At 71.2% G+C, this 57024-nt stretch carries 51 protein-coding genes and 1 tRNA gene (2 of these 52 cut by a window edge); 33 read left to right on the plus strand and 19 right to left on the minus strand.

The features are described from left to right. The 8 genes from ASD11_RS16050 to ASD11_RS16085 all read left to right on the plus strand — a co-directional run. On the plus strand, positions 1-281 hold the end of the coding sequence (locus ASD11_RS16050) for an acetyl-CoA C-acetyltransferase (RefSeq protein WP_056289887.1). 931 nt of this gene lie to the left of the window's left edge; 281 of the gene's 1212 nt are visible here — the last part of the coding sequence; the start codon falls outside the window, past its left edge; it ends in the stop codon at positions 279-281. Between the two features lie 35 nt (positions 282-316). After that, entirely contained in the window at positions 317-2503 is a 2187-nt protein-coding gene (locus tag ASD11_RS16055; protein WP_056289889.1) for a 3-hydroxyacyl-CoA dehydrogenase NAD-binding domain-containing protein, read from the plus strand. A 175-nt stretch (positions 2504-2678) separates the two neighbouring features. Then, positions 2679-3674: an ABC transporter substrate-binding protein gene (locus tag ASD11_RS16060; protein WP_056289892.1), complete on the plus strand. Its 996-nt coding sequence runs from the start codon at positions 2679-2681 to the stop codon at positions 3672-3674. Between the two features lie 7 nt (positions 3675-3681). Beyond that, a complete protein-coding gene (locus ASD11_RS16065) occupies positions 3682-4740 on the plus strand; it encodes a FecCD family ABC transporter permease (RefSeq protein WP_056289895.1) in 1059 nt (352 codons plus the stop codon). 10 nt (positions 4741-4750) lie between these two features. After that, a complete protein-coding gene (locus tag ASD11_RS16070; RefSeq protein WP_056289898.1) occupies positions 4751-5824 on the plus strand; it encodes a FecCD family ABC transporter permease in 1074 nt (357 codons plus the stop codon). Continuing rightward, complete coding sequence (locus tag ASD11_RS16075; RefSeq protein WP_056289902.1) at positions 5821-6630, plus strand: ABC transporter ATP-binding protein; 810 nt, start codon at positions 5821-5823, stop codon at positions 6628-6630. Before ASD11_RS16070 ends, ASD11_RS16075 begins: the two co-directional genes overlap by 4 nt. A gap of 170 nt (positions 6631-6800) precedes the next feature. Continuing rightward, positions 6801-7496, plus strand: coding sequence for a class I SAM-dependent methyltransferase (locus tag ASD11_RS16080; RefSeq protein ID WP_056289905.1), 696 nt, complete (start codon positions 6801-6803; stop codon positions 7494-7496). Positions 7497-7522: 26 nt separating this feature from the next. Then, positions 7523-8404 (plus strand): aldose 1-epimerase family protein, encoded by an 882-nt coding sequence (locus tag ASD11_RS16085; protein ID WP_162246508.1) that lies wholly within the window; start codon positions 7523-7525, stop codon positions 8402-8404. A gap of 5 nt (positions 8405-8409) precedes the next feature. On the opposite strand, the gene ASD11_RS16090 is transcribed toward ASD11_RS16085, so the two are convergent. Next, positions 8410-9900 carry an SDR family oxidoreductase gene (locus tag ASD11_RS16090; protein ID WP_056289911.1) on the minus strand — a complete coding sequence of 497 codons (1491 nt, stop codon included), beginning with the start codon at positions 9898-9900 and terminating at the stop codon, positions 8410-8412. A 76-nt stretch (positions 9901-9976) separates the two neighbouring features. Continuing rightward, positions 9977-10309 (minus strand): hypothetical protein, encoded by a 333-nt coding sequence (locus ASD11_RS16095; protein ID WP_156464847.1) that lies wholly within the window; start codon positions 10307-10309, stop codon positions 9977-9979. Between the two features lie 151 nt (positions 10310-10460). Between ASD11_RS16095 and ASD11_RS16100 the strand changes: the two genes are divergently transcribed. Continuing rightward, positions 10461-10874 (plus strand): OsmC family protein, encoded by a 414-nt coding sequence (locus ASD11_RS16100; protein WP_056289916.1) that lies wholly within the window; start codon positions 10461-10463, stop codon positions 10872-10874. 9 nt (positions 10875-10883) lie between these two features. On the opposite strand, the gene ASD11_RS16105 is transcribed toward ASD11_RS16100, so the two are convergent. Continuing rightward, on the minus strand, positions 10884-11738 hold the full coding sequence (locus ASD11_RS16105; RefSeq protein WP_056289919.1) for an SDR family oxidoreductase: 855 nt from the start codon (positions 11736-11738) through the stop codon (positions 10884-10886). A 76-nt stretch (positions 11739-11814) separates the two neighbouring features. Here ASD11_RS16105 and ASD11_RS16110 point away from each other — a divergent pair, with 76 nt between their 5' ends. Together ASD11_RS16110 and ASD11_RS16115 are read left to right on the plus strand one after the other, a co-directional pair. Next, positions 11815-12696: an alpha/beta fold hydrolase gene (locus ASD11_RS16110; protein ID WP_056289922.1), complete on the plus strand. Its 882-nt coding sequence runs from the start codon at positions 11815-11817 to the stop codon at positions 12694-12696. Further along, the gene (locus tag ASD11_RS16115; RefSeq protein ID WP_200940195.1) at positions 12693-13352 is read left to right on the plus strand and encodes a nitroreductase; all 660 of its coding nucleotides are present in this window, start codon (positions 12693-12695) and stop codon (positions 13350-13352) included. Before ASD11_RS16110 ends, ASD11_RS16115 begins: the two co-directional genes overlap by 4 nt. A 1-nt stretch (position 13353) precedes the next feature. On the opposite strand, the gene ASD11_RS16120 is transcribed toward ASD11_RS16115, so the two are convergent. After that, positions 13354-14793 (minus strand): hypothetical protein, encoded by a 1440-nt coding sequence (locus ASD11_RS16120; RefSeq protein WP_056289926.1) that lies wholly within the window; start codon positions 14791-14793, stop codon positions 13354-13356. 239 nt (positions 14794-15032) lie between these two features. Between ASD11_RS16120 and ASD11_RS16125 the strand changes: the two genes are divergently transcribed. From ASD11_RS16125 to ASD11_RS16135, 3 genes are read left to right on the plus strand one after another with little or no spacing between them, the layout of a single operon-like run. Beyond that, positions 15033-15668, plus strand: a complete 636-nt coding sequence (locus ASD11_RS16125) for a histidine phosphatase family protein (protein WP_056289929.1) — start codon at positions 15033-15035, stop codon at positions 15666-15668. 57 nt (positions 15669-15725) lie between these two features. After that, positions 15726-16535 (plus strand): SDR family NAD(P)-dependent oxidoreductase, encoded by an 810-nt coding sequence (locus tag ASD11_RS16130; protein ID WP_056289930.1) that lies wholly within the window; start codon positions 15726-15728, stop codon positions 16533-16535. A gap of 2 nt (positions 16536-16537) precedes the next feature. After that, positions 16538-17296 carry an SDR family oxidoreductase gene (locus ASD11_RS16135; protein ID WP_056289933.1) on the plus strand — a complete coding sequence of 253 codons (759 nt, stop codon included), beginning with the start codon at positions 16538-16540 and terminating at the stop codon, positions 17294-17296. On the opposite strand, the gene ASD11_RS16140 is transcribed toward ASD11_RS16135, so the two are convergent. The 3 genes from ASD11_RS16140 to ASD11_RS16150 all read right to left on the minus strand — a co-directional run bounded on the left by ASD11_RS16140 (position 17293) and on the right by ASD11_RS16150 (position 20075). Then, complete coding sequence (locus ASD11_RS16140) at positions 17293-17562, minus strand: hypothetical protein (RefSeq protein ID WP_156464848.1); 270 nt, start codon at positions 17560-17562, stop codon at positions 17293-17295. The genes ASD11_RS16135 and ASD11_RS16140 overlap by 4 nt on opposite strands. A 96-nt stretch (positions 17563-17658) precedes the next feature. Then, positions 17659-18789: a homoserine O-acetyltransferase MetX gene (metX, locus tag ASD11_RS16145; protein WP_056289937.1), complete on the minus strand. Its 1131-nt coding sequence runs from the start codon at positions 18787-18789 to the stop codon at positions 17659-17661. Further along, a complete protein-coding gene (locus tag ASD11_RS16150) occupies positions 18786-20075 on the minus strand; it encodes a bifunctional o-acetylhomoserine/o-acetylserine sulfhydrylase (RefSeq protein WP_056289940.1) in 1290 nt (429 codons plus the stop codon). The genes metX and ASD11_RS16150 overlap by 4 nt, the downstream gene beginning before the upstream one ends. 173 nt (positions 20076-20248) lie before the next feature. Here ASD11_RS16150 and ASD11_RS16155 point away from each other — a divergent pair, with 173 nt between their 5' ends. The 4 genes from ASD11_RS16155 to ASD11_RS16170 all read left to right on the plus strand — a co-directional run bounded on the left by ASD11_RS16155 (position 20249) and on the right by ASD11_RS16170 (position 22673). Then, positions 20249-21034 carry a carbon-nitrogen hydrolase family protein gene (locus ASD11_RS16155; protein WP_056290477.1) on the plus strand — a complete coding sequence of 262 codons (786 nt, stop codon included), beginning with the start codon at positions 20249-20251 and terminating at the stop codon, positions 21032-21034. Beyond that, positions 21034-22083, plus strand: a complete 1050-nt coding sequence (locus tag ASD11_RS16160; protein WP_056289943.1) for a hypothetical protein — start codon at positions 21034-21036, stop codon at positions 22081-22083. The genes ASD11_RS16155 and ASD11_RS16160 overlap by 1 nt, the downstream gene beginning before the upstream one ends. An 82-nt stretch (positions 22084-22165) precedes the next feature. Further along, positions 22166-22254: transfer RNA gene (locus tag ASD11_RS16165), tRNA-Ser, on the plus strand. Positions 22255-22256: 2 nt separating this feature from the next. Beyond that, the gene (locus ASD11_RS16170) at positions 22257-22673 is read left to right on the plus strand and encodes a hypothetical protein (protein WP_056289946.1); all 417 of its coding nucleotides are present in this window, start codon (positions 22257-22259) and stop codon (positions 22671-22673) included. Between the two features lie 21 nt (positions 22674-22694). Here the strand turns inward: ASD11_RS16170 and ASD11_RS16175 are convergent, their stop codons facing one another. Then, positions 22695-24308, minus strand: a complete 1614-nt coding sequence (locus tag ASD11_RS16175) for a phosphatase PAP2 family protein (protein ID WP_056289950.1) — start codon at positions 24306-24308, stop codon at positions 22695-22697. Positions 24309-24434: 126 nt separating this feature from the next. Here ASD11_RS16175 and serS point away from each other — a divergent pair, with 126 nt between their 5' ends. Together serS and ASD11_RS16185 are read left to right on the plus strand one after the other, a co-directional pair. Beyond that, the gene (gene serS, locus ASD11_RS16180) at positions 24435-25718 is read left to right on the plus strand and encodes a serine--tRNA ligase (protein ID WP_056289953.1); all 1284 of its coding nucleotides are present in this window, start codon (positions 24435-24437) and stop codon (positions 25716-25718) included. Then, positions 25715-26512, plus strand: a complete 798-nt coding sequence (locus ASD11_RS16185) for an HAD family hydrolase (RefSeq protein WP_056289955.1) — start codon at positions 25715-25717, stop codon at positions 26510-26512. The genes serS and ASD11_RS16185 overlap by 4 nt, the downstream gene beginning before the upstream one ends. A gap of 103 nt (positions 26513-26615) precedes the next feature. Here the strand turns inward: ASD11_RS16185 and ASD11_RS16190 are convergent, their stop codons facing one another. From ASD11_RS16190 to ASD11_RS16210, 5 genes are read right to left on the minus strand one after another with little or no spacing between them, the layout of a single operon-like run. Continuing rightward, the gene (locus ASD11_RS16190; protein ID WP_156464849.1) at positions 26616-27122 is read right to left on the minus strand and encodes a WhiB family transcriptional regulator; all 507 of its coding nucleotides are present in this window, start codon (positions 27120-27122) and stop codon (positions 26616-26618) included. 32 nt (positions 27123-27154) lie between these two features. Next, positions 27155-27676 (minus strand): bacterial proteasome activator family protein, encoded by a 522-nt coding sequence (locus ASD11_RS16195; RefSeq protein WP_082554510.1) that lies wholly within the window; start codon positions 27674-27676, stop codon positions 27155-27157. 36 nt (positions 27677-27712) lie between these two features. Next, the gene (locus tag ASD11_RS16200) at positions 27713-28687 is read right to left on the minus strand and encodes an NAD(P)H-quinone oxidoreductase (RefSeq protein WP_056289961.1); all 975 of its coding nucleotides are present in this window, start codon (positions 28685-28687) and stop codon (positions 27713-27715) included. 53 nt (positions 28688-28740) lie between these two features. Then, complete coding sequence (locus ASD11_RS16205; RefSeq protein ID WP_056289964.1) at positions 28741-30060, minus strand: ATP-dependent 6-phosphofructokinase; 1320 nt, start codon at positions 30058-30060, stop codon at positions 28741-28743. A gap of 26 nt (positions 30061-30086) precedes the next feature. Next, the gene (locus tag ASD11_RS16210) at positions 30087-31562 is read right to left on the minus strand and encodes a flavin-containing monooxygenase (RefSeq protein ID WP_056289967.1); all 1476 of its coding nucleotides are present in this window, start codon (positions 31560-31562) and stop codon (positions 30087-30089) included. A gap of 118 nt (positions 31563-31680) precedes the next feature. Here ASD11_RS16210 and ASD11_RS16215 point away from each other — a divergent pair, with 118 nt between their 5' ends. Then, positions 31681-32346 (plus strand): SIMPL domain-containing protein, encoded by a 666-nt coding sequence (locus tag ASD11_RS16215; RefSeq protein WP_056289969.1) that lies wholly within the window; start codon positions 31681-31683, stop codon positions 32344-32346. Positions 32347-32414: 68 nt separating this feature from the next. Further along, positions 32415-33635, plus strand: coding sequence for an alpha/beta hydrolase (locus ASD11_RS16220; protein ID WP_056289973.1), 1221 nt, complete (start codon positions 32415-32417; stop codon positions 33633-33635). A 24-nt stretch (positions 33636-33659) separates the two neighbouring features. Here ASD11_RS16220 and ASD11_RS16225 read toward each other — a convergent pair whose 3' ends face one another. Then, positions 33660-35159: a DUF3352 domain-containing protein gene (locus ASD11_RS16225; protein WP_056289977.1), complete on the minus strand. Its 1500-nt coding sequence runs from the start codon at positions 35157-35159 to the stop codon at positions 33660-33662. A 125-nt stretch (positions 35160-35284) separates the two neighbouring features. Between ASD11_RS16225 and ASD11_RS16230 the strand changes: the two genes are divergently transcribed. The 8 genes from ASD11_RS16230 (at position 35285) to ASD11_RS16265 (ending at position 45527) form a co-directional block, all read left to right on the plus strand. Continuing rightward, positions 35285-35890, plus strand: coding sequence for a TetR/AcrR family transcriptional regulator (locus ASD11_RS16230; RefSeq protein WP_235503381.1), 606 nt, complete (start codon positions 35285-35287; stop codon positions 35888-35890). Then, the gene (locus tag ASD11_RS16235) at positions 35891-36709 is read left to right on the plus strand and encodes a TIGR03084 family metal-binding protein (protein ID WP_056289979.1); all 819 of its coding nucleotides are present in this window, start codon (positions 35891-35893) and stop codon (positions 36707-36709) included. It begins immediately after the preceding gene. Between the two features lie 149 nt (positions 36710-36858). Continuing rightward, complete coding sequence (locus ASD11_RS16240; RefSeq protein ID WP_235503382.1) at positions 36859-38586, plus strand: acyclic terpene utilization AtuA family protein; 1728 nt, start codon at positions 36859-36861, stop codon at positions 38584-38586. Positions 38587-38662: 76 nt separating this feature from the next. Further along, positions 38663-39817, plus strand: coding sequence for an acyl-CoA dehydrogenase family protein (locus ASD11_RS16245; protein ID WP_056289984.1), 1155 nt, complete (start codon positions 38663-38665; stop codon positions 39815-39817). A 9-nt stretch (positions 39818-39826) separates the two neighbouring features. Continuing rightward, positions 39827-41416, plus strand: a complete 1590-nt coding sequence (locus ASD11_RS16250) for an acyl-CoA carboxylase subunit beta (protein WP_442854200.1) — start codon at positions 39827-39829, stop codon at positions 41414-41416. Between the two features lie 115 nt (positions 41417-41531). After that, the gene (locus ASD11_RS16255; protein WP_056289986.1) at positions 41532-43466 is read left to right on the plus strand and encodes an acetyl/propionyl/methylcrotonyl-CoA carboxylase subunit alpha; all 1935 of its coding nucleotides are present in this window, start codon (positions 41532-41534) and stop codon (positions 43464-43466) included. Beyond that, positions 43463-44629, plus strand: coding sequence for an acyl-CoA dehydrogenase family protein (locus tag ASD11_RS16260; protein ID WP_056289988.1), 1167 nt, complete (start codon positions 43463-43465; stop codon positions 44627-44629). The genes ASD11_RS16255 and ASD11_RS16260 overlap by 4 nt, the downstream gene beginning before the upstream one ends. Positions 44630-44774: 145 nt before the next feature. Beyond that, positions 44775-45527, plus strand: a complete 753-nt coding sequence (locus ASD11_RS16265) for an enoyl-CoA hydratase-related protein (protein ID WP_056289990.1) — start codon at positions 44775-44777, stop codon at positions 45525-45527. 52 nt (positions 45528-45579) lie between these two features. Here ASD11_RS16265 and ASD11_RS18860 read toward each other — a convergent pair whose 3' ends face one another. Beyond that, entirely contained in the window at positions 45580-46902 is a 1323-nt protein-coding gene (locus ASD11_RS18860; protein ID WP_156464852.1) for a hypothetical protein, read from the minus strand. Between the two features lie 293 nt (positions 46903-47195). Here ASD11_RS18860 and ASD11_RS16275 point away from each other — a divergent pair, with 293 nt between their 5' ends. Continuing rightward, positions 47196-49307: a HelD family protein gene (locus tag ASD11_RS16275; RefSeq protein WP_056289995.1), complete on the plus strand. Its 2112-nt coding sequence runs from the start codon at positions 47196-47198 to the stop codon at positions 49305-49307. Beyond that, on the plus strand, positions 49286-50854 hold the full coding sequence (locus tag ASD11_RS16280) for a metallophosphoesterase family protein (RefSeq protein WP_056289998.1): 1569 nt from the start codon (positions 49286-49288) through the stop codon (positions 50852-50854). Before ASD11_RS16275 ends, ASD11_RS16280 begins: the two co-directional genes overlap by 22 nt. Positions 50855-50873: 19 nt before the next feature. Here the strand turns inward: ASD11_RS16280 and ASD11_RS16285 are convergent, their stop codons facing one another. Further along, positions 50874-52079, minus strand: a complete 1206-nt coding sequence (locus ASD11_RS16285; protein ID WP_056289999.1) for an ArgE/DapE family deacylase — start codon at positions 52077-52079, stop codon at positions 50874-50876. A 251-nt stretch (positions 52080-52330) separates the two neighbouring features. Here ASD11_RS16285 and ASD11_RS16290 point away from each other — a divergent pair, with 251 nt between their 5' ends. Continuing rightward, the gene (locus tag ASD11_RS16290) at positions 52331-54229 is read left to right on the plus strand and encodes an anthranilate synthase family protein (RefSeq protein ID WP_056290002.1); all 1899 of its coding nucleotides are present in this window, start codon (positions 52331-52333) and stop codon (positions 54227-54229) included. Between the two features lies 1 nt (position 54230). On the opposite strand, the gene ASD11_RS16295 is transcribed toward ASD11_RS16290, so the two are convergent. From ASD11_RS16295 to ASD11_RS16305, 3 genes are all read right to left on the minus strand, one after another. Further along, positions 54231-54431: a DUF2945 domain-containing protein gene (locus ASD11_RS16295; protein WP_056290005.1), complete on the minus strand. Its 201-nt coding sequence runs from the start codon at positions 54429-54431 to the stop codon at positions 54231-54233. After that, the gene (locus ASD11_RS16300; protein WP_056290006.1) at positions 54428-55348 is read right to left on the minus strand and encodes a DMT family transporter; all 921 of its coding nucleotides are present in this window, start codon (positions 55346-55348) and stop codon (positions 54428-54430) included. The genes ASD11_RS16295 and ASD11_RS16300 overlap by 4 nt, the downstream gene beginning before the upstream one ends. Before the next feature lie 153 nt (positions 55349-55501). Further along, a protein-coding gene (locus ASD11_RS16305; RefSeq protein ID WP_082554515.1) for a S1C family serine protease crosses the window boundary here: on the minus strand, positions 55502-57024 show its 3' portion. It continues 70 nt past the right edge of the window; only the last 1523 of its 1593 coding nucleotides appear in the window; its start codon lies beyond the right edge, outside the window — the gene reads right to left on this strand; its stop codon occupies positions 55502-55504.

The raw sequence follows: 57024 nt of genomic DNA on the forward strand, positions 1-57024 counted from the left end.
CCAAGGCCGGCCTGCAGCCCGACGACATCGACCTCATCGAGATCAACGAGGCCTTCGCGGCCGTCGCCATGAAGCTCATGCGCGACCTCGACGACTACCCGCACGAGCAGACCAACGTCAACGGCGGCGCCATCGCCATGGGTCACCCCCTCGGCGCCACCGGCGGCATGATCCTCGGCACGCTGGTCGACGAGCTCGAGCGTCGCGAGAAGCGTTACGGCCTGGCCACGCTCTGCATCGGCGGCGGCATGGGCATCGCCACCATCGTCGAGCGCATCTGACATCCCCCGAACTGATTTCCAGGAGAGACACACGTATGACTGAAGCAGTGCGCTACGAGGTCGAGGGCGGCATCGTCAACCTCGTCATCGACGACCCCAGCCAGAACGCCAACACCATGAACGCGGCCTACGCCGAGTCCATGGAGAAGGCCGTCGACCGGCTCCGCGACGAGATCGCAGCCGACGCCGACTCCATCAAGGGCGTCATCATCAGCTCGGGCAAGAAGACCTTCTTCGCCGGTGGTGACCTGAAGCTCATGACCCAGGCCGGACCGGACGACGCGCAGCGTCTGTTCGACGAGGTCGAGGGCATCAAGGCCACGCTCCGCAAGCTGGAGACGTCGGGCAAGCCCGTCGTCGCGGCCATCAACGGCGCTGCGCTCGGCGGCGGCCTCGAGATCGCGCTCGCGGCGCACCACCGCATCGCGGCCGACGTCCGCCTCGAGCTGGGCCTCCCCGAGGTCAGCCTCGGCCTGCTCCCGGGTGGCGGTGGCGTCACGCGCACCGTCCGCATGTTCGGCATCCAGGACGCGCTCATGAACGTGCTGCTCCAGGGCCCCCGCATGCAGCCCGCCAAGGCCAAGTCGCTCGGTCTCATCGACGAGATCGTCCCCGCCGACGAGCTGCTGTCGGCGGCCAAGGCGTGGATCGAGTCCGTGCAGGGCGACGAGGACGCGGCCACGCAGCCGTGGGACCGCAAGGGCTACCGCATGCCCGGCGGCACGCCGTCCAACCCCAAGCTCGCCGCCTCGCTGCCCGCCTTCCCGGCCGCTCTGCGCAAGCAGACCAAGGGAGCGCCCTACAAGGCGCCGCGCAACATCCTCTCGGCCGCGGTCGAGGGTGCGCAGGTCGACTTCGACACCGCGAGCCGCATCGAGTCGCGCTACCTCGTCGAGCTCATCGTCGGTCAGCAGTTCAAGAACATGACGCAGGCCTTCTTCTTCGACCTGGGCGCCATCAACGCGGGCAAGTCCCGTCCCGACGGCATCGAGCCCACCAAGGCCGAGAAGATCGCCGTCATCGGCGCCGGCATGATGGGCGCGGGCATCGCCTACGTCTCGGCCAAGGCCGGCTTCCAGGTCGTGCTCAAGGACGTCGAGCTCGCCGCCGCCGAGAAGGGCAAGGCGTACAGCCAGAACATCGTCGACAAGGCGGTGGGCCGCGGTCGCCTCACGCAGGAGAAGGCCGACGAGCTGCTGGCACGCATCACCCCCACGGCCGACTACGCCGACCTCGAGGGTGCTGACTTCGTCATCGAGGCCGTCTTCGAGTCGGTCAAGCTCAAGCACGAGGTCTTCGGCGAGCTGCAGAAGGTCGTCAAGCCCGACGCCCTGCTCGGCTCCAACACCTCCACGCTCCCCATCACGATCCTCGCCGAGGGCGTGGAGCGTCCCGACGACTTCATCGGCATCCACTTCTTCTCGCCCGTCGACAAGATGCCGCTGGTGGAGATCATCGCCGGTGAGAAGACGTCGGACGAGGCCATCGCGCGCGTCATCGACTACACGAAGGCCATCAAGAAGACGCCCATCGTCGTCGGCGACAGCCGTGGCTTCTTCACGAGCCGCGTCATCGGCACGTTCGTCAACGAGGGCATCGCGATGCTCGCCGAGGGCGTCTCGCCGGTCAGCATCGAGCGGGCCACCACGCAGGCGGGCTTCCCGGCCCCCGTGCTCCAGCTGAGCGACGAGCTCAACCTCGAGCTCATGGTCAAGATCCGCAACGAGTCCAAGGCTGCGGTCGAGGAGGCCGGCGGCGTGTGGCCCGAGAACGCGGCCGAGAAGATCATCGACACGATGATCGAGATCGGTCGCCCGAGCCGCCTCAAGGGCGCGGGCTTCTACGAGTACGTCGACGGCAAGCGCACGGGACTGTGGAGCGGCCTCGCCGAGCAGTTCCCCGTGGCCGCCGAGCAGCCCGACTTCGAGGACCTCAAGGAGCGTCTGACGTTCATCATGAGCCTCGAGACGATCAAGTGCCTCGACGAGGGCGTCCTGCGCACCGTCCCGGACGCCAACATCGGCTCGATCTTCGGCATCGGCTTCCCGGCCCTGCAGGGTGGCGCCATCCAGTACGTCAACGGATACGAGGCGGCCGACGGCCGCATCGGCATCCAGGCGTTCACGGAGCGTGCCCAGGAGCTGGCCAAGAAGTACGGCGAGCGGTTCGAGCCCCCGGCTCTCCTGCTCGAGAAGAGCGCGAAGAACGAGACCTTCGTCTGAGCCGCTCCTGAGCCGGTCTCACCCGGTTCGTGACAGAGCCGCCCGATCCCACGCAGGGATCGGGCGGCTCTGTCACATCTGGAGCCGGTCACGCGCGAGACCGACCTCACTGACGAGGGCAGGCAAACCTCAGTTAGGCTGACCTTTGTTCCGCCCCCACTCTCGAAGGACCGTCATGACGGCTCGCCGCCTCCTGCCCCTCGTCGCCGGCCTCGTGGCCGCCCTCACGCTCACCGCGTGCGGCTCCGACGACACCTCGTCCGCCTCCGGCGACGACGCCTGGTCGTACACGTCGGCCAACGGCGACACGATCACGCTCGACCACAAGCCGAAGCGCATCATCGCCAGCGCGGCCGAGGCCGCCGGCCTGATGGCCTTCGGCATCAAGCCGGTCGGCATCTACTACGCGCAGGGCGAGGACTGGGAGCCCGGCCTCCAGGGCAAGGACCTCTCGGGCATCAAGGTCATCGGCAAGGAGTGGGGCAAGATCGACGCCGAGGCCGCCGCCGCGCTGAAGCCCGACCTCATCGTGGCCGACTGGTGGCCCGCGCAGAAGGAGTACCAGGGCTTCGAGGAGGGCGCCGACGCCGCCTCCATGAAGGTCCGCAAGCTCGCACCGGTCATCGGGGCCAACCAGCAGGGCTCGCTGCTCGAGGTCGTCGAGTGGTACGAGGGCTTCGCCCAGAGCATGGACGTCGACACCGAGTCCACGAAGTACGCGAGCGACAAGAAGGCCTTCGACCAGGCCAAGGCCGATTTCCGGGCCGCGGTGAAGGCTCGCCCCGACGTCTCCGCCCTCGCGGTCTCCCCGGCCGACGACCTCCTCTACGTGGCCGTGCCCAAGTACTCGACCTCGCTCACCGACTTCAAGGCCTGGGGCCTGGACGTCGTGGTCCCCGACTCGCCCAAGGCCGACTTCCCCTACTGGGAGTACCTGAGCTGGGAGAAGGCCGACAAGTACCAGGCCGACCTGCTGATGCTCGACGACCGGGGCTACGAGAACACCATCAAGACGGGCGAGCGTCAGCCCACGTGGGACAAGATCAAGGCCGCCAAGGCTCGTGAGTACACGCCGTGGCCCGGGTACTGGATCCACACGTACGCCGACTACACCGAGCAGCTCACGACGCTGACCGCCGCCGTCGAGAAGGCCGACGCGAACCTCGCGTGAGGACCGCATGACCACCACGACCCGTCCCCCGACCCCGTCACCCGCGCCCGCGCGGGCCGGGGCGGTGGCCGACGTCGCGCGCATCACGGGCCTCGTCGTGCTGACCGGCGTGCTGGTCGTGGTGGCCTTCGCGAGCATCACCCTCGGGACGCGCGGTGTGGGCGTGTCCACGATCATCCGCTCGTTCACCGACTACGACCCCGACTCCACGGCCCAGACGGTCATCCGCGAGCTGCGGGTCCCGCGCACCATCATCGGGATCCTCGCCGGGATGGCGCTGGGCCTCGGCGGAGCCCTCCTGCAGGGCGTCACCCGGAACCCGCTCGCCGACCCGTCGATCATGGGCACCACCAACGGTGCCTCGGCCGCCATCGTCGTCACGATCATGGTGTTCGGGGCCCAGTCGCTGCACACCTACGTGTGGTTCGGCTTCCTCGGGGCCGCGGCCGCCACCTTCCTCGTCTACGCCGTGGCGTCCTTCGGTCGGGAGGGCGCCACGCCGGTCAAGCTGGCCCTGGCCGGTGCTGCGGTGTCGGCGGGGCTCTACTCCCTCATCACCGGCATCGTCATGACCAACCTCGACGCCCTCAACGAGATGCGGGTCTGGCAGGTGGGGTCGCTCGCGAGCCGGGGCTGGCCGATCCTGCACCAGGTCTGGCCGTTCTTCGTCGTGGGGATCCTGGCCGCGCTCGTGACCGCGCGCTGGCTCAACGGTCTCGCGCTGGGCGACGACATCGCCACGGCGCTCGGCCAGCGGGTGGCCCGCACCCGCGGGCTCGTCTTCGTGATCGTGACCGTGCTGGCCGGCTCGGCCGTCGCGGCGTGCGGGCCCATCGTGTTCGTGGGACTCGTGGTGCCCCACCTGGCGCGTGCCATCTGCGGCCCCGACTACCGCTGGACGTTGCCGTACACGCTCCTGCTCAGCCCCATCCTCCTGCTCGCCGCCGACATCGTCGGACGGCTCGTCATGCGCCCGGGTGAGCTCCAGGTCGGCGTCGTCCTCGGCGTGATCGGCGCCCCCGCCTTCATCCTCCTCGTCCGTCGCCGGAACCTGGCCGAGCTGTGAGGACGACGTCATGACCGATCTCCTCGACCGTCCCGCCGACCAGCCGGCGGCCCCCGAGCCCACCGTCCGGGTGCGGCGCGGACGTCGTTTCCGCCAGGCACGGGTCGTCGTGGTGACGACGATCCTCGGCGCCGTCGCGTTCGCGCTCTTCGTGGCCACCATGATGATCGGCAGCTTCCCGGTCTCGGCCTGGGAGGTCATCGCCTCCACCTTCCGCCTGCAGGACGATCCCTCGATCGACTTCATCGTCCGCGACCTCCGCCTGCCCACGGCTGTCACGGCGCTCGCCGTCGGTCTCGCGCTGGGCATGTCGGGCCTGATCTTCCAGAAGCTGCTGGGCAACCCCCTCGCCTCGCCCGACTTCGTGGGCATCTCCTCGGGCGCCAGCATGTTCGCGGCGGTGGCCATCATCACCTTCCACGCGAGCGGCCTGGTGGTCTCGGGCGTCGCGCTGCTCGGGGCGGTCCTGTCGGCCGGCGCCATCTACCTGTTCGCGTGGCGCGACGGCGTCACGGGCTACCGCTTCGTGCTGATCGGCATCGGCGTGAGCGAGTTCTTCGTGGCCATCACGGGCTACGTGATCGCCCGCGCCCAGGTGAGCGACGCACGCGCCGCGATGTCCTGGCTCGTCGGCTCGGTGGGTCAGGCCGGGGCGACCGAGCTGCGGATCCTGCTCGTCTCCCTTGCCGTGCTGCTGCCGTTGTCGCTGCTGATGGGTCGTCAGCTCGGCGTCATCGAGCTGGGCGACGACGCCGCCCAGGGCCTCGGTCTGCGCGTGCAGGCGGCCCGCCTCGGGCTCCTCACGGTGTCGGTCCTGCTCGTGGCGCTGGCCACCGCAGCGGCCGGTCCGGTCGCCTTCGTCGCGCTCATCGCCGGTCCCATCGCCGTCCGGCTCCTCCGCGGCCAAGGCTCGGGGCTGCTCGCGGCCGCCTTCGTGGGCGCGATCATCGTGCTCCTCGCCGACCTCGTCGCGGCGCACGCCCTGCCGGCGGCCCTGCCCACGGGCGTGGTCACCGGCGGCATCGGCGCGCCCTACCTCATCTGGCTCCTCGCCACCGTCAACCGGGAAGGACGCGGCGGATGACCTCTCACGACCTGCGGGCCGAAGACCTCACCCTCGGGTACGCCGACGTCGACATCGTGTCCCACCTCGACGTCCAGGTGCCCGACGGCAGGATCACCGTCATCGTCGGTGCCAACGCGTGCGGCAAGTCCACGCTGCTGCGTGGGCTCGCGCGGCTGCTCAAGCCCCGTTCGGGTGCCGTGCTGCTCGATGGCAAGGCCGTCCAGGACCTGCGCAGCGTCGACGTGGCCAAGGTCGTCGGCCTCCTGCCGCAGACCCCGGTGGCTCCCGACGGGATCACGGTCGCCGACCTCGTCGGACGTGGCCGTTATCCGCACCAGGGTTTCTTCCGCCGCTGGAGCCCCGAGGACGACGCTGCGGTCGAGGCCGCGATGGAGGCCACGGGGACGGCCGACCTGGCCGAGCGTCCCATCTCGGCCCTCTCGGGCGGCCAGCGCCAGCGCGTCTGGGTGGCCATGGCGCTCGCGCAGGACACCGACCTCGTGCTGCTCGACGAGCCCACGACCTACCTCGACATCACGCACCAGGTGGAGCTGCTCGACCTGCTCACCGACCTCAACCGTGCGCACGGCAAGACGATCGTCATCGTGCTCCACGACCTCAACCTCGCGTGCCGCTACGCCGACCACCTCATCGCCATGAAGTCGGGCGCGATCGTCCGCGAGGGCGCGCCGCAGGACATCATCGACGCCGACCTCGTGTCCGACGTCTTCGGGCTCTCGTCCGACATCGTCCCCGACCCCGTGAGCGGCACTCCGATGGTCGTCCCCCGCGGCCGCCACCACGTCGCCACCCCCGCCCTCTGACCCCCGGTCGGTTTACCACGGGGGGTTGGTAGACCGACCCATACCTCCGGAAGCTTCCGTAGGGATGGGTCAGGTTGCCGAGGGGAGGACGGTTTGCATAGTTACCGTGGTAAACCGTCGGTCGGGCGGGGGCCACGCGGTGTTCATCTCACGTCCCTAGCGTCGGGAGCATGAGTGAGTCCCTCGGCCTGCGGGCGCGACGACGTCTGGCGCGGGCCATCTACACACCGCCCCCGCCGCCCGCCCCTCCGCGCGACCCCGAGCTCGTGGCGCTCGACCGGCTCGAGCGGGAGTGGAAGGGCGGCCCCGTCCGCGACGAGCGCATCAACGAGCACCTCTCGCTCATGCTCGACAAGGCCGGCGTCACCGGCGGCCAGGTGCTCGAGATCGGCGGCCGCGGCTACCCCCGCGGCCAGGTCTTCGGCGACGCCTTCACGTACCGCAACCTCGACCTCGTCGACACCGGCGAGGGCACCATCGTCGGCGACATCACCGGCTGCCCCGAGATCGCCGACGAGACCTTCGACGTCGTCCTCAGCGTCGACGTCTTCGAGCACATCGACCGACCCTGGCTGGCCGGCGAGGAGATGGTGCGCATCCTGAAGCCGGGCGGGCTGGTCTACACCTCGACGCTCTTCAGCTGGCGCTACCACCCGTGCCCCATCGACTTCTGGCGCTACACCCCCGAGGCCCTGGCCTTCCTGATGACCGGCACGGACACGATCGACCAGGGCTTCGACCTCACCGAGCGTCGCCGCGACGTCCGCAAGAAGGCGGCCGAGGACCCCATGCGCATCGACGAGCTCGGTGGCTGGCGCGAGAACGTCCGGGTCTTCCACGCCGGCGTGAAGCCGGACCGCCCGTGACGTTCGGCCTGCCTACCATGGTGGGCATGGCTGACGAAGTTGTCCTGCGCGACGGAACCATCCGCCTCGCCGTGTCGTCCCACGGTGCCGAGCCCCAGTCGTTGCGGGCTCCCGACGGGACGGAGCTGCTCTGGGGCGGCGGAGCCCCGTGGAAGCGGCACGCCCCGGTCCTCTTCCCCATCATCTGCCGGGTGCCCGAGGACAGCGTGGTGGTGGCGGGCGACCGCTACCCGATGCCGCAGCACGGGCTGGCGCGCGACCACGACTTCCAGGTCATCGAGGTGGGCGGCGACCGCGCCACGTACGTCCTGCGCACGGACAGCACGACCCTCGACCACTACCCGTACGACTTCACCCTGGCGGTCGCCTACACCGTGGCCGACGGCACCGTGACCATCACGTACGACGTGGAGAACAACGGCCCCTCCGAGATGCCCTACTCGCTCGGCTGGCACCCGGCCTTCCGCTGGCCGCTCGGCGAGGAGGGTGAGCACGTCATCACCTTCGACGAGCGGGAGCCGGCACCGTTCCGCCGCGTCGCCGACAACCTCCTCGCACCGCAGGAGCACGAGAGCGTCGTGATCGACCGCAGGCTCGTCGTGCGCCGGGAGCTCTTCGACGACGGCGCCGTGATCATGACCGATGTGAGGAGCAGGGGCCTGGAGTACCGGAGCCCCGACGGTCACGGGCTGCGGATGGAGTGGGAGGGCTTCGGCGGGATCACGGTGTGGACCACCGGCCCGGACAAGCCGGGCGACCTCCTCTGCATCGAGCCCTGGGCGGGCTCGCCCGCTCCAGCCGACTTCAGCGGCGAGCTCGTCGATCACCCCGGCACCGCGGTGCTGGCTCCGGGGGCGCGCGCACGGCACGTCGTGCGGGTCACGCCCTTCCGCGTCGAGACCGACTGACCGGCTCAGCCGGTGGATCGGCCGGAGGACTCCTCGAGGGCCAGCTGCTCGGCCGCCTTGGCGATGTTGCGCTGCATGCCGCCGAAGATGATGCCGTGGAACGGCAGGATGCCCCACCAGTAGAGCTGCCCGAAGAGACCGTGCGGGTGGAACAGCGCCCGGTGGTGGAACGTCGTGCTTCCGCCGTCGTCGGAGCCCACCTCCAGCTCGAGCCAGGCCAGCCCAGGGACCCGCATCTCCGCGCGGAGCCGGAGGAACGTCTTGTCGTCGGTGGCCTCGACGCGCCAGAAGTCGAGGGCGTCGCCCACCACGAGGTCCTTGGCGTTGCGCCGACCACGGCGCAGGCCGGGCCCACCGACGAACCGGTCCATCCAGCCGCGCACGGCCCAGGCGAGGGGCCAGGAGTACCAGCCGTTGTCGCCGCCGATGCCCTCGATGACGCTCCACAGCTGGGAGGGGGAGGCCTCGACCTCCCGCGTCCGCTCGTCCTTGTAGAGCGATCCGCCGGCCCAGTCGGGATCGGAGGGGAGCGGCTCCGAGGGAGCGCCCGCGTACGACGCCGACGACCAGCTCGTGGGGACGTCGAGGTCCTGGATCTTGGTCAGGGCCAGCCCGACGGCCTTGTCGTAGCCCGTGAGGCCGCCCTCCGGGTCGGGCACGTACTGCTGGATGTCGTGCTCCGACGCCACCACGGTGTTGCGCAGCGACTCCACGAGGGGGCGGGCGAGCGACGCCGGGACGGGGGTGATGACGCCCACCCAGTGGCTCGAGAGCGTGGGCGACAGCACCGGGACCTTGAGGATCCGGCGCCGGGGCAGACCGGCCACGGCGGCGTAGCGCTGCATCATGTCGAGGTAGGTCAGGACGTCGGGTCCGCCGACGTCGAACCGTCGGCTCACGTCGGACGGCATCTCCGCCGAGCCCACGAGGTAGTGCAGGACGTCACGGACGGCGATGGGCTGGATGCGGGTGGTCACCCAGCGCGGCACGACCATGACGGGCAGGCGCTCCGTGAGGTAGCGCAGCATCTCGAAGGAGGCCGAGCCCGAGCCGATGACGACGCCGGCCTGGAGGACCGCGGTGGGGACGCCGGAGTCGAGCAGGATCTGTCCCACCTGCTCGCGGGACCGCAGGTGCTCCGAGAGCTCCTCGCCCTGCGGCACCATGCCGCTGAGGTAGACGATGCGCTGCACGCCGGCGTCGTGGGCGGCGTCGGCGAAGCCCTGCGCCATGTCGCGCTCGGTCTTCTCGAAGTCGTCGCCGGTGCCGATGGAGTGCAGCAGGTAGTAGAGGACGTCGACGTCCTCGAGCGCGGCCCGCACGGCGTCTGCGTCCGTCGCGTCGCCGACGCTCACCTCGACGTCGTCGGACCACGCGTGCGCGCGGGTCTTGGCCTCGTCGCGGACCAGCACGCGGACGGTGTGGCCGGACTCGAGAAGACGGGGGACCAGGCGCCCACCGATGTATCCGGTGGCGCCGGTGACGAGAGAACGCATGGACCCAGTCTGGTGTGCGTGGGCCGACCCGCCACTCGGCCGGGCCGAGGCGCTTCAGCGAGGGGCGGTCGGACGGTCAGCCGGCGTGGGCGCGACGGATGCTCAGGCCCACGTCGCGGTAGGCGAAACGGTGGTGGAAGTGCAGCGGCGCGGGGGGTGTGCCGGTGGGGGAGACGAGGCCGGGGTCGGCCGTCTCCTCGTCGCAGTGGCGCGACCAGCAGTCGTTCCGCACCACGAGCCGGTCGAGGACGATCGAGGCCAGGTAGTTGCCGTCGAGGTCGACGACCTCCGTGTCGCCCCACGGGCACCAGCCGATGCAGTGCCCGTCCAGGTCGAAGACGTGCGCGTCGTCCCAGCTGCGACGGAAAGCGATGGCATGCCCCGCCATGTCATACAGATAAGTGCTCATCCCGAGTTCCTTCTTCCTGATTCGACGGTACGCCGAGTTCTGTCGGGGTTCAGGTCGAAATCGCCGGTCCGGGCAGAAATGACTCGATGGGACTAGTCCGCGACCGGGTGCGGGTGGTCACCCTGGGCGACGGACGGGCACGATGGGTGTCATGACGGACGACACGCGACGCTCGGTGGCCCTCGACCGGATCGAGCGGGCGCGCTACCGCGTCACGAACGCTCGGGGCGGCTCCATCACGATCGGGGAGGGCGACGACGCCGACTTCACGCCGGTCGAGCTGCTTCTCGCCGCCATCGCCGGCTGCACGGCGATCGACGTCGACTACCTCACGACGAAGCGGTCGGAGCCGGTGCGGTTCGCGGTGGAGGCACTGGGCGAGAAGCTGCCGGAGCACGTCATGAGCGACCTGCGGGTGCTGCTCGACGTGGAGTTCCCCGACGACGAGGCCGGTCGGGCCGCGCAGGCGCGCGTGCCCGGTGCCGTGGCCACCTCGCACGACCGGCTCTGCACCGTCAGCCGGACCGTCGAGCACGGCGTCCCGGTCCGGTCCGAGGCGGTCTGACCCGTCAGGCTAGAGGCGCAGCGAGGGGTCGTGGGGGCCCTTGGGGTCCACCCAGAAGTCGAGCGCAAGCCCTTCCTCGGTCCCCCCGTTGAGGTAGACCGAGAAGTCCGTGACCCCGGCCGCCTCGAGCACGTCGTCGTCGATGAGGAACTGGCCGGTCTGCTCGCTCGGCGGCCGGACGAGGATCTCGTAGGCGGCGTCGGCCATGATCTGCGGCGTGCGTGAGTGTGCCTCCAGCCCGGCGCCCACGACGTTGCGCACGGCGGCCGTGTCGATGGCCGTGCGCGGCCAGAGGGAGTTGGCGGCGATGCCGTCGGCCCGCAGCTCCTCCGACAGTCCGAGGGTCACGAGGCTCATGGCGTACTTGGCCATGGCGTAGGCCGTGAAGGTCCCGAACCAGCGTGGATCGGTGCTGATGGGCGGCGACAGGGTGAGGACGTGGCCGTGGTCGGACTGCTTGAGCCACGGAAGCGACAGCTTGGAGAGCAGGAACGAGCCGCGCGCGTTGATGTCGAGCATGAGGTCGTACTTCTTCATGGAGATGTCGGCCGTGCTCGAGAGGTCGATCGCGCTGGCGTTGTTGACGACGATGTCGATGCCGCCGAACTTCTCGGCCGTCCGGGCCACGGCGTCCTCCACGAACGCGTCGTCGCGGACGTCGCCCACGAGCGGGAGCGCCTGGCCGCCGGCGTCGATCACGGCCTGCGCCGCCGTGTAGATGGTGCCCGGGAGCACGGGGTGCGGCTCGGCCGTCTTGGCCAGGAGCGCCACGTTGGCCCCGTCGCGGGCCGCTCGGACGGCGATGGCCTCGCCGATCCCCCGGCTGCCGCCGGACATGATGATGGTCTTGCCGGCGAGCGACATGGAATCTCCTGAGGACGCGAGTGGGGCTGGGGCCGATGTTGCCCGCCTCACCACTTACCGTCAATACTGACCGTAAATGTCCGAGCCCGTCGATCCCCCTGCATCCGTTCCGGCCTGGTTCGCCGACGCCCTCGCCCAGGAGCCGGAGCACCACGCCCTCGAGGTCGACCGGGTCCGCGTGGCCTACCGCGCCTGGGGCCGGGCGGGCCTGCCCGTCGTGGTGCTCGTGCACGGTGGCGCGGCGCACGCGGGCTGGTGGGACCACGTGGCGCCGTTCCTGACGACCGGGCACCGCGTCGTCGCGATCGACCTGTCCGGGCACGGCGACAGCGGCCATCGGCCCCGCTACGACTTCGTCACCTGGGCGGCCGAGGTGATGGCGGTCGCGGCCGCCGAGGGATCCACCCGCCCGGCCGTCCTGGGTCACAGCATGGGCGGCTTCGTGACCCTCACCGCGGCCATCGACCCGAGGTACGAGCTGCTGGGAGCCGTGGCCATCGACTCGCCCGTGCGCCGGATGTCGTCCGAGGCGAGGGCGTGGCTCGACAAGAACCCGACCCTCCCGCCGCACAAGGTCCACCCCACCCGCGAGGCCGTCGAGGCCCGGTTCAAGACGCTCCCGTCCGACGACGCCACGCTCGACTACGTCCGGGCCCACATCGCCACCGGGTCGGTGAAGGAGGTGGAGGGCGGCTGGACCTGGAAGTTCGACCCGCGCATTTTCTTCAGCGCGCGCATGGAGCCCGAGGCGCTCGTGGCCGCCCCGGGTCCCATCGCCCTGGTCCGCGGGGAGCGCGGCATGGCCACGGCCGACATCACCGAGTCCGTCGCGACGATGCTCGGCGGCGACGTCCCCGTCACGCTCGTCCCGGACTCGGGGCACCACATCATGCTCGACCAGCCGCTGGCGCTCATCGCGGTGCTGCAGGCCTACCTCGGAGAATGGAGTCGCCCATGACCGACCTCGACGTGCTCGAGACCTTGCTGGAGGAGCGGTGGAGCTGCCGCGGCTTCACGGACGAGCCGGTGGACCGGCCCACGATCGACCGGCTGCTGACGATCGCCGGCCGGACGCCCTCGTGGTGCAACACCCAGCCGTGGAACGTGGTCGTGACGTCCCCGCCGGAGACCGCCGCGCTGCGCGACGCCATGGGCGCCGACGAGCGCCTCGGCTCCGACATCGAGTTCCCCGCGAAGTACGAGGGCGTGCACGCCGAGCGTCGGCGGGAGTCGGGCTGGCAGCTGTACGAGGCCACCGGGGTGGCGAAGGGCGACCGCGAGGCCTCGGCCGCGCAGATGATGCGGAACTTCGAGTTCTTCGGTGCCCCCCACCTGCTGGTCCTCACAACCTCGAGGTCGCTCGGTCCCTACGGTGCGGTGGACTGCGGACTCTTCGTCGACACCTTCCTGCTCGCGGTCCAGGCGGCCGGTCTCGGTGCCTGCGCCCAGGCCGCCGTGGCGATGCGTTCGGACTTCCTGCACGAGTACCTCGGGCTCGACGAGGACCGGCAGGTGGTGTGTGGCATCTCCTTCGGCCATCCCGACCAGGACCACGCGACCAACGGCTACCGCACCACGCGCGTCCCGCTCGAGGACTTCGCGACCTTCCGCTGAGCTAGGGGAGCAGCGAGCCCAAACCCAGCACGGCGGCGAGCCCGAGCGCGCTGCGCGGGTGGTAGGCCGCGGTCCACAGGCCGCCGTGGGCCGCCCCGCGGGCCTCGTCCTGCCACGGCTCGTCGGCCGGCGGTTGTCCGGTGCGCAGGTCGTGCACGAGCAGGACGGCCATGAGCGAGTTGGACGTGGCCGGCTCGAAGACCTCCACGCCGAACCGGTGGGCCCCGGCGTAGGCCGCGGCCAGCGCCTTGTTCTTCACCACCGAGCGCGTGCGCGTGGCCGGCGCGACGTTGAGCGAGACGACCGTGCCGTGGGCCCGTGCATCGGTGGCGCGCCAGCGCTGCAGGCGCTTCGCCAGGGCGTAGTTGGGTCCCTGCTGCGGGACCAGCGCGTCGCACACGCCGGGATCCGCGCCCGGCGGGTAGTTGCGCTGGAGCAGCCGGCCCCCGGTGACGGCGCGGACCGACGTCCGGGCGGCCCGCCCCACCCGGCCACGGGTGTAGGCCTCCTCGGCAGCGCCGACCTCCTCCGCGGGCACCACGAAGACGTCGGTGGGCGTGGCCAGGAACGACAGTGCCGTGTCGGGCCGGCGGGTGAGCAGGTGCGTGGCGAGCGCGTCCGCAGCCATGGAGACGCGCACGTGGTCGGACCCGTCGGCGTAGCAGTAGTTGCCGAGGACGAGCCGGTCGCCGGTCTGGTCCGCCAGCCGGTCGAGCCAGTCGGCCACGGCGGGGAGCTCGCGCACGAGGTCGGCTCCTTCGTCCGCGCCGGCGTCGGTGACGATGCGCGACGGCACGAGCACGCGTCCGGCCCCGGCGGTGGCGACCTCGCGCACCCGCTGCTGCACGTCGGCACGTGGAAGGTCGAGCGCGGCCACCGTGGCACCCCAGCGCTGCAGCGCCCGGTAGGGACCCATCTCGGCGCCGGCCCCCAGCACCACGACGGTGTCGCCCTCGAGCCGGAGCCACTCGGGGTGGGTCATGACCGTCTGGACGGCGTCGGAGCACGACTGCGTGATGACGCCGCGCGCCACCCACTCGTCGAGCTGGCGGACGAGGCCGGCACCCCGCAGCCGCTCGCCCCGGTACGGGATGCTCACCTCCGCGTCCGGCGAGCCACCTCCCTGCAGGGTGGTGGTGTGGAGGGCCTGCTCCAGCGGGACGGTCTCGATGGCGGAGGCGAGCGGGACCTCGTCGTACCGCATCTGCTCGGTGGCGCTCCGCAGGCCCTCGGCCGCGACGGAACGCGCCGCGGCAGCGTCGCCGATGCCGGCCTCGACCGCTCGTCGGAAGTGCTCCAGGTAGTTCCGGCGCCAGCTGGTCTCGTGCTCGACGGCCCGGGCCCCCACGGGATCGGCCTTGCGCAACGCGTCGGCCAGGACCGCCCGCCCCGTGGCCGAGGTGCTGTCGCGGGCGAACGAGACTCCCTCTCGTGTGCTCATTCCTCCACCGTACGAGCGGATTTCGGCTACTCACGAGTCTCCCGACGAGTAACCGCCTGCGAGACCCATCTCGGCGTCCCGTGGGTCCGAACGACTGGTGAACGGCGAGACCCGGGTTCTCCTGCGGGTGCTCCCACCTCGGGTGCGGAGCGCCCACCGCCGTGGGGAGCAAGATGCGGCCCGCCCCTCTCGGGGGGCGGGCCGCTCGCGCGTCGTCACGATGGCCCTAGGCTCGACGCGTGGGAGCCATTCATCTGATCCGGCACGGACAGGCGTCGTGGGAGAGCGACGACTACGACCAGCTCTCGACGCTGGGGCTGCGCCAGTCCGCCTGGCTGGGCCAGGCCTGGGAGGCCTCGGGCTGGAAGCCCGACTGGTCGGTGGCCGGTTCCCTCAAGCGTCACGCCCAGACCGCCGTCGCCGCCATCGATGCCGTCGACGGCGACCTCTACGACATCGACGCCGGGTGGGACGAGTACGACCACCTCGGCCTCACGGGCCACGCGAGCGCCGCCGACCGTCCCACGGACCCACGCGAGTTCCAGCAGCTCCTCGACGCCGCGCTCGAGCGCTGGGTCTCCGGCGGGGAGGCTCCCGAGACCTTCGAGGCCTTCACCCGGCGCGTCCTCGGCTCGCTCGACGCAGCCGTCGCGCAGGCCGGGTCGGGTCGGGGCGTTGCGGTGTTCACCTCGGGCGGCCCCATCGCGCTCGTGACGTCCTACCTCCTGGCCGGCGACGCCTCGTTGTTCATCACGTTGAACCGGGTGGCCGTGAACGCGGCCGTCACGACGCTCATCGTGGGTCGGGGTGGGACCCGTCTCCTCACGTTCAACGAGCACACCCACGTCCCCCGCGACAGCGTCACCTTCCGCTGACGCAGGTCACACGGGTTCGCCCTTCCACCCAACTCAGATACCGGTAGTATCTGAAACATGACGACCTTCACCTCCGGCACCCGCGCGCTCGTCACGGGCGCCTCCTCCGGCCTCGGGCTCGCGCTCGCCCAGCAGCTCGCCCGGGCCGGCAGCCGTGTGCTCGCCACCGACATCCACGCCGAGGCCCCGGCCGAGCTCCTCGCCGCCGGAGACGTCACCTACCTGACGCTCGACGTCACCAACGACGCCCACTGGGACCGCGCCTACACGTGGGTGGTGGAGAACTTCGACGGCCTCGACCTGCTGTTCAACAACGCCGGTGTCGCGGCGGGCGGTCGCATCGAGCTCTCCGAGATCGACCAGTGGCAGTGGATCATCGACATCAACCTCCTCGGCGTGGTGCGCGGCTGCAAGCAGTTCGTGCCGATGCTCAAGGAGCAGGGCTCGGGCCACATCGTCAACACCGCCTCCGCGGCCGGCCTCGTGCACGCGCCCACCATGAGCGAGTACAACGCGGTGAAGGCGGCCGTCGTCGCGCTGAGCGAGACGCTGCGCCACGAGCTGAACCCGTGGGACGTCAAGGTCAGCGTCATCTGCCCCACGTTCTTCAAGACCAACCTGAGCGACTCCATGCGCGGCAAGGACGAAGCCGCCCAGCGCACCGCCGCCAAGCTCATCAACAACTCGGACCGCACCGCCGACGGCGTGGCTGCCGAGGTGCTCAAGCAGGTGCGCCGCAACACGTACCTGATCCTTCCCGACCGCGACGCCGTGGTGGCCTACAACGCGAAGCGGCTCGCCCGCCCCGTCTACGACCGCATGATGTTCCGTGCGGCCGCCCGGATGAAGTCCAAGGCGAAGGGCTGACCATGCGCAAGAACGTCCTCATCACGGGTGCCAGCTCGGGCCTCGGGGCGGAGATGGCCCGCCAGCTCGCCGCGCAGGGACATCACCTCGCCCTCACGGCCCGTCGGGTCGATCGGCTCGAGGAGCTCAAGAACGAGATCGGGGCGGCTCATCCCGGCGTCGAGGTCGTGGTGCACGCTCTCGACGTCAACGACCACGACCAGGTCTTCGCCGTCGTGCGTCAGGCCGCCGCCGACCTCGGTGGGCTCGACCGCGTCATCGTGAACGCGGGGCTCGGCAAGGGCGGGCGCATCGGCACGGGCAAGTTCGCCGCCAACAAGGAGACCGCGGAGACCAACTTCATCGCGGCGCTCGCGCAGTGCGAAGCCGCCATGGAGCACTTCTACGAGCGCAAGGCCGGCCACCTCGTCGTCATCTCCTCGATCTCCGCGCTGCGCGGCATGCCGTCGAGCATGACCACCTACGCGGCCACCAAGGCCGGGATCGCCCATCTCGCCGAGGGCATCCGCATGGACCTCCTGGGTCGCAAGGGGCTCGACATCGCGGTCACCACCATCTTCCCCGGCTACATCGCCTCGGAGATGAACGAGAAGGTCGAGCAGGAGCAGAAGCTCATGGTCGACACCGCGACGGGCGTCCGTTCCATGCTCAAGGCCATCGAGAAGGAAGTGGCCGAGGCGTCCGCGCCCCAGTGGCCGTGGGCCCCGCTCGGACAGGTCATGAAGCACGCGCCCCTGGGTGTCGTGCGCAAGCTGGTCTAGCCCGCGAGGAGTCCGGCCACCGTGGGCCGCGAGACCACCTGGGCCACGGCTGCCGCGTCGAACGAGCGGACCGTGTCGTGGACGGACGCCACGAGGGCCGGCTCGTCGAGCGTCTCGATCGTGAGCCAGCCGGCGTCCGTGTCGCCGTCCGAGCACGTGGCGCCGGGCACGCGGGCCATGACGGCCGCGGTCAGCGCGACGACGTCGACGTCGGCACCGAGGTGGAAGACCTGGACGCACCAGCCGTCGAGAGGGATCTCCATCACGGGACTGCTCCTGTCCTCCGTCGTGGTGTCCCCCCGGACCGGTTCAGCGTATGCCCCCCGGGCGACGTCTCGCGTGACCTTGGGGCAGTTTCTCGGTCAGGTGCTGCGGGGGCCCCGGCCGAGCAGCGCGGAGGCCAGCGCACCGACCTGCTCGTGCTCCACGAGGAACCCGTCGTGGCCGTGCAGGGAGTTCACGACGTCGAGGCGCTTGGCGCCCGGGATCAGCTCGGCGAGTGTCTGCTGCTGCGACAGGGGATAGAGCCGGTCGGAGTCGATGCCCGCCACGACGGTGCGCGCCGTGATGCGGCGCAGGGCCGACTCGACGCCGCCGCGACCGCGTCCGACGTCGTGGGAGTCCATGGCGCGCGTGAGCACGAGGTACGAGCCGGCGTCGAACCGCTGGGCCAGCTTGACGCCGTGGTGCTCGAGGTAGGACGCGACCGAGAACGTGACGCCGTCGGGCTCCCGCTCCCGACCGAACCGCTCGGCCAGCTCGTGCTCGCTGCGGTAGCTGATGTGGGCGATGCGGCGGGCCACCTCGAGCCCGCCGACGGGGCCGACGGCGTTCTCGTAGTAGTCGCCGTCCGCGTAGGCGGCGTCGTGGGTGATGGCGGCCTGCTGGGTGGTGGAGAGGGCGACCTGCTCGGCCGAGGCCCAGGCCGAGGTGGCCAGGAGGAAGAGGCGCTCCACGCGTCCGGGGTGCTCGACAGCCCACTCCAGGGCGCGCATCCCACCGGCGGACCCGCCGATGACGGCGTGCCAGCGCTCGATGCCGAGCCGGTCGGCGAGGGCCACCTCCGCCGCGACCTGGTCCCGCACCGTGAGGTCGGGGAAGCGGCTGCCGTACGCGGCTCCGTCGGGCGCGGGTGAGGCCGGACCGGTGCTGCCCTGGCAGCCACCCAGGATGTTGGCCGCCACCACGAAGAAGCGGTCGGTGTCGATGTCGCCGCCGGGACCCACGACGTCGCCCCACCAGCCGGGCGAGACGTGCCCGGGTCCGGCCTCGCCGACGACGTGGCTGTCGCCGGTGAGGGCGTGCAGCACGAGCACGGCGTTGGAGCCGGTGAACGTCCCCCACGTCTCGTACGCGAGGACGACGTCGTCGAGCTTGTCGCCGGACTCCAGCCCGAGTGGTCCGAGCCGGGCGAAGCGTCGTGAACCGACAGGATCTCCCTCCCGCCACGCACCGCTGACGGGAGGGAGATCCGGGTGGATCGGGCGGGTCACTTGGCCGCGCGCAGTCCTGCGTCGATGTCGGCCAGGATGTCGTCGATGTGCTCGAGGCCGACGGCGAGGCGCACGAGGCCCGGCGTGACGCCGGTGGCCGCCTGCTCCTGCTCGCTCAGCTGCGAGTGCGTGGTCGACGCCGGGTGGATGGCGAGCGAGCGGACGTCGCCGATGTTGGCCACGTGGCTGAACAGCTCGAGCGAGTCGATGAACGCACGGCCCGCGTCGCGGCCGCCGGGCAGCTCGAACGTGAGCACGGCGCCGGCGCCCTTGGGCGTGTACTTGTCGGCGAGCGCCTTGTAGGGGCTGGAGTCGAGCGAGGCCCAGCGGACCTCGTTGACGTCCTCGCGGGCCTCGAGCCACTCAGCGACCTTGCGGGTGTTCTCGAAGTGGCGCTCGACGCGCAGGCTCAGCGTCTCCAGGCCCTGGGCGATGAGGAACGCGCTGAAGGGGCTGATGGCCGCACCGATGTTGCGCAGGTACTGGACGCGCAGCTTGGCGATGTAGGCGGCCTCGCCGAGCGCCTCGGAGAAGACGAGCCCGTGGTAGCTGTCGTCGGGCGTCGTGAAGCCGGGGAACTTGTCGCCGTGGGCGGCGTAGTCGAACGTGCCGGAGTCGATGACGACGCCGGCGATGGTCGTGCCGTGACCGCCGATGTACTTGGTGGCCGAGTGGACGACGGTGTTGACCCCGAACTGGAACGGGTTGAGGCCCCACGGGGTGGCGATGGTGTTGTCGACGATGAACGGCACGCCGACCTCGCGAGCGACGGCGGAGATGGCCTCGAGGTCGAGGACGTCGCCCTGCGGGTTGCCGATCGTCTCGCCGAAGAACGCCTTGGTGTTCTCCTGCGTGGCGGCGCGCCACTGCTCGGGATCGTTGGGGTCTGCGACGAAGCTGACGTTGATGCCCAGCTTGGGGAACGTGTGGCGCAGCAGGCTGTCCGTGCCGCCGTAGAGGCTGGACGAGGCCACGATGTGGTCGCCGGCCTCGGCCACGTTGGTGAGCGCGCCGGTGGTGGCGGCCTGGCCCGAGGCGAAGAGGAGTGCGCCGATGCCGCCCTCGAGCGCGGCGAGGCGCTGCTCCACGACGTCCTGCGTCGGGTTGATGATGCGCGTGTAGATGTTGCCCGGCTCGGCGAGGCTGAAGAGCGCCTCGGCGTGGTCGGTGTCGCGGAACTGGAACGACGTCGTCTGGTAGATCGGCAGCGCGCGGGCGCCGGTGGTGGGGTCAGGAACCTGACCTGCGTGGATCTGCTTGGTCTCGAACGACCACTGGTCACTCATGGATGCTCCTGCGGGGCTGGGGAGGGAGACGTACCCCCTCACGGTCGCACCATTACCAGCCCACGGACAAGGATCTCACCATGCGGGACGGCGGACGGCTCTCCCCGTCCGCGTCGCACGCCCCTGGGGCCACCTCATCCTGCTCTCAGGCGAGACCTGCGAGAATGGCGGCCATGCGTGTCGCCGTGGTCCAGCTCGCCTCGAGCACCGACTCCGACGCCAACCGCCGGCTGGTCGCTGACCGGCTCGGCGCGATCGCGTCGGACGTCGACCTCGTCGTGCTGCCCGAGGCCGCCATGCACGACTTCGGGTCTCCCGACCACGACCTGGCCGCGGCGGCCGAGCCGCTCGACGGCCCCTTCGTGCAGCTGCTGGCGGAGCACGCCCGCAGGCTGGGCGCCACCGTCGTGGCCGGCATGTTCGAGGAGAGCGCGGGCGACCTCCCGTTCAACACGCTCGTGGCCCTCGGCCCCGACGGATCCCTCCTCGGCTCCTATCGCAAGATCCACCTCTACGACTCCTTCGGCTACAAGGAGTCCGACCGTCTCGTCGCCGGTGAGCCGGCGCCGCTCGTGCTCGACGTCGCCGGCACCCGGGTCGGGCTCATGACCTGCTACGACCTGCGCTTCCCGGAGATGGCGCGGCTTCTCGTCGACTCCGGTGCGGAGGTCGTGGTCGTGCCGGCCGCCTGGGTCGCCGGCGACCTCAAGCTGCACCACTGGCGCACCCTCCTGACCGCACGCGCCATCGAGGACCTCGTCCACGTGGTGGCCGCGGCCCAGGGCGGGGAGCGCTACACGGGCCACTCGCTCGTGCTCGACCCCCAGGGCCAGGTACTGGCCGAGGCGGGTCCCGACGAGGTGGATGGGCTCAGGGTCGACCTGGACCCGAGCGCCGTCGCGCAAGCGCGCCACACCAATCCCTCGCTGGCCAACCGACGGCTGGAGGTGCGCGTCTGATGGCCGCTCCCGCCGGGCGTCGCCGTCTCGACACCACCATCCCGGTCGACTACGACATCCCCACCCGTCGTCCCCGACTCACCGACGACCGCACCGCTCAGCTCGTCATCTCCGTCGTCATCGGAGCGTGGGTGGTGGGGACCCTGCTCGCGGCCACGGCCGTCGTGAAGACGCCCGTCCCGTCGTGGGTGGAGCGACCGGCGGCCGGCCTGCTGCTGGTGGTGTTCGGCATCGGTCTCACGCACCGCGCCGGCGGGCACATGCGGATCTGGGGGACCATCACCGGCGTCCTCGCCGTCGCGGCCGTGGGCACCCAGGCCACCGGTCTGCTCTCCGCGGCGGCGGCCACGACCGCGGTGCTGGCGGCCGTGTGGGCGGTCATGATCACCCGCCCTGCCTACCGGCCGCTCACCGCCATGCGGGAGTACGTCATCTCCCTGTCGGTGGCGCTCAGCGGCACGGTCGCGGTCGCAGCCTGGAACGCTCCCGTGAACTACCAGCGCTTCAACCTCGCCGTCCTCGCCGTGGCCCTGGGCCTGGCCATCGTCATGGTGTGGAGCCTCGGCGCAGGTCTGCACGGCCTCGGCCGTCAGAACCTCACCCTGCTCGTGGGGGTGGCCGTGGTGCTCGTGGTGCTGCTCGTCTACTCGAGCCTCGTGCGGTCCCACGGCTCGCAGGCGCTCGTGGAGAACCTCGACGAGCTCGTCATCTGGATGCGCACCACCTTCCAGGGCGTGCCTCGGCCCGTCGAGGTCTTCATCGGCTTCCCGGCGCTCGTCGTGGGTGTCTCGCTGCGGTCGCAACGTCGTGAGGGCTGGTGGATCCTCGTGTTCGCCGTCCTCGGCACCGGTGTCCTCACCACGTCGCTCGTCTCGCCCGGCGCCTTCCCCACCTACATCGCCATGTCGACGCTCTACTCGGCGGTGCTCGGACTGGCCCTCGGCGTCGTGGTCACCTGGTTCGTCGTGAGGCCGCCGTCGGCCAAGCGCGCCCGTGCCGTCGTGCCGGAGCGTCGCGTGGAGCCGGCCCGCCTCGCCCCGCTCAAGTAGCCCCCTCGCGTGCCGACACTGCGCCGGGTGCGAGAATCGGCGGACGCCGGAGCGCACCGTCACGACGAGGTCGGACCGGCGTGGAGGGGTGCCGGAGTGGCCGATCGGAACCGCCTTGAAAGCGGTCGCTGGCAGAAATGTCAGCCGCGGGTTCGAATCCCGCCCCCTCTGCGATGAGCATCTATCGCGTCGACCGTGGCGCCGCCCTTCTGATGGTCGGCGTCGGATTCGTCGTGTCCGCGGTCGGGGTCGTGGTGGCCTTCCTGCTGGCACCGCGGGGCGGGCCCCTGGGCGTCGTCGGCTGGGTCTTCGCCGCGATCGCGGTCGTGGCCCTTCTGGTCGCCGCGCGCTTCGGCCTGCGGCCGCCGGTGGTGGCGCGGCTCGACGACGTCGGGCTGCGGGCCCGCGGGACCAGGGTCGAGTGGATCGACGTCGAGGGCGTGGACCTGTCCACCGCCGCGCTGCGCCTCACGACCACCGACGGCGAGAAGGTCGTGGACCTGACGACGCTCGGACCGCGTCGCGCGGAGCTGGCCCGTGAGGTCTACGACCGCCTCAACGCCGCGCACGGCTACACACGCTTCGCCTGAGGCCCTCGCGCGGCGGCAGGATCAGCCGGCGACGCCCGTGGGGAGCGCCGGCACCCGGACGAGGAGCACGCCGGGGTGCACCTCGGCCGTGATCTCCAGACCCTCGCCGACGGGGTCGCCGTCGAGCTGCATGGGGGTGGGCGAGGTGGCGGACACCCGCACGACCCGTCCGGTGAAGCGGTCGAGCCGGTCGTTGGTCCGCTTCTGCCGTGTGAGGACGCGCGCCACGATGGCGAGCCAGCCGAAGAAGCGACGGGGTGCCAGCACCACGACGTCGAGTCGCCCGTCGTCGATCCGCGCCTCGGGGAGGAGAGGGATGCCGGCCTGCAGGAAGCCGACGTTGCCGATGACGACGGTCCGTGCCCGGAAGGTCCGCGGCTCCTCGTCGTCGACGGTGATGGTGACCTTCATGCCCGGGAAGCGCAGCGCTTTGACCCCGGACACGAAGTAGGCCGCCCAGCCCACCTTCTGCTTCAGGTTGTCGTCGACCCCGGTCATGATCATGGCGTCCATGCCGAGACCGGCCATGACGAGGAACGTGGTGTCCACGTCGGAGTCGGTGCGGAATGTGGCCAGGTCGATGGCCTTGTCCTGGCCGCCGAACGCCACCTCCAGCGCGTCACGTGAGTTCAGTGGCACGCCCAGGTTGCGGGCCAGCAGGTTGCCCGTGCCGTGCGGGATGACGCCGATGGCCACGCCCGTGCGGGCTGCCTCCTCGCAGACCGCGCGGACCGTGCCGTCGCCACCTGCGGCGATGATGAGGTCGACGCCGAGCTCCAGGGCCTGCTGCGCCTGACCGTAGCCGGGGTCCTCCACCGAGGTCTCGAACCAGTGCGGCTCGGACCAGCCGTGCTGGAGGGCCACCTGCAGCACCCGGGCCTTGAAGTCCTCGACGTCGCCGACCTTGGCCGGGTTGAGCACGACCGCCACGCGGCGGGCGCCGGTGCCGGTCAGCACCGCCAGCTCGGAGGGAAGACGCGGACGGGACGCCACCACGACCACCCAGGCGAGGACGGTCACGAAGATGCCGAGCACGAGGCCGGCCACCACGTCGGTGAAGTAGTGGACGCCGAGGAACACCCGGCTCGCGGCGGTGGCGAGGCCGAGCAGGACCCAGACGGTGATGAGGAGGCGCCGACGCCACCCGCGGCCGGTCAGCACGATGGTGAGGAGCACCAGGACCGTGCAGAGCATGCCCGCGCCGGAGGAGTGCCCGCTCGGGAAGGACCAGCCGCCGATCTCGTGCAGCGGCTCGTCCCACGGCGGGCGGGGCCGCTCGAAGACCGCCTTGATCGCGGGGTTGCCGAGCAGGACCAGGAGGCCGCTCGCCGCGGACCACACGGCGATGCGGGGCTCCCGACGCCACAGGGAGACCACGACGATGACGAGCAGCACGGCCGCGACCGGGAGCGTGGAGAACGCCGCGGCGAATCCCTCGAACACATGGTGCAGCCAGGGCTGGTCGGCGGTGAGGTCGTGCGCCCACGGCGCGATCTTGTCGTCGAGGCGCTGCGTGGCGGGGGTGTCGGTGCCGATCGCGGTGGCGAGGAAGGCGAAGACGACTGCCGTGGTGACGAGGATGCCGCCGTAGACCCCTCCCACGGAGGGTTGGGCGCGACGCAGGTCGAGCGGCACGGCAGGTCCTTCCGGAGCGGGCGCGTCGGTGCGGCCCTGGGCGAGTCGGTCGATACAGCGTAGTCAACGCCGGTCCTGCCCTGCAGGGGCCGGGGCGCTCTGGCAGCACGTCGATAGGCTGGGCGCGTGATCGACGCCCGACTCCTTCGAGACGACCCCGAATCCCTGCGCGAGGCTCAGCGCCGACGCGGCGAGGCCCCCGAGCTCATCGACGAGCTCGTGGCCGCCGACGCGGCACGGCGATCGTCCATCGTGACCTTCGAGGCCGTCCGGTCGGAGCAGAAGAACCTCGGTGCCCTCATCCCGAAGGCGCAGGGTGAGGAGAAGCAGGCTCTCCTGGCCCGGACCAAGGAGCTCAGCGCCAAGGTCAAGGAGGCGGAGGCGGCACAGTCCGTCGCCGCCGAGGCGTTCATGACGCTGCTCAGGGCCCTGCCCAACCCGGCCTCGCCCGAGGCGCCCCAGGGCGGCGAGGACGACTTCGTGGTCCTGGAGGAGGTCGGGTCCCCGCGCGACTTCGCGGCCGAGGGCTTCGAGCCCCGCGACCACCTCGAGCTCGGCAAGATGCTCGGCGCGTTCGACGTCGAGCGTGGCGCCAAGGTCAGCGGCGCCCGTTTCTACTTCCTCACCGGGGTCGGCGCGCAGCTCGAGATCGCGCTGCTCCAGCTCGCCATGAGCAAGGCCGCCACCTGGGGCTTCACCCCCATGATCACCCCGGCCCTCGTGAAGCCCAGCGCCATGGACGGCACGGGCTACCTCGGCCAGGGCTCGGGCGACGACGTCTACCACCTGCCCAAGGACGACCTCTACCTCGTGGGAACGTCGGAGGTGCCGCTCGCGGCCTACCACTCCGACGAGATCCTCGAGGGCTCGGTGCCCAAGCGCTACGCCGCCTTCAGCCCCTGCTACCGCCGCGAGGCCGGCTCCTACGGCAAGGACACCCGCGGCATCTTCCGCGTGCACTGGTTCGACAAGGTCGAGATGTTCGTCTACACCTCGCTCGAGGAGTCGTACGCCGAGCACGAGCGGCTGCTGGGCTGGGAGCGGGAGTGGCTCGAGTCGCTCGAGCTGCCCTACCGCGTCATCGACGTCGCCTCGGGCGACCTCGGCCTCTCGGCCATCCGCAAGTTCGACTGTGAGGCGTGGATCCCCTCGCAGGGCAAGTACCGCGAGGTCTCGTCCACGTCCAACTGCACCGAGTTCCAGGCGCGCCGCCTCAACACCCGGCTGCGCACGACGGCCGAGGACGGCTCCACCGGCACCGCTCCCGCGGCCACGCTCAACGGGACGCTGTGCGCCATGACGCGCACGATCATCGCGCTGCTCGAGAACGGGCAGCAGCCCGACGGCTCGGTGCGGCTCCCCGCCGTCCTGCACCCGTTCCTCGGCGAGGTCCTGGAGCCCATCGCGTGAGCTGGTCGCCTCGGCTCGTCGCGCTCGACATCGACGGCACGGTCGTCGACGAGAACAACGTGATCAGCCCGGCGGTCCAGGCCGCCGTCGACGCCGTGCGAGCCGCCGGCATCCTCGTGGTGCTGTCCACCGGGCGCGCCGTCCCCGGCGTCGTCGAGGTGGCCGAGCGACTCGGGCTCCACCTCCCCGAGTCCGAGGGCGGGCTCGGCGTGGCGAGCAACGGTGCCGTCGTCTTCGGCTACGACCCCTTCGAGATCGTCCACAGCGTCACGTTCGACGCGTCCGAGGCAGTGATGCGCGTTCTGGCCCAGGTGCCCGACGCGATCGTCGCCGTGGAGGACATCGGCGTGGGCTACCGCGTCAACAAGCACTTCCCCGCCGGCGAGGTGAGCGGTGCCATCACGGTGCAGGACGTCGAGCAGCTCATCGCCGAGCCTGTGGCGCGCGTGGTGATCCGGGCTCCCGAGCACGACGCCGACGACTTCGCCAAGGTCGTGGCCGGGCTCGGCCTGCACGACACGAACTACTACATCGGCTACACGGCGTGGCTCGACATCGCGCCCGACGGCGTCTCCAAGGCCTCGGGGCTCGACGTCCTGTGCGGCCGGTTCGGCATCGACCCGGCCGACGTGCTGGCCGTGGGCGACGGGAACAACGACCTGGAGATGCTGCGCTGGGCCGGCCGCGGCGTGGCCATGGGCCAGGCCCCGCCCGACCTGCTCGACGTGGCCGACGACGTCACCGGCAGCGTCCACGAGGACGGCCTGGCCGCCGAGCTCCGGCGCTGGGTCTAGCCCGTCCGGCTCCGTCGCCCGACGGGGTCGTTCGAGCTCGACGCGTCAGCTGGTCCTGATCACGACCTGCGTGAGCCGTTCGGGCGCGGTGCGCCGTGCAGGCTCACGCGTACTGGCTGGTCTCCAGGGTGTCGAAGGCGTCGAGGACGTCGTCGACCGTGGGGACGCGTCGCTGCTCCGGCACGGAGGTGGCGGGCGTCTCGGCGGACTGACGGGCCCGGCGCAGGTGTCGCTTCACCGTGGAGGTGGAGCAACCGAGCCGCTCCGCGAGCTGCTGGCACGTGTCGTGCGGGTACGAACCCCGCGCAGCCAGCACCGACTCGTGGCTCACCGGGCTCCCGGCGGCACGGGCGAGCCCGTACTGGGCCTGAGCAGCCTGGTCGACGACCTGGATGCCGAGCGATCGTCGGATGGCGGCTCGGTCGGACTCCGTCGTGCACGCCACGAAGCCGGAGACGTCGACCTCGACCACGGCCCGGTACAGGCAGTCGACGAGCATCGGACATCCGGCGCACGCGCGGTGCGCGACGGACGCCGAGCCGGCGCCGTCGTTGAAGTTTTCCGGCGTGCTGGCGCACGGCGGCAGAATCGTGTCAAACACGATGGTCATGGGCTCCCTCTTCCCGTCACATCGTGGCCAGTTTAGAGGTACATGCCCCCCGTGGCGACATTTTCGGCCGAAGAAGCCGAATCGTCACCTTTGCCGTCGTTTGACGACGGCAACGCCAGGCGCATGTTCTGCAGCTGCGCCTGGGCCTGGACCTGCTGCGCGTAGAGGGCGGCCTGGATGCCGTGGAAGAGGCCCTCGAGCCATCCGACCAGCTGTGCCTGCGCGATGCGGAGCTCGGCGTCGGTGGGCGCCTCGGACTCGAACGGCAGGCTCAGTCGCTCCAGCTCCTCGATGAGCTCGGGGGCCAGGCCGTCCTTGAGCTCCTTGATGGACTGGCTGTGGATGTCGCGCAGGCGCGCTCGGCTCGCGTCGTCGAGCGGTGCCGCCTTCACCTCGTCGAGGAGCTGGCGGATCATGCCACCGATGCGCATCACCTTGGCCGGCTGCTCCACCAGGTCGGTGAGGGGCGTGGGCGACTTCTCGCCGTCGGACGGGGCGGCCTCGTCGTCGACCACGTGGCCGACGAGGGGCGCGTTGGGCTGAGGCTCGGTCATGGCATCCAGCCTAGTAGCGGAGCCGTGAGCACGCTCCTAGGCGAGCGTCAGCAGGACCTTGCCCGTGTGGCTCGACTCCTCCAGCGTGCTGTGGGCCTGCCGCACCTCCTCGAGCGGGAACGTGGCGTGCACGACCGGACGCAGCGCGCCCTGCTCGACGAGCGGCCACACCTCGCTCACGAGCTGCTGCACGATCTCTGCCTTCTCCTCCACCGGCCGGAAGCGCAGCGACGTGGCCGTGACCGAGGCGTTCTTGGACAGCAGCGTGCCCAGGTCGAGCTCACCCTTCACCCCGCCCTGCATCCCGATGGTGACCACACGACCGCCGCGACCGAGGACCTTGACGTTCCGCTCGAGGTACTTGGCGCCCATGATGTCGAGCACGACGTCGATGCGGATCCTCTGCTCCCGCAGCACCTCCGCGAAGTCCTGCTCGCGGTAGTCGATCGTGAGGTCGGCGCCCAGCCGGCGGCAGAAGTCGGCCTTCTCGGGACTGCCCACCGTGACGGCCACGCGGGCGCCGCGGGCCTTGGCCAGCTGGATGGCCGTGGTGCCGATGCCGCTGGCACCTCCGTGGACCAGCAGCCACTCGCCCTCCGCGAGGCGGGCCGTCATGAAGACGTTGGACCAGACGGTGGCGGCGGTCTCCATGAGGCCGGCGGCGTCGACGAGCGGGAGCCCGGCCGGCACCGGGGCCACCTGTCCACGCGGCACGACGACGAGCTCGGCGTACCCGCCGCCGGACAGCAGGGCGCACACCTCGGCACCGATCTCGAGGTCCTCCACGCCGGCGCCCAGCGCCTCGACCGTGCCCGAGCACTCGAGCCCCATCACGGTGGTGACGCCGGCCGGCGGGTCGTAGAAGCCGCGGCGCTGCAGCAGGTCGGCGCGGTTGACGCCGGCTGCGGCCACGCGGACCAGGACCTCGCCCTCACCCGCGACCGGGTCGTCCACCTCCCCGATGGTCAGAGCATCCACGTCACCCGGACCGGTCACCACGACAGCACGCATGGGGCCACGCTAGCCGCACCGCGGGGCTGGGCCTGCGCGCCGTGGTGGCCGGGTCAGCGCATGTCGAAGGGCTGGGCCGTGGACTCGAGGACGCTGAGCCACAGGTCGCCGTCGGGGGAGACGTGGTGGGTGCGCTGGGTGACCAGCTCGATGGGGACGTGCACGAACCGGTGGCGGCGTCGCCCCACCACGAGGTCGGTCCGGCCTGCCATGGCCGCGTGGACCGCCGTCTGGGCGAGCCGCGCGCAGTAGACCGCGTCGGCCGGGTCGGCCGGGACGGAACGGATGAAGTAGCCGGGGTCGAAGTAGCGGAACATGGCCTCCTCGCCCCGCGTGGCGAAGTCGTCGCCGATGCGTTCGCGGAGGAGTCGGCCGATGTCCGCGAGCCGCTGGTTGCCCGACGCGTCGGTGGTCTCGTCGGTGGGCAGGTGCTCCTGGCCGGCGCCCTCGGCCACGACGATCACGGCGTGTCCCTGCTGCTCCACGCGTCGCCGCACGTGGGCGAGGAGCCCGTTGTCGCCGTCGAGCGAGAAGGGCACCTCAGGGATGAGCACGAAGTCGGCGTCGTGGTTGGCGACGGCCGAGTAGCACGCGATGAACCCGGCGTGGCGACCCATCACCTTCACGACGCCGATGCCGTTGAGACTCGCCTCGGCCTCGATCTTGGCCGCCTTGATGGACTGCGAGGCCCGGGCGTAGGCGGTCTGGAACCCGAAGCTCTGGCCGATGTGCGGGATGTCGTTGTCGATGGTCTTGGGCACGCCCACGACCGCGATGTCGACCTCGCGCGAGAGCGCCTCCTGCGCGATCCGGTGGGCACCGCGCATGGACCCGTCGCCCCCGATGACGAACAGCACGTTGATGCCGCGGGCCTGGAGGGTGTCGACGACCACCGCCGGGTCCTGCGCGCCCCGCGACGAGCCCAGCACCGTTCCGCCCCGCTCGTGGATGTTGGCCACGAAGGAGGGCGTGAGGTCGATGGGCTCGAGACCGAGCTCCGGGACGAGACCGGCGTAGCCGTTGCGGAACCCGGTGATCTCGGTGACGCCGTAGTGCTCGTGCAGCTCCATCACGAGGGCGCGGATGACGTCGTTGAGGCCGGGGCAGAGCCCGCCGCACGTGACGATGCCGACCTTCACGTCGCTCGGCTCGAAGTACAGCTCGGCCCGCGGGCCACCGGACTCGAACGTCGGGAGGGACTCGAGGGGCAGGCCTCGGGCGAGCAACAGCTCGACGGTGTCGTCGTAGAGGATCCGGTCGGTCTCGCCGACGTAGTACTCGTTGGTCTCGCGACCGCCGACGTAGCGCGCGAGCGGGGACCGGACGGTGCACGGACCGAGGGTGCTGACCTGCAAGTCGTCGAGGGTGACCACCCCACGATCCTAGGGGCGACGGGCGGTCAGGTGAGGGCGTAGTCCTCGAGGGGGAAGCGCCCGGCCTCGCGGAAGGCGTTGAGGGTGGACGTGGGGCGCAGCAGCGTGGCCTCGCCGTGCTGGTTGAAGTAGTAGCTGCGGCTCGTGGAGCACGAGCCGAGCGCGAAGACGGAGTCGCCGAGCCGCTCGGTCATGCGGTCGAGGAACGCGTCGTTGGCCTCCTCGGTGACCTCGAACTCGGTGGCGCCGCGCTCGGCCATCGCCGTCAGGAGCCGGGTCATGTGCTTCATCTGGCTCTCGATCGTGGTGAAGTACGAGAGGCCCGAGTAGGAGTACGGGCTGTTGAGCGTGAAGAAGTTGGGCATCTTGGGCACCGCGATGCCCTCGTAGGCCTGGAAGCGGTTCTCGCGCCACCACGCGCCGAGGTCACGACCCTCGCGGCCGACGATGCGGAAGGCCGGGAAGTTGGTGCCCCACAGGTCGAACCCGGTGGCCAGGACGAGCGTGTCGACCTCGTGCCGGGTGCCGTCGGTGGTGACGATCGCGTCGGGCTCGACGCGATCGATCGGCGTGGTCTCGAGGTGGACGTGGGGCTCGTTGAAGGTGGGGTAGTAGGTGTTGGAGAACGTGGGTCGCTTGCAGCCGAAGGAGTAGTCGGGCGTGAGCTTGCGGCGCGTCTCGGGGTCCTTGACCTGGCGTTCGAGGTGCCTCGTGGCGAGGCGGGCGGCGAGCGAGTTGAGGACGTGCAGCTGGCGGTACTTCAGGACGCCGGCCACCATGACGGCCTCGAGGACGGCGGAGCCGGCGTCGCGTGCGATCCGTTGCGTGAGGGGCACCCGGGCGTAGAGACGTTGCAGGCGCCTCGGCACGGCGGCGTCCGACTTGGGCGTCACCCAGATGGCGGTGCGCTGGAAGACCGTGAGCTCGGCCAGCCGCGGAGCGATCTCCGGGATCAGCTGGACGGCGGTGGCGCCGGTCCCGATGACGGCGGCCCGACGGCCCTCTAGCTCGACGTCGTCGTCCCACTGCGTCGTGTGCAGAACGGTGCCGGCGAAGGAGTCGATGCCCTCGATGTCGGGGAGCTTGGGCTGGGAGAGGAACCCGGTGGCGGTGAGCAGGAAGCGTCCTCGGACGGGCTCCCCGCCCTCGACGTGGACGGTCCAGGCCTTGGCGTCCTCGTCCCACTCGGCGCCTGTGGCGTTGACGCCGAACCGCATGTGCCGGCGCAGGTCGTAGGTCGTGGCGACGTGGTCGCAGTAGGCCTTGAGCTCCCGCCCGGGGGCGTAGAGCCGTGACCAGTACGGGTTGGGCTCGAAGGAGTACGAGTAGGTGGCCGAGGGGATGTCGACCGCGAGCCCGGGATAACGGTTGACGTTCCACGTGCCGCCGAGGTCGTCCTCCCGCTCGAGCATCACGAGGTCGTCGTGTCCGAGACGGCGCAGGGCGATGGCGGCCCCCATGCCGCCGAACCCGGTGCCGACGATGACGGCGTCGTGGATCATGGCTCACTCCCATTTTCGGATACCGACGGTATGTGAGTCGTGAGTCTGCAGGACGGACCGGTCGATGGCAACCCCCGACACCACGACCGGTGGCGCTCCGGTCAGGCAGGATGGTGCGATGAGCCTCCTGATCACCGTGCGCGGCAGCGCCGAGAGAAGCTGTCCGGCCGAGCGCGGGATCGTGTCCCTGGGAGCCCACGTGGAGGGGTCCGAGAAGGACGAGGTCGTGGCCCGGGCCAAGCGGGCCCTCGACCCGCTCGTCTCCCAGCTCGGCGAGCTGCAGCAGCGCGGCGCGCTGGCCACGTGGTCGAGCGACCAGGTCAGGGTGATCTCTCAGCACCCGTGGGCGGGGGACCGACGCTCCGACGAGGTCGTCCACACGGCGAGCTTCGGGGTGCGGGCCGAGTTCGTCGACTTCGAGAAGCTGGCCGGCTTCGTGGACCACTGGGCCGGTCGCGACCACGTGGAGGTGCACGGCCTGGCGTGGGACGTGCTGGCCTCCCACCGTCGCGCCTACGTGGCCGAGGTCCGCAAGGCCGCGGTCGACGATGCCGTCGCCACGGCGCAGGCCTACGCCGACGCCGTGCGGCGCGGCCGGGTGACCCCGGTGGAGATCGCCGACCCCGGCATGCTCGGTGACGGCTCCGGTGGCGGCGGAGCAGCGCCCATCATGGCCAAGGCGGCCTTCGCCGACCTCTCGTCCGACGGTGGTCCTGGCCTGCGACTGGAGCCCGAGGACATCCTGATCGAGGTCTCGGTCGATGCGCGATTCACCACCGACTAGGCCTCTGACCTGCGTAAACGTGACGTGAGTCGTTTGCCAGAGGTGCATACCCGCAGTACGGTCGAAGCATGTGGTGGACCTCCTGGCTGGACCGAGTCCGTGGTCGTCGTACCCCCGACGTCGTCGGGACGCGACGCCTCCGCGGCCGCGTCCCGGCCGTGCCGCTGGGCCGCCGAGCCCCCATGCGAGTCGTCTACACCGACGCCGTGGTGCACGAGACCTACACGCTCAAGGCGCGCGTCCTGCAACGCGCGGCGCGGCTCGTCTTCAAGCCGCTGCTCCAGCTGACGCCCATCAACGACCGCAGCCTCGCCACCCTCCGCTCGCTCGACCGGCTGTCGGCGCGCGGGCCGCGCTCCCGGTACGTCGAGCCGGTGCGGCACGAGCTGGGCGGGGTGCCGGTCGAGTCCATGACGCACCGCTTCGGCCCCACCAGTGAGATGAGCGTCCTCTACCTGCACGGCGGCGGGTTCTTCTCGTGCGGCATCGAGACGCACCGGCGGATCTGCGAGCGCCTCGCCTACTACACGGGTGCCACGGTCACGTCGGTCGAGTACCGCCAGCTGCCGGAGGGCACCGTCGCGGACTCCGTGCAGGACGCCATCAACGCCTACGCCGCGCTCGTCGAGTCGGCGGTCGACCCGCACAAGATCGTCGTCGCGGGTGACTCTGCGGGGGGCTACCTCACCATGAAGATCGCCGAGCTCGCCACGCGCCGGGGGTTGCCGGTCCCGGCCGCGCTCCTCACGTTCTCCCCCCTGCTCAGCCTCGACCCCGAGCGCACCGACAAGGGCATCGACCGGGTCACGCGCATCCGCGACGCCTACCTGCCGATGCGTCGCATCCCCAAGATCCGTGAGCGCTGGATGCCCGAGGGTGCGCTGATCGAGGGCTACGCCTCACCGCTCCACGCGAGCGCCTACATCACCTCGCCCGCGTTCTTCGTGGCCGTCGAGGACGAGATGCTCCGTCCCGAGATCGAGGCCATGGCCCTGCGTCTGGCGGAGCGGGGCGTGACGGTGGAGACCCACCTGTGGCGCGGTCAGGTGCACGCTTTCCCCGTGCTGGCCGACGCGCTGCCCGAGAGCCGTCAGGCCATCCAGCTCGCGGCTGCGTTCGCGCGCCGGGCCGTGGGCGAGCTGCCCGAGGAGACCGGCAGGCCGGACCAGGAGCCCGTGGAGGGTGAGCTGGTCGAGGAGGTGGCCGACGCCGACGAGGAGATCATCGACGTCGACCTGGAGGGCCCGGAGCCCGACACCCGCCGACGCTGGTTCTTCCAGGCCAGCTGAGCCTCGGGACCCGGCCCCAGGCCCTCAGTCCTCGAACACGACCTTGAACGAGAACCGCTGGTCGTCGTCCTCGAGCCACGACGAGATGCCGACGGCGGTCAGCGGGCCGAGGTCGTCGAGCACCTCCTCGACGTCGGGCGGCGGCGAGGCGGCCTTGAGAGCCTTCACGATCGCGCTGACGTCGACGAACAGTCCGCCGAGCGAGTCCGACGGGCGCTCGACCGCGGCCTTGAACGACGGCTTGGACCCGAGGTCGCCCTTCGTCGAGAACTTGGCCGCCGCCTCGGCGTTGCTGGCGAGCGCGGCGCCCGTGTCGGTCTCGGAGACCTGGAGCGGCAGCCCCAGGTTGGTGGACGCGAGGCGCGAGAGCCGGGTGAGCAGGTCGCTCGTGGCCGTCTTGTCGCCGGTGACCGCGAGGCCGATGTCGAGCGACTCGACGTCGCTCGGCGACGACAGGGTGGGCAGCGTCTCCAGGTTCTCGGAGCCGACGGCCAGCCTGAGACCGCCACTGGTGAGGGTCCGCAGGTCCTCGGGGTACTTCAGGCCGAAGGACTGCTCCACGAAGTCCGAGAAGTCCTCGGTGGTGAAGTCCGGGTCGGCCTCCTGCTCGACGCCCTTCTCGAACGCCTCGGCGTACTGCTCGCCTCCCGCGAAGCCGAGGGCCAGGACGGTGTCGTCGGGCAGGGTCCCGAGATCGAGCGGCTTGCCGTCGGGCTTGGTCTTGGTGCGGGTGAACCCGGCGACCTCGAGCGTGGAGCTCCCGGCGCGCAGGGACGCGGTGACCGTCTCCAGCTCCTCGAGTCCCGTGGCGCCGGTGCCGGCCAGGCTCTGCAGCTCGGGGACGTCGGCGAGGGCCTTGCCGTCGAACCAGACCGAGGCGACGCCGCGCTCACCGAGCTTGTCCTCGTCGGCGGAGAAGCGCTCGGAGTCCGAGAGCGGCTTCTTCTCGGCCTGCTTGACCACGGAGTCGACCGTGCGCTGGTTGGGGCCGACCACCACGTAGCCCTGGCTCACGGCGACGCCGCTGTCGCCCTCGCCCGCGCACCCGGCGATCTTCTTGGCCGCGGTGACGGACTTCTTCTCGTCCTTCGTCTGCAGGACGACGACGGGCTGGTTGATGCTGCCGCCCACGAGGCCGACACCGGCGCGGTCGCCGAGCCACGGCTCGACGTCGTCGTCGTAGTCGAGCCCGTCGCACTCCTCCACCAGGTCCTCGAACACGAGGCGGCGCAGGTCGTCCTTGTCGCTCTTGATGCCTGCCTCCTCGGCCAGGCTGGGCACCTTGCGGATGAGGCGGAGGGCCGCGACCTTCTGGGAGGCCGACGGGTCGAGGTCGACGCGGGCGTAGGCGACGGTGGAGGCCGGCAGCACGTCGGCCGGCTGCAGCCCGCCGCCCGACAACCGGGTGTACGCGTAGGCGCCGCCGCCGGCCAGGGCCAGGACGAGGACGCCGGCCACGACGAGTGGGACGGTCCTGCGCTTCCTGGGCTCGTCGGCCGGCAGGGTGATGGTGGGCTCGGTCATGGAGGCTCCCCGGATCGTTCGTTGGTGCGCAGAGGCTATCGGAATCCTGTGAAGTCGGCCCGCACTCATCTCGCCAGAAACAGTCAGACTTGACGGTTAATGGGACGGCGGGTCATCCTGGGCGCGTGACGAGTCAGCCCGTGCAACGCACGCCGCAGGCCGAGCGCACGGCCGCGATGCGGCTGCGGCTCATGGAGGCGACCGTCGACTGCCTCGTCGAGCTGGGGTGGGCCGGCACCTCCACGACCGTGGTCAGCCGTCGCGCCGGCGTGAGCCGCGGCGCGCAGCTGCACCACTTCCCCAGCAAGCAGGCGCTCGTGGTGGCGGCCGTCGAGTTCCTCACCGAGCGGCGGCGCGACGAGCTGGCCGCGGCCGCGGAGGAGCTGCCGGAGCAGGGCCGCACCCGCGCCGTGCTCGACGTCCTTGCGGCGCAGTTCGTCTCGCCGGTCTTCTTCGCCGCCCTGGAGCTGTGGGTCGCCGCCCGCAGCGACGCCGAGCTGCTCGAGGCCGTGGGGCCGCTGGAGCGTCGCCTCGGCCGCGAGACCCACGTCCACGCGCTGGGCCTCTTCGAGGTCGAGGAGGCCAAGGGCGACAACCGGGCGCTCGTGCAGGCCACGCTCGACCTCCTGCGCGGCCTGGGCCTGGCGGCCTCGCTGAGCGACGACACCCGACGCCGTGGCGCGATCCTCGACGCCTGGGCCACCACCCTCGACCTCCGACTGGAGCGCTGAATGTCCGAGCCCCTGAACCCCGGGACCCCCTCCGCCAAGGACCAGGTCCTCGCCGATCTCGCGGCCGAGAGCGAGCAGCTCGACGGCTGGGTCTCGGGCCTCTCCGACGACGACTGGACCACCGTCACCACGCCCGAGGGCTGGACGGTGACCCACCAGGTCGGCCACCTCATGTGGACCGACCGCACGTCGCTCGCGGCCGTGGCCGGCGGCGACGAGTGGGACATGCTGGTGCACCTGGCCGTCCAGGACCCCGAGGGATTCGTCGACACCGAGACGGCGCGCATGGCCGAGCTTCCGCCGGAGTCGATGCTGCACCACTGGCGGGACTCGCGGCAGCGTCTGGCCGAGGCGCTGGCGGCGGTGCCCGACGGGCAGAAGATCCCGTGGTTCGGGCCGCCCATGAGCGCGACGTCGATGGGGACCGCCCGACTCATGGAGACGTGGGCGCACAGCCGCGACGTCGCCGAGGCCGTCGGGATCGAAGCCCCCCGGGACGACCGCTGCAAGCACGTGTGCCACCTGGGCGTGCGCACACGCGGCTTCGCCTACCTGACCCGGGGGCTCGAGGTCCCCGACGCCGAGGTGCGCGTCGAGCTCGTCGGTCCGTCCGGCGCCGTCTGGACGTGGGGTCCGGAGGATGCCACCGAGCGCGTCACGGGCTCGGGCTACGACTTCGCGCTGCTGGCCACGCGTCGGCGCCACCTCGCCGACGTCGACGTGCACGCCCAGGGTGAGCACGCGCAGGAGTGGCTCGGCATCGTCCAGGCCTTCGCCGGCAACCCCGGCACCGACCCCCGCCCCCTCGCCGACCGCTGACGGTTTACCACGTTAAGCGTGCAACCTGACCCATACCTCCGGAAGCTTCCGTAGGGATGGGTCGGTTTACCAACCCCCCGTGGTAAACCGCGGTGGGGGAGAAACAAGCAGGCTTGACTGTTTGTTCTGTTTCAGGGCATGCTCGAGACGTGACGATTCGTGTCGGCAACTGCTCGGGGTATTACGGCGACCGTCTCTCGGCGATGCGCGAGATGCTCGAGGACGGTGAGCTCGACTACCTGACGGGCGACTACCTCGCCGAGCTCACGATGCTGATCCTGGGCCGCGACCTCATGAAGGACCCGAGTCTCGGGTACGCCAAGACCTTCGTCCGCCAGGTCTCGGACTCCCTCGCCCTGATCAAGGAGAAGGGCGTCCGCGTGGTCGCCAACGCCGGCGGCCTCAACCCCGCGGCGCTGGCCGACAAGCTCCGCGAGCTCGCCGCCGAGCAGGGCGTCGAGATCGCGATCGCCCACGTCGAGGGCGACGACCTCCGGCCGCGCTCGGAGGAGCTGGGCTTCGGGGGCGTGCTCACCGCCAACGCCTACCTCGGCGCCTTCGGCATCGCCGCCGCGCTCGAGGCCGGCGCCGACGTCGTCGTCACGGGTCGTGTCACCGATGCCTCCGTCGTGGTGGGGCCCGCCATCCACGCCTTCGGGTGGGGTCGCGACGACCTCGACCAGCTGGCCGGCGCCGTCGTGGCCGGGCACGTCATCGAGTGCGGCACGCAGGCCACCGGGGGCAACTTCAGCGGCTTCGCGAGCCTCGACGTCACGCGCCCGTTGGGCTTCCCCCTCGCAGAGATCGACGCCGACGGATCGAGCGTCATCACCAAGCACGAGGGCACCGGAGGCGCCGTCACGGTCGACACCGTCACGGCCCAGCTCGTCTACGAGGTGAGCGGCCCGGCCTACGCCAACCCCGACGTCGTCGCGATGCTCGACACCGTCCACCTCGCGCAGGAGGCCGACGACCGCGTGCGGATCAGCGGCGTCAAGGGTGCGCCGCCGCCGCCCACCACCAAGGTCTGTCTCAACGCACTCGGCGGGTTCCGCAACAGCGTCGAGCTGGTCCTGACAGGCCTCGACATCCCGGCCAAGGCAGCGTGGGTCCGCGCCCAGGTCGACGCCGCACTCCAGGCGACCCCTCCCGACGAGGTCGTGTGGCACCTCGACCGCACCGACGTCTTCGACCCCGCCACGCAGGCCCAGGCCACGTCGTACCTGCACTGCCACGTGAAGAGCGCGAGCCCCGAGCCGGTCGGCCGGACGTTCAGCGACGCCTTCGTCCAGGTGGCGCTGGCCTCCTACCCCGGCTTCACGCTCACCGCGCCGCCGTCCAAGGGCACGCCGTTCGGCGTCTACCGCGCCGCGTACGTGCCGCAGACCGACGTCCCGCACGTCGTCGTCCACCCCGACGGCCGTCGCGAGGACGTCGCACCCCCCATCACCACCGCCCCCCTTCCAGATCTGCGCCGTGATCGACCGAGCAGCGACACCGAGACGGTCGATCACGGCGCAGATCGGGCGGTACGGGCGGTCCCGCTGGGGGAGCTGGCGTACGCGCGGTCGGGCGACAAGGGCGGCGACGCCAACGTCGGAGTCTGGATCCCCGCCCACCATCCGCGCCGTGCCGACGCGTTCGCCTGGCTCGCGAGCGAGCTCACTCCCGAGCGCGTGCAGGAGCTCCTCTCGGAGTCCGCCGACCTCGACGTCGAGGTGCACGCGTTCCCCGAGCTGGCCGGCGTCAACATCGTGATCCACGGTCTGCTGGGCGAGGGTGTCGCGTCGTCGACCCGCCTCGACCCGCAGGCCAAGGCCGTCGGCGAGTGGCTCCGTGCCCGCGTCGTGACCATCCCTGAGGAGCTCATCGCATGAGCGAGCGCCAGCGAGTGAACGATCAGACTGTCATGACGGTGCCTCCGTACCGTTCCTTTTCTACGGAGGTAGCGGCATGACCACAGCCTGGAACACCCCCGAGCGCAAGGCACTCCGGTCCGCCGTGGAGGACTTCACGCGCGCCGAGATCGTGCCGCACCTCGCGCAGTGGGAGGACGACGGCCAGCTCCCGCGCGAGCTGCACGCCACGACGGCGAAGGCCGGCTTCCTCTCCGTCGGCTACGACGAGGCGGTCGGTGGCGACGGCGGCGACATCCTCGACGCGTGCGTCGTCACCGAGGCGATGCTCGCGGCCGGCGGCTCGACCGGGCTGCAGGCGAGCCTCTACACGCACAGCATCGCGCTGCCCCACATCATCGACAGCGGCAACGCCGACCTCATCGACCGCTACGTCCGGCCCACCCTCGCCGGCGAGAAGATCGGCTCCCTCGGCGTGACGGAGCCGGGCGGCGGGTCCGACGTGGCGGCCCTCAAGACCCGCGCCGTCCGCGACGGCGACCACTACGTCGTGAACGGCGCCAAGACCTTCATCACGTCGGGTGTCCGCTCGGACTTCGTGACCACCGCGGTCCGCACGGGCGGCGACGGTCACGCCGGCATCTCCCTGCTCGTCATCGACAAGGACTCGCCCGGCTTCACCGTGAGCAAGAGCCTGCGCAAGATGGGCTGGCACTGCTCCGACACCGCCGAGCTCTCCTTCGACGACGTCCGTGTGCCGGTCGAGAACCTCGTCGGCGAGGAGAACGGCGGCTTCTACCTCGTCATGCAGCAGTTCGTGGGTGAGCGGATCGGCCTCGCCGTCCAGGCCTACGGCACGGCCCAGCGCGCCCTCGACCTCTCCGTGGCCTACGCCCGCGAGCGCGAGACCTTCGGCAAGCCGCTCATCGCCCGGCAGGTCATCCGGCACAAGCTGGTCGAGATGCACACGCGCATCGCCGCGGCGCGCGAGCTGACCCGACGCGCCGTCGAGCGCGCGCTCGAGACCGATCGCTCCGACATGTCGCTCATCCTCGACGCCGTGGTGGCCAAGAACCAGGCCGTCGAGTGCGTCGAGTGGGTCGTGAACGAGGCCGTCCAGATCCATGGCGGCATGGGCTACATGCGCGAGTCCGAGATCGACCGGCACTACCGCGACGCCCGCATCCTCGGCATCGGCGGCGGCGCCACCGAGGTCATGAAGGACCTCGCGTCCAAGCTCCTGGGCTACTGAGAGGCAGCCGTGAAGACAGTCATCGATCCCACCTCGGCGGCGTACGCCGAGAACCGCGCGGCCATGCTGGAGCGCGTCGACGACCTCGCCGAGCAGCACGCCAAGGCGCTCGCCGGCGGCGGTGAGAAGTACGTCGACCGCCACCACCAGCGCGGCAAGCTCACGGCCCGCGAGCGCATCGAGCTGCTCGTCGACCCCGACTCCCCGTTCCTCGAGCTCGGTGCGCTCGCCGGCTGGGGCACCGACTTCACGGTGGGCGGCTCGATCATCACGGGCATCGGCGTCGTGGAGGGCGTCGAGGTCATGATCGTGGCCAACGACCCCACCGTGAAGGGTGGCTCGTCCAACCCGGTCACGGTGAAGAAGGGCTTCCGAGCGGCGCAGATCGCCGAGGAGAACGGCCTGCCGACGATCAACCTCGTCGAGTCCGGCGGCGCAGACCTCCCCACCCAGAAGGACATCTTCATCCCCGGCGGAGCGAGCTTCCGCAACATCACCCGCGCGAGCGAGGACCGTCGGCCCACGGTGGCCCTCGTCTTCGGCAACTCCACCGCGGGCGGTGCCTACATCCCGGGCATGAGCGACTACGTCGTCATGGTCAAGGAGGGCGCCAAGGTGTTCCTCGGCGGCCCGCCGCTCGTCAAGATGGCCACGGGTGAGGAGTCCGACGACGAGTCGCTCGGCGGAGCAGAGATGCACGCGCGCACGTCGGGCCTCGCCGACTACCTCGCCGTCGACGAGCACGACGCGATCCGTCTGGGCCGCCAGGTGGTGCGCCGGCTCAACTGGACCAAGAAGGGCAAGGCGCCGGTCACCGAGTACGGCGAGCCGCTCCTCGACCAGGAGGACCTGCTGGGCATCGTCCCCACCGACCTCAAGGTGCCGTTCGACCCGCGCGAGGTCATCGCCCGGCTCGTCGACGACAGCGCCTTCGACGAGTTCAAGCCGCTCTACGGCTCGAGCCTCGTCACCGGCTTCGCGCAGCTGCACGGCTACCCGATCGGCATCCTCGCCAACGCGCAGGGTGTGCTGTTCAGCCAGGAGGCGCAGAAGGCCGCGCAGTTCATCCAGCTGGCCAACCAGACCGACACCCCGCTGCTGTTCCTGCACAACACCACCGGCTACATGGTGGGCGCGGAGTACGAGCAGGGCGGCATCATCAAGCACGGCGCCCAGATGATCAACGCGGTCTCCAACTCCAAGGTCCCGCACCTCTCGGTCGTCATGGGCTCGTCCTACGGCGCCGGCCACTACGGCATGAGCGGCCGCGCGTACGACCCGCGCTTCATGTTCAGCTGGGTGGGCGCCAAGTCGGCCGTCATGGGTCCGGCCCAGCTGGCCGGCGTCATGGAGATCGTGGCGCGCGGCTCGGCGGAGTCCAAGGGCCAGCCGTTCGACGCCGAGGGGTTCGCCGGCATCAAGGCGTACGTCGAGCAGCAGATCGAGGAGCAGTCCATCGCGTACTTCACGTCGGGCCTCGGCTACGACGACGGCGTCATCGACCCGCGCGACACCCGCGCGATCCTCGGCATCTGCCTCTCCACCATCCACACCGCGCCGGTCGCCGGCGCCCGAGGCTACGGAGTGTTCCGCCTGTGAGGCGCGCGGCTCCTTCGTCGCCGCACCCGCGGCTCGTCCCTCACCGCGGCCACGCTTCGCGCGGGCGCCAGCCTCGCTGCGCTCGGCCTGTGCGCACTTCCGGAAGTGAGTTCTCGTGATTCGTTCAGTCTTGGTTGCCAACCGCGGGGAGATCGCGCGCCGCGTGTTCCGCACGTGCCGCGACCTCGGCATCACCACCGTGGCCGTGCACTCCGACGCCGACGCCGATGCGCCCTTCGTCGGCGAGGCCGACGTCGCCGTCCGGCTGCCGGGCAACGCGCCGTCCGAGACCTACCTGCGCGGCGACCTCGTGATCGCCGCGGCGCAGCAGGCCGGCGCCGACGCCATCCACCCCGGCTACGGCTTCCTGTCCGAGAACGCCGACTTCGCCCGCGCCGTCGTCGAGGCCGGGCTCACCTGGATCGGCCCCACCCCGGACTCCATCGACGCGATGGGCAGCAAGATCCGCGCCAAGGAGCTGATGGCGAAGGCCGACGTCCCGATCCTCGACGTCGACCCGGCCACGGCCACCGCGGCCGACTTCCCGCTGCTCGTGAAGGCGTCGGCCGGTGGCGGCGGGCGCGGCATGCGCGTCGTCGAGAAGGCCGAGGACCTCGAGACCGAGCTCGGCAAGGCCGCCGCCGAGGCGGAGTCCGCGTTCGGCGACGCCACGGTGTTCGTCGAGCCGTACCTCGCCACCGCACGCCACGTGGAGGTGCAGGTCCTCGCCGACACCCACGGCACCACGTGGGTCCTGGGCGACCGCGACTGCTCCATCCAGCGCCGTCACCAGAAGGTCGTCGAGGAGGCCCCCGCTCCGGGTCTGTCCGACGCCACGCGCGACGTCCTCCACACCGCCGCGCGCAACGCGGCCGAGGCCGTCGGGTACGTCGGCGCAGGCACGGTCGAGTTCCTCGTCGACGGCGAGAGGGCCTTCTTCCTCGAGATGAACACGCGTCTCCAGGTGGAGCACCCCGTCACCGAGGAGATCTTCGGGGTCGACCTCGTGGCTCTCCAGGTGGCCGTCGCGGAGGGCCGCGCGCTCGAGGGCGACGCGCCGAGGCCGTCGGGTCACGCCATCGAGGTGCGCCTCTACGCCGAGGACGCCGCCGACGACTGGGCTCCTCAGACCGGCACGGTCCGCACCTTCGAGGTCCCGGGCACCGCAGGGATCCGCGTGGACTCGGCCATCGAGTCGGGCTCCGTGGTCACGCACTTCTACGACGCGATGATCGCTAAGGTCGTGGCGTTCGCCGACACCCGCGAGCAGGCGATCCGTCGTCTCGACTCGGCGCTGCACGGCACCAAGGTCCACGGGCTCACCACCAACGTCGGGCTGCTCCGCGGCGTCCTGGCCGACGACGAGTTCGTCGCCGGTCGCGTCCACACGGGGCTGCTCGGTGAGCGGATCGATGCCTGGACAGCGCCGAGCCTCACCGACGAGCAGCAGGAGCGGCTCGTCCTCGCCGCCGCCCTCGCCGAGGCGCGCACGGCGTCGGTCACCTCGCCCGTCCAGGCCCGCATCCCGACCGCCTTCCGCAACGTCCCGAGCCAGCCTCGGACCCGGAGCTACACCGTCGGGACGGCGGCCGAGCCGGTCGAGGCCACGTACTGGTCCCGCGGCCGGAGACTCGTGTCCGACGTCGCCGAGGTCGTGTCCGCCGAGCCCGGCACCGTCGTGCTCGAGGTCGGCGGGGTCGCCGAGACGTACTCGGTCTCGGTCAACGACGCGAGCGTCGACGTCGACGGGCCGCACGGCTCGCTGAGCCTCACGGTGGTCCCCACGTTCGTCGACCCGTCCGACGTCGTGGCGGCCGGATCCCTCCTCGCCCCCATGCCGGCCTCCGTCGTCAGCGTCGGGGTGGAGCAGGGCCAGCAGGTCAGCAAGGGCGACGTCGTCGTGGTCCTGGAGGCCATGAAGATGCAGCACACCATCACGGCACCGACCGACGGTGTCGTGGCCGAGCTCGGGGTCACCCCGGGCCAGCAGGTCGAGTCGGGCGCCGTCCTGGCGGTCATCGAAGGCAGCACCGAAGGAGACACGGAATGAGCAACAACTTCACCGAGACCCAGGAGCGCGGCGAGCTGCGCAAGGCGGTCGCCGCCCTCGGCGCGAAGTACGGCGAGGCCTACTTCTACGGCGCAGCCAAGGAGGGTCGCAAGACCACCGAGCTGTGGGGCGAGGCCGGGAAGCTCGGCTACCTCGGCGTCTCCATCCCCGAGGAGTTCGGCGGCGGAGGCGGCGACATCGGCGACCTCGCCGCGGTGTGCGAGGAGCTGGCCACGGCCGGCTGCCCGCTCCTGCTCATGGTCGTGAGCCCGGCCATCGTCGGCACCACGATCGCGCAGTACGGCACGCAGGAGCAGAAGGAGCGCTGGCTTCCGGGTCTCGCCGACGGCACCGCCACCTATGCCTTCAGCATCACCGAGCCCGACGCCGGCTCCAACTCGCACAACATCGTCACCAACGCCGCCAAGGCAGAGGACGGCGGCTGGGTGCTCAACGGCGGCAAGACCTACATCTCCGGCGTCGACGAGGCGAGCCACCTGCTCGTGGTCGCGCGCCGGTCCGACGCCAAGACGGGCAAGCTCAAGCCGGCCCTCTTCATGGTGCCCACCGACGCCGAGGGCTTCACGGCCCAGGAGATCGACATGGGGATCATCAGCCCGGAGAAGCAGTTCACGCTCTTCTTCGACGACGTCCGCCTCCCGGCCGACGCCCTCATCGGCAGTGAGGACGCCGGGCTCGAGCAGCTCTTCGCGGGCCTCAACCCCGAGCGCATCATGGCCGCCTCCATGGCCACCGGCACCGCGCGCTGGGCCATCCGCAAGGCCGTCGCCTACGCCAAGGACCGCGAAGTGTGGGGCAAGCCGATCGGCGCGCACCAGGCCATCTCGCACCCGCTGGCGCGGCTGCACATCGACGTCGAGATGTCGCGCCTCCTCACCCAGAAGGCCGCCGCGCTCTACGCCGCAGGCGACCTGCTGGGTGCCGGCGAGGCGGCCAACATGGCCAAGGTGGCGGCGGGTGAGGCGGCGGCCAAGGCCGTCGACCAGGCCATCCAGACGCACGGCGGCAACGGCCTGGCCAACGAGTACGGTCTGGTCCAGGCCGTGGCGTCGTCGCGCCTGTCCAACATCGCGCCGGTGAGCAAGGAGATGGCACTCAACTTCGTGGCCCAGTTCTCCCTGGGCCTCCCCAAGTCCTACTAGCCGGCCGCGTTCGTTCCGCCCCCACTCGCGGAGCTCGCGGGTGGTACCCCCACCGCTCGATCTCGGTGCTCGCAAGGGCTCGCACCGAGCCGGCTGGCCGGGCTCCGCCCGGCCTATGGTCACTTCAACTCTCCCGGAGGTCCGGATGCCCACTGAGCTCGTGCACCTCGACGTCGCCGACGGCGTCGCCACCATCACGCTGGACAGCGAGCACAACCGCAACGCCCTGAGTCGCCAGCTCGTCACCGAGCTGGCCGACCGGCTCACGGCGGCGGGGGAGCACCCCGACGCCAAGGTCGTCGTGCTGCGCTCGGCCCACCGGGTCTTCTGCTCCGGCGCCGACCTCTCGGAGGCCGCGTCGGGCGGCATGGTCGAGGGCGCGCAGGCGCTCGTGGCGATGCAGCGCCAGATCGCCACGCTCCCCCAGCCCGTGGTCGTCGTCCTGGCCGGCCCGGTCCGGGCCGGAGGCCTCGGCCTCGTGGGCGCGGCCGACATCGTGCTCGCCGCGGAGTCGGTCTCGTTCGCCCTCACCGAGGTGCGTCTCGCGCTCGCGCCGGCCGTCATCTCGCTCTCGCTCCTCCCGCGACTCACCGACCGAGCCGCCGCCGACCTCTTCCTGACGGGTCGCACCTTCGACGCGGCCGAGGCGGCGCGGCTGGGCCTCGTGACCCGCGCCGTCCCCGACGACTCCCTGGCCGGCGAGCTCGCGGCCGTGCTGACGGATCTCTCGGCCGGCTACCCGCAGGGCTTCCGCGAGACCAAGAAGCTCCTCAACCACGACCTCGTCGCCCGGATCGACGCGCTCGGTGGTGGTGTGGCCGAGCAGTCCGCGGCACTGTTCGGCAGCGACGAGGCCCGCGCCGCGATGCTCGCCTTCCTGGAGCGGAAGCGGGGCTAGGACCGGGCGACGGCGGTCCGGCGGTGCGCCCGGGTCCGTCGGTGCGACGGGCTCACGGGACGGTGACGGAGCCCAGCACGCGGGACGTCCCGGCCTCGGCGGTGCCCAGGAAGGCGACCTTCCACGACCGCTTGCCCTTCGGGATGCCGGTGATGGTGACCGTGCCTCGGCCGACGCTGTCGAGGTCGACGGTGCGCCGCTCGCCGTCGAGCACCACCACCACCACGCCCTGCACGGGGGACCGGTCGGCCACCTTGCGGACCGCGACGGTGAAGCCAGCCCCGCCGGTGACGGGCTTGACCGTCGCGTAGGTGCGGGAGGCCTGGCGCACGTAGATGTTCACGCCGGTGGCCTTCGCGCCGGCCCCCACCTCGACGGGCTCGGCGTCGGCAGCCGTGCCGTCGCCGCCGTAGTAGGAGTCCTCGTACCGCGAGTCGAGGAAGGTGGAGATCTTCCAGCTGCCCGGTCGGAGCCCGCGGAAGCGGAAGACGCCCGAGGAGTTGGAGGAGGCATAGACGCCTCGTCCCTGGGAGTCGACGGCGCGCACCGCGTTGCCGTCGCTGAGGTCGACGGCCGTCCCGTCGACCGTGCGGACGCGGCCCGAGATCGTGGCGGAGCGGACGTTCAGCACCTGCGTGGTGGTGGACTTCTTCTGGCCGTAGGCGATGGAGATGGGTGTGATGGTGCAGGCCTCGTACCCGCCGGCCTCGGGATCGGCCGCGGGCACGGAGCCGTCGTGGCACTCGGGCTGGTACTCCAGCGTGGGGTCGGTGAGGGTGAGACGGTAGTCGCCCGGCGGAAGTCCCCAGACGCGGAAGAAGCCGGAGGGGCGCGTGCCCACCGTGGAGGGGTAGACCAGGCGCGGGTTGTCCTCGTTGCCGCGATTGGCCTGTCCGTCGGTGGGGCCCTCGACCTGCACGCGCAGGCGTGAGAAGTCGGTACCCGTGGGGAGCTTGACGTAGCCGGTGACCTGACCGGCGGAGTGCACCGCGGCGCTCCTCACCACGGTCTGCCCGTACCGGGGCGTGAAGTCGCGTCGTGCCGCGATGACGGTATGGGTCGGGTCGTCGATCTCGATCCAGTACCGGTTGGACGCGATCTCGTTCTTCGTCGTCCTGAACGGCGCGGAGAACGAGCCGTCGGCCCGGGTGGCGACGCGAGCGAACTGCTCGCGGCTCTCGTCCTCGGCGGCATAGACCGTGACGGTGACCCCGGGCACGGGCTTGCCTCCGAGCGTCACGGCGCCGCGGACGGTGCTGGTGGCCGTGGCGGCGTCGGCACGCGGCGGTGACACCAGCGCGGCGACGACCAGCAGGAGTGCGACGGCCGAGACGGTGGCGGAGCGGATGGACATCGAAGACATACGGATTGACATGAAGAACCCCCTGGCGCGAGATTCTCACACCAGGGGGCCCTTGGCCAGAGGTTCCGGGAGGCCCGTGCCGAGGGTCAGTGTGCCGAGCGCGACGTCAGGTGGATCACACCGGCACAGCGTGGCCGTCTCGGAAGCTGATGAGAATTCGTCCACCGGGTCGGTGCCGGAACACCATCCGTTGCAACGCCGGGGTGAGCGGGCGTCGTCGACGTGACGGGCGCGACCCCGCCCGTCGGTCCGCAGGGGCTCGCGACGGCGTAGACTCAGGTGCCCGTAAAAGAGCAAGGAGTGGCGTGACGTCACAAGAAGTCGCCGAGGCCGAGATCGAGGCCGAGCAGGCCTACGTCGACCACGTGCACGAACGCCTCGAGCAGTCCGCGGAGGTGGCCCGGTCCCTCGTCAAGGAGGGCTACGAGCGCGGGCACATGGGGCACGAGGGCGGTCTCGTCGAGCGCGACGCGATGGTCTTCCAGGCTTCCAAGCGGCTCGCCGCGCTCAACGCCGCCCACGACGGCCTGGTGTTCGGCCGGCTCGACCTCGTGGAGGACGCGCCGCGCTACATCGGACGCATCGGTGTCCGCGACGCCGAGCGCGAGATCATCCTCATCGACTGGCGGGCCCCGGCGGCCGCGCTCTTCTACCAGGCCACCGCCCAGGACCCGCTCGGCGTGATCCGGCGCCGCGTCCTGCGCAACGTCGGCTCCACCGTGATCGGCGTCGAGGACGACCTGCTCGACGCCGAGAACGCGCCCGAGGACATGGTCGTCGTCGGCGAGGGTGCGCTGCTCGCGAGCCTGAGCCGCGCCCGCGACTCCTCCATGCACTCCGTGGTCGCCACCATCCAGAAGGAGCAGGACGAGGCCATCCGCGCGCCGGCCCGGGGCGCCACGATCATCGGTGGCGGCCCCGGTACCGGCAAGACCGTCGTGGCCCTGCACCGTGCGGCCTACCTGCTCTACAACGACCGGCGGCGCTTCGAGGCCGGTGGCGTCATGGTCGTGGGTCCGTCGTCGGTCTTCATGAGCTACATCGAGCGGGTGCTGCCGAGCCTCGGTGAGACGAGCGTGAGCCTTCGCTCGCTCGGTGAGGTCGTCGACGGCGTCCGCGCCCACGACCACTCCCCGCCGGTGGCTGCCGCCGCCAAGGGGTCGTCGCGCATGCTCCCCGTCCTGCGCCGGCTCGCCACGTCGCCCCAGCGGGGCGAGCCCACGAGGTTCAGGTACTTCTACAAGGACGACGTCCTGGTGCTCGACGCCAAGATCCTCTCGGGCGTCCGTCGCCGTCTGCTCTCGGGTCAGCCCCGCAACCGGGCGTACGCCAAGGTGCCGGAGGCTCTCGTCCGTGAGCTCTGGCGCCAGGTGGCCGGTGAGCGCGCCCTCGAGAAGGGCGAGGAGGGCTTCGCCGACACCATCGGCGGCGACGACTCCTTCGTCGACTTCGTCGAGGCGTGGTGGCCCGTCGTCGAGGCCGTCGACCTCTGGCGCACCCTGCCCGACCGCATCGCCGAGCTGGCCAACGGCGCCTTCACGGGCGAGGAGCTGGCTGCTCTGCGCTCGTCGTGGCGCGACGGTGCCATGACCATCGAGGACGTCCCGCTCATCGACGAGCTGCGCTACCTCGTGGGCGAGGTGCCCGAGACCGACGACGAGGGGGAGGGCGGCCCCAAGCAGCTCATGAGCTTCGAGCGCCGCGAGCACGAGGAGCGCGACGAGCGGATGCGCTCCACCCGCAGCATCGAGGACGACGGCTACGCGCACGTGCTGGTCGACGAGGCCCAGGACCTCTCGCCGATGCAGTGGCGGATGCTCGGCCGACGCGGCCGCGGCGCCAGCTGGACCATCGTCGGCGACCACGCACAGTCGTCGTGGCCCTTCCCGGAGGAGGCCCAGACGGCACGCGACGAGGCTCTCGCCAACAAGCCCGAGCACCGGTTCCGACTCTCCACCAACTACCGCAACTCCGCCGAGGTCTATGACCTCGCGGCCAAGGTGGTGGCGTACGCCGTGCCCGACGCCGACCTCGCCGAGGCCGTGCGGCGCACGGGCTTCGAGCCCGAGCACGCGGTGGTGCCCGGCGCCCAGCTGGAGCCCACGCTCGTCGAGGCGGTCGCCCGGATGCTGCAGGACGTCGAGGGCAGCGTGGCCGTGGTGGCCGCCCACGACGACCTGGAGTGGCTCGCCGTGCCGCTCGGCCCGCTCCTGAAGGAGCACGAGGGCCGGCTGCGCCTGCTCGACGGGCTCGACACCAAGGGCCTGGAGTTCGACGGCGTCGTCGTGGTCGAGCCCGACGCCATCGTGGCCGAGTCGGCTGCCGGCTGGCGCACGCTCTACGTCGTCCTGACCCGCGCCACCCAGCGCTTGAGCACCGTGGCAACCTCGGACACGTGGCGCTCCCGACTGTCCTGAGGCGACTCCCCGCCGTCCTGCTGCTGCTGGCTCTCGCCGCGGCGGCAGGGGTGGGCGTCGCCCGCGCGCACTTCGAGTCGCAGGAGCGCGCGGTCGCCATCGGGGCCCATGAGGCGACGTTGCGCCCCACCTTCTCGGGCAACGTCGTCATCAACGCCGGACCACTCCTCCCGCAGCTCCGCATCCCGTCGGACGCGCCGCTGGGGATCGGGGTGCGGCTCGACCTGGGCGACAGCGACTCCGGCAACCTCGACCAGGTCCTGTCGCGCGACGCGGTCATCGCGTCCCAGCCCGACGGCGAGATCGCCCGCATCCGCGACACCGTGCAGACCGTGTGGTGGCAGTCCGTCGCCCGTGGCGCGGGTGTCGCGCTGCTCGTGGTCCTGGTCGGTGTGGTGGGCTGGATCGCGGTGGGACCCGCCCGCCGCTCCGAGATCGTCCGGACGGTGCGTCGTCCGGGCCGCCGCGTCCTCGTGGGCCTGACGGCCGGCACGGTGGTGGCGGCGGCGGGCCTGGTCCTGGTCGCGGCGCCGCAGCCCGGCGGAGGCGCCACGCCTCCGGGGTGGGCGCCCATCCGCTCGGTCTTCCCCGAGCTCCCGTCCGACCCCGTCCTGGAGCGCCTCGAGGTCTCCACCGGCTCGGCCACGACGAGCGGGAAGTCGCTCGTCGAGGGTGCGGTGCGGACCTACCAGGAGTCGCAGAAGTTCTACGACACCCTGGCCACCACCGCGCGGTCCGTCACCGGGATCCGCGAGCCGGAGGAGGATCAGACGACGGCGGTGGTCGTCACCGACCGGCACGACAACATTGCCATGGACCCGGTGGTGCGCGTCCTGGCCGACACGGCCCAGGCGAAGATCCTGCTCGACCTCGGCGACGACACGTCCAACGGCGCCTCGTGGGAGGAGTTCAGCATCAACTCCCTGGCGCGCATCTTCCGCGGGTTCGAGGTCGTCTCGGTGGCCGGGAACCACGACACCGGCACCATGGTGAAGAAGGCCATGCGGCGCAACGGCTTCACGCTCCTGTCCGGCGAGCCGGTCGACGTGGCCGGCATCCGCTTCATCGGCGACTCCGACCCCCGCAGCTCCGGCCTCACGGCGGGGTACAGCGGCGACGAGTCCGACAACATCTCGGCCGTGCGCGAGCAGGACTCCACCCTCACCGAGGCCGCGTGCAAGGACGGTCGTTCGGCCGTGGCCATCACCCACAGCGCAGCCTCGTCCAAGAAGCTGGCGCGCTCGGGCTGCGTCGACCTCGTCCTCTCCGGTCACCTCCACCGCCAGGTGGGCCCGACGACGGTCACCGGCGAGAACGGTCGCAGCACCACAGCGCTGACGACGGGCACCACGGGAGGCGCCGTGTACGCCTTCGCGCTCGGGACAGGCCTGCGGCGCGAGGCCCAGACCACGATCGTGACGTTCGAGGACGGCCGACCGGTGGGTCTGCAGGTCGTCCGGATCGAGCCCGGAGGCTCGATCGAGCCGGAGGACTACGTCCCGCTCACCCCGAGCCCGCGCGGCGACGACTCCAGCACCACGCCGTGACCGTGCGGCCGGCCCGGGCCTAGCGGCAGCGCTGCAGGAGCAGGTGCGCGTACGCCTCGGCGCACCGCACCACCTCGTCGATCGCCACCTGCTCGTCCACGGCGTGGGCGTCCTCGATGTGCCCCGGTCCGTACTGGACCGTGGGCACGCCGTGAGCCGCGTACTGGCGCAGGTCGGAGCCGTAGGGGGCTCCCACGAACGGCGGCGAGTCCGCGCCGGTGGCCTCGACGGCACGGGTGACGTCGGCGCCGAAGGCGTGACCGTCCGGGAGCGAGCCGGCGGCGAACCGCCCGCCGGGCCACGTGACCTGGACGGGGTGGTCGCGCAGCCAGGGGTCGTCGACCGAGGCGACGGCCTGCTCGAACACCGCCGTGGCCTCGGCGAAGGACTCGCCCGGCATGATGCCGAAGCGTCCCTCGGCCACGAGCTGGTCGGGCACGGTGCTGGCCCAGTCGCCGGCCGACACGATGCCGACGCTGATGGGCCAGGGCCGCTCGCCGAACGGCGGGACCGTGAGACGGGCACGCTCGGCGTCGAGGCGGCGAAGAGCGGCGTGGACGTGCTCGAAGAGGTCGAGCGCGCTCACACCCTCGCCTGCGCGCGAGCCGTGCGTGGAGCGACCGCGCACCTCGAGGCGGAAGGTGAGGGCGCCGGCGTTGGCGGAGACCACGGTGCCTGCCGTGGGCTCGGCGATGAGGCACGCCGTGCCGGTGTGGCCGCGACGCAGCGTGGCGAACGTCCCGAGACCGCCGTCCTCCTCGCCGATGACGGTGTGCACCGCGAAGGGGCGGGTCAGCTGGTCGCCCACGGCGCGGACGGCGGCCAGGATGGCCACGACACCACCCTTCATGTCGCACACCCCGCGTCCGTACCACCGGCCGTCGGACTCGTGCAGGCCCCAGGGGTCGTGACCGGTCCACCAGTCGGGGTCGCCCGAGGGCACCACGTCGACATGGCCGTTGAGGACGAGCTCGGGCGTGCCCTCGCCACCGCCGGTGCCGACGCAGCCCCACGCCTCGTGACGCTCGACCTCCTCGCCGGGGTAGTCGGGGTCGGCACGCAGCGCGTCGAGGTCGAGGGACCACAGGTCGACCTCCAGCCCGAGGCCCTGCATCGTGGCGGCGCACCAGCGCTGCGCCCCCACCTCGGCCTCGCTGCCACCCGTGCTGGCATAGCTGACGAGCTGCGCGAGGTCGCGCCGGATCAGGTCGACGTCGATGTCCACGAGGCCAGTCTGGCAGCGCGCACCCCTCGGTCCGTGCACCGCTCCGGTCCGGCGGAGGACCAGGACGGTCCGGGTGGTCGCTCGTGCCGTCGGCCCGAGCCGCTAGGCTCTCTCCCATGACAGCCCTTTCGACCATCACCTGGTGGCGCCTCCGCTAGAGGAGGACTGTCCGCTGCACGCCCAGACCCCTCGCACCGGGGCTGGGCGTTTTTCGTCCCGTCCGCGGGCGAGCCCACGAGGAAGACCCAGACATGACCCAGCTCGACACCCTGCTCCAGCAGCCCGCGTGGGCCGTCATCCGCGTGCGCGACTCCGACGTCGTCACGCTCGTCGGTGGACCGCGCGTCGACGTCGACTCCTTCGCCGACATCCCCATGGAGCGGGTCGACAACGGCATCGCCTGGGACTCGTTGTCCCTCGTGCCGTTCGCCCAGGTGCGTGAGCGTGGCTTCGAGGCGCAGCAGGACGGCACCCCGCTCAGCGTCATCCGCGCCGACCTCGGCGCCGAGGTGGCCCTCGCGGAGCTCCTCGACCAGCTGCCCGACACCCCCATCGAGTTCGTCGAGCGCGGCGGGTTCGAGACCTCCGACGACGACTACGCCCAGGTGGTCCGCCAGATCATCGACGAGGAGATCGGCCAGGGCGAGGGCGCCAACCTCGTGATCGGTCGGCACTACCGCGCCCAGGTCTCCGACTGGGGCCACGACCGTGCCCTCACGGTCTTCCGCCGGCTGCTCGAGCGCGAGCGCGGCGCCTTCTGGACGTTCTGCATCTTCACGGGCGACCGCTACCTCATCGGCGCCTCCCCCGAGCGCCACGTGAGCGTCGAGGCGGGCCAGGTCCGCATGAACCCCATCAGCGGCACGTTCCGCATGCGCGGCCTCGAGACGCAGGCCGACCGCAAGCGCGAGCTGCTCCGCTTCCTCGCCGACGAGAAGGAGATCTACGAGCTCTTCATGGTCGTCGACGAGGAGCTCAAGATGATGTGCGACATCTGCCACGAGGGCGGGCTCGTGCTGGGTCCGTACCTCAAGCCGATGAGCCACCTCGTCCACACCGAGTACCTCCTGGCGGGACGGACCGACCGCGACGTCCGGGCCGTGCTGCGCGACTCCATGTTCGCCGCCACCGTCACGGGCAGCCCGGTGGAGAACGCGTGCCGCCTCATCGCCCGCTACGAGCCGCAGGGCCGCGGGTACTACGCCTCCATCGGCGCGCTCATCGGCCACGACGCCGACGGCCTGCCCATGGCCGACGCTCCCATCTTCATCCGCACCGCCGACGTCGACCTCGAGGGACACCTCAAGGTCACCGCCGGCGCCACGCTCGTCCGCGACTCCGACCCCGCCTACGAGACGCAGGAGACGTGGGCCAAGGCATCGGGCATCCTGTCGGCCTTCGGGCTCGTCGAGGCTGCCCCGGTCCCTGCCACGGCACCGGGCACGCTCGACCCCGACGCCTACACGCGCGACGACGAGGTGCTCATCGCGCTCGGCTCCCGCAACCAGCGGCTCAGCCAGTTCTGGCTCACCGACCAGTCCGGTGCGGCCCCCGAGGCCACGCTCCGGGGCAAGCGCGTCCTCGTGGTGGACGGCGAGGACGACTTCGTGAACATGCTCGGCCACGTCTTCGGCGTGCTCGGCCTCACGACCGACGTCGTGCGGCACGACCACTATGCGCAGTGGGCCGACGACGGTCACGCGCTCGACCACTACGACCTCGTCGTGGTGGGCCCCGGTCCGGGCGACCCCCGCGACACCGACGACGCCAAGATCGCCGTCATCGGCGGCGTGGTCCAGGACCTGCTCGCGCGCGAGCAGCCCTTCCTCGCGGTCTGCCTCGGCCACCAGGTGCTGAGCCGCACCATCGGTCTCGACCTGGTGTTCAAGGACATCGTCTTCCAGGGCACGCAGAGCCGGCTGCCGGTGCTGGGTCGTCAGGAGACCGTGGGGTTCTACAACACCTTCGTGGCCCGTGTGCCGGACGCGGGACTGCCCGACGGCGTGACCGTGGAGCGCGACGAGGCCACGGGCGACATCCACCTCGTGGCAGGCCCGCACTACCGCGGCGTGCAGTTCCACGCCGAGTCGGTCCTCACCCAGAACGGGTTCGGGATCCTGCGCGACCTCGTGCTCGACCTCATCGGCTGAGTCAGGAGCGGGCGCGCAGCGCGTCAGGCTTGTGCGCGGCCCGGGCGCCGGTCTTCTCGCTCTCGACCACGAACATGGGCTCGTCCTCGGACGCCCGCCACTGCTGCTTGGCGAGCTGGAAGTCCTTGGTCTTGCGCTCGACGATCTTCCCGTGCGTGGTGCCCTGGGACGTGTCCCAGCTGACCTTGTCTCCGACCTTCATGCCTCCACGGTGCGACGGTCCTCGTCCTCGCGCATCTCGGGGCGGCGAGGCCTGTAGCGCGTGACGGCGACACCGGCGAGACACAACGCACCGCCGACGAACGCGAGCGGAGCCGGCACCTCGCTGAGCACGACCCAGGAGATGAGGGTGGCGACCGCCGGCACGAGGTACGTGGTGGACGCCACCTGGCCGGCCGAGAGGCGCTTGAGCGCGTACGACCACGTGCTGAAGCCGACGGCCGTGGGGAAGATGCCGAGGTACACGAGCCAGGCGATGTCGGAGCCCGAGGCGTCGCCCAGCTGGCGCACGAGCGCCGGGGCGAACGGCAGGCACACCACGGCGCCGATGCAGCACGCCATCCAGACGGACATGGCCGGCGTGACCGTGACGAGGGTGGGCTTCTGCGCCAGGACCCCGACGGCGTAGAACACCGCAGCCGCGAGGCACAGGACCACACCGGTGGAGCTGGCCGATCCGACGGACGAGCTGTGCTGGGTGCTGACGGCGATGACGGCCACGCCCGCGAAGGCGACGGCGATCCCGACGAGCAGCGGCTTGGGGAAGCCCTCCTTGAGGATCCACCCGGCCAGCAGCGCGATCAGGATGGGGCCGATGTTGACCACGAGGGCCGACGTGCCTGCGTCGAGGTAGGTCTCGCCCGCGTTGAGAGCCACGTTGTACGCGCCGAACCAGACGACGCCGTAGAGCACGACGAGGCCGAGCGTGCCGCCGCGAGGGAAGGTCTGCTTCCATGGCTTGGCCACGAGGGTGAGGGCGAGGGCACCGATGAGCAGCCGCCCGAGCGACAGGGGACCGGGCTCGAAGGCGTCGCCCGCGGCCCGGATGCCCACGAAGGCCGACGCCCAGAGCACGACGGTGACGACCAGTGCGGGGACGGACAGGTCGCGGGAGCTCACGTCGACAACCTAGGGGTCGCCCCGGACAGGGGCGAGCAGGGTTCCGGTCAGGTCACCGCAAGATCCCGTCACCCCGGCGCACCGTCCCGACCCCTCACGACGACGGACCCAGGGAGCAGTGCTCCCTGGGTCCGACGTCGGGGTGATGCGCGATCAGCCCTCGGTGTCTCCGCCGTCGGACTCGAGGGTCACCTTGGTGGTGGCCGTCTTGCCGTCACGCTGGTACGTCACCGTGACCTCCTCGCCGGGCTGGTAGCCGCGGATCGAGGCCACGAGCGCGTTGGAGCTGCCCACGGGGATGTCGTTCACGGCCGTGATGATGTCGCCCTTCTTGAGGCCGGCCTTCGCGCCGGCGCTGCCGTCGGTGACCTTCTCGACCTCGGCGCCGATGCCCGTGATGTCGTCGGTGGAGACCGCCGGCGACACGGTGACACCGATGCGGGCGTGCTCGACCTTCTCGCCCTTGGCCAGTCGCTGGGCGACGTTCTTCGCCAGGTCGACGGGGATCGCGAAGCCCAGGCCGATGGAGCCGGAGTCGGCGCTCGTGGAGCCGTTGGAACGGATCGCGGAGTTGATGGCGATGACGCGTCCCTTCAGGTCGACGAGCGGGCCGCCGGAGTTGCCCGGGTTGATGGCCGCGTCGGTCTGCACCGCGGGGAAGACCGTGGTGTCGCCGCCGGTGCCGTCGCTCGAGGCGACCGGTCGGTTGAGCGCAGAGATGATGCCGCTCGTCACGGTGCTCTCGAGACCGAACGGCGAGCCGATGGCCACGACGTCCTGGCCGACCTTCAGGTCGGCCGAGCTGCCCAGCGTGGCGGGCGTGAGCCCGGTCTTGCCGTCGACCTTGATGACGGCGAGGTCGGTCTTGGGGTCGCGACCCAGGATCTTGGCCTTGGCGTTGGTCCCGTCGCTGAACGCGACCGTGACGGTGCCGCCCTCGGCGGCGACCTCGACGACGTGGTTGTTGGTCATGATCTCGCCGTCGGAGGTGAGGATGATGCCCGTGCCGGAGCCGGCCTCGCCGGACCCGGAGACGTTGATCTGGACCGTGGACGGCAGGACGGCGGTGGCCACCTTCTCGACCTGGCCGGCCGGGGTGTCGTCGCCCGTGCTGGAGGTGTCGGCCTCGAGGGCCGAGACGGTGGAGGTTCCGCCGTCGTCGCCGCGGAGCTCGTCATAGCCCCATGCGCCGCCGACGCCTGCGGCACCGGCGAGCACCACGAGGGCGAGCGCGCCCGCGAGCCGACGTCCGCCCTTGCGCGGCTTGTCGGGGCCGGACGAGGAGGGCGCCGGCGCTGCGGCCACGCCGAACGGGTGGCCGGACCCCTCGGCGTGGGACGGCTGCTCGGCGGTGGGGTGCGACGAGGCCTGGGGCGCGGCGTAGGGGTCAGACCCGTAGGTGTTGCCACCCGAGAGCTGGGTGTCGGCCGGCTGCTGCGGCGTGGGCTGCGTGACGGCCGTGGGGAAGCTGACCGTGGGCTCGTCGCCGGCGGGCGGCTGCTGCGGCCGGCTCGAGGCATCGGGCGACTCGAACCGGTGCGTGTAGGGGTCGGACGCGGGCGCGGGCTGCTCCGGCTCACGCTCCGGGGGGACCGAGGACGACGGCGCAGCGGGGGCAGAGCCGGTCGGTGCCTCGCCCTGCGGGGCGGGGTCGTGCGGGGCGGGCGTCTGCTCGG

This window comes from Aeromicrobium sp. Root495 (genome assembly GCF_001426755.1).
Lineage (GTDB): Bacteria > Actinomycetota > Actinomycetes > Propionibacteriales > Nocardioidaceae > Aeromicrobium.

Excerpts from the sequence above, each read along its gene's own strand:
- ASD11_RS16055 (WP_056289889.1), top strand. The coding sequence starts at position 317 with ATGACTGAAGCAGTGCGCTACGAGGTCGAGGGCGGCATCGTCAACCTC.
- ASD11_RS16060 (WP_056289892.1), top strand. The coding sequence starts at position 2,679 with ATGACGGCTCGCCGCCTCCTGCCCCTCGTCGCCGGCCTCGTGGCCGCC.
- ASD11_RS16065 (WP_056289895.1), top strand. The coding sequence starts at position 3,682 with ATGACCACCACGACCCGTCCCCCGACCCCGTCACCCGCGCCCGCGCGG.
- ASD11_RS16070 (WP_056289898.1), top strand. The coding sequence starts at position 4,751 with ATGACCGATCTCCTCGACCGTCCCGCCGACCAGCCGGCGGCCCCCGAG.
- ASD11_RS16075 (WP_056289902.1), top strand. The coding sequence starts at position 5,821 with ATGACCTCTCACGACCTGCGGGCCGAAGACCTCACCCTCGGGTACGCC.
- ASD11_RS16080 (WP_056289905.1), top strand. The coding sequence starts at position 6,801 with ATGAGTGAGTCCCTCGGCCTGCGGGCGCGACGACGTCTGGCGCGGGCC.
- ASD11_RS16085 (WP_162246508.1), top strand. The coding sequence starts at position 7,523 with ATGGCTGACGAAGTTGTCCTGCGCGACGGAACCATCCGCCTCGCCGTG.
- ASD11_RS16090 (WP_056289911.1), bottom strand. The coding sequence starts at position 9,900 with ATGCGTTCTCTCGTCACCGGCGCCACCGGATACATCGGTGGGCGCCTG.
- ASD11_RS16095 (WP_156464847.1), bottom strand. The coding sequence starts at position 10,309 with ATGAGCACTTATCTGTATGACATGGCGGGGCATGCCATCGCTTTCCGT.
- ASD11_RS16100 (WP_056289916.1), top strand. The coding sequence starts at position 10,461 with ATGACGGACGACACGCGACGCTCGGTGGCCCTCGACCGGATCGAGCGG.
- ASD11_RS16105 (WP_056289919.1), bottom strand. The coding sequence starts at position 11,738 with ATGTCGCTCGCCGGCAAGACCATCATCATGTCCGGCGGCAGCCGGGGG.
- ASD11_RS16110 (WP_056289922.1), top strand. The coding sequence starts at position 11,815 with ATGTCCGAGCCCGTCGATCCCCCTGCATCCGTTCCGGCCTGGTTCGCC.
- ASD11_RS16115 (WP_200940195.1), top strand. The coding sequence starts at position 12,693 with ATGACCGACCTCGACGTGCTCGAGACCTTGCTGGAGGAGCGGTGGAGC.
- ASD11_RS16120 (WP_056289926.1), bottom strand. The coding sequence starts at position 14,793 with ATGAGCACACGAGAGGGAGTCTCGTTCGCCCGCGACAGCACCTCGGCC.
- ASD11_RS16130 (WP_056289930.1), top strand. The coding sequence starts at position 15,726 with ATGACGACCTTCACCTCCGGCACCCGCGCGCTCGTCACGGGCGCCTCC.
- ASD11_RS16135 (WP_056289933.1), top strand. The coding sequence starts at position 16,538 with ATGCGCAAGAACGTCCTCATCACGGGTGCCAGCTCGGGCCTCGGGGCG.
- ASD11_RS16150 (WP_056289940.1), bottom strand. The coding sequence starts at position 20,075 with ATGAGTGACCAGTGGTCGTTCGAGACCAAGCAGATCCACGCAGGTCAG.
- ASD11_RS16155 (WP_056290477.1), top strand. The coding sequence starts at position 20,249 with ATGCGTGTCGCCGTGGTCCAGCTCGCCTCGAGCACCGACTCCGACGCC.
- ASD11_RS16160 (WP_056289943.1), top strand. The coding sequence starts at position 21,034 with ATGGCCGCTCCCGCCGGGCGTCGCCGTCTCGACACCACCATCCCGGTC.
- ASD11_RS16170 (WP_056289946.1), top strand. The coding sequence starts at position 22,257 with ATGAGCATCTATCGCGTCGACCGTGGCGCCGCCCTTCTGATGGTCGGC.
- ASD11_RS16190 (WP_156464849.1), bottom strand. The coding sequence starts at position 27,122 with ATGACCATCGTGTTTGACACGATTCTGCCGCCGTGCGCCAGCACGCCG.
- ASD11_RS16195 (WP_082554510.1), bottom strand. The coding sequence starts at position 27,676 with ATGACCGAGCCTCAGCCCAACGCGCCCCTCGTCGGCCACGTGGTCGAC.
- ASD11_RS16200 (WP_056289961.1), bottom strand. The coding sequence starts at position 28,687 with ATGCGTGCTGTCGTGGTGACCGGTCCGGGTGACGTGGATGCTCTGACC.
- ASD11_RS16210 (WP_056289967.1), bottom strand. The coding sequence starts at position 31,562 with ATGATCCACGACGCCGTCATCGTCGGCACCGGGTTCGGCGGCATGGGG.
- ASD11_RS16215 (WP_056289969.1), top strand. The coding sequence starts at position 31,681 with ATGAGCCTCCTGATCACCGTGCGCGGCAGCGCCGAGAGAAGCTGTCCG.
- ASD11_RS16220 (WP_056289973.1), top strand. The coding sequence starts at position 32,415 with ATGTGGTGGACCTCCTGGCTGGACCGAGTCCGTGGTCGTCGTACCCCC.
- ASD11_RS16225 (WP_056289977.1), bottom strand. The coding sequence starts at position 35,159 with ATGACCGAGCCCACCATCACCCTGCCGGCCGACGAGCCCAGGAAGCGC.
- ASD11_RS16235 (WP_056289979.1), top strand. The coding sequence starts at position 35,891 with ATGTCCGAGCCCCTGAACCCCGGGACCCCCTCCGCCAAGGACCAGGTC.
- ASD11_RS16245 (WP_056289984.1), top strand. The coding sequence starts at position 38,663 with ATGACCACAGCCTGGAACACCCCCGAGCGCAAGGCACTCCGGTCCGCC.
- ASD11_RS16260 (WP_056289988.1), top strand. The coding sequence starts at position 43,463 with ATGAGCAACAACTTCACCGAGACCCAGGAGCGCGGCGAGCTGCGCAAG.
- ASD11_RS16265 (WP_056289990.1), top strand. The coding sequence starts at position 44,775 with ATGCCCACTGAGCTCGTGCACCTCGACGTCGCCGACGGCGTCGCCACC.
- ASD11_RS18860 (WP_156464852.1), bottom strand. The coding sequence starts at position 46,902 with ATGTCAATCCGTATGTCTTCGATGTCCATCCGCTCCGCCACCGTCTCG.
- ASD11_RS16290 (WP_056290002.1), top strand. The coding sequence starts at position 52,331 with ATGACCCAGCTCGACACCCTGCTCCAGCAGCCCGCGTGGGCCGTCATC.
- ASD11_RS16295 (WP_056290005.1), bottom strand. The coding sequence starts at position 54,431 with ATGAAGGTCGGAGACAAGGTCAGCTGGGACACGTCCCAGGGCACCACG.